Genomic DNA, 55,609 nt, shown 5'->3' on the forward strand with positions numbered 1-55,609 from the left:
TACCGATACCACCCACACCGCCAAAGCCAGCTTGCGCCTCAAGCGTAAAGCTGCCGCCTGGGATGATGAGGTCAGAATGAACATGCTCGGACTCAGACCATTATGCTAGGCGAGTGCGGAGCCCCTGATTTTGTAATGGTGTTTAGATTTGTAAACCCGGAGCAACAGAGCGTTTACAAATTTCTACACTGAAAATATTCACATGTTATAACAGCGCGGACATACAACAGGAGTGTCTGTTTGTGCGCAGTAATCCGCGCGAAAAAATCGCCCCGATCCGCTCGCCAAGGAAAACACCGGACACGAACGCCCTTGATCAATACGTGGTATAAACCTCGCCCAAAGTAATACGAGAGAGATCAGTTCCGTGCCGTTCGGCTTCTACATCATCATGGCTGCGCAATTTTTCTCTGCGCTGGCCGACAATGCGCTGCTCATTGCCGCTATCGCGGCATTGCGTGAAATGCATGCCCCGGAAGCCTACGAACCCTTACTGAAAACCAGCTTCACCCTCTCCTACGTCGTACTCGCCGCCTTTGTCGGCGCCTTTGCGGATTCGATGCCGAAAGGACGGGTGATGCTGATCAGCAACAGCATCAAGATTGTCGGTTGCGCGCTGATGTTCTTCCATGTCCATCCACTGTTCGCCTACGCCATCGTCGGCCTGGGCGCCGCCGCCTACTCGCCGGCGAAGTACGGCATCCTCACCGAATACCTGCCGCATCGCCTGCTGGTCGTCGCCAACGGCTGGATCGAAGGCCTCACCGTCGGCGCCATCATCCTTGGTGTCGTCATCGGCGGACTCCTGATCGAGCCCAAAATTGCCGCTCACCTGCTGGTGTTCGATCTGCCGTTCATCGATACCGGGCTCGACACTGCCGGCGAAGTAGCCATCACGCTCATCATCCTGCTTTATGTGATCGCCGCCCTGTTCAACCTCTACGTCCCAGATACCGGCGTCGACCACAAACCGCTGAAAAAGAACCCCTTCTATCTGCTCCACGAATTCGGCCACTGTCTGAGCCTGCTCTGGCGTGACCGCCTGGGCCAGATTTCGCTGGCGGTGACGACCTTGTTCTGGGGAGCGGGCGCGACATTGCAATTCATCGTCATCAAATGGTCGGCGGTTGCGCTCGGCCTCGACCTTTCGGCATCGTCGATGCTGCAGGGCGTGGTCGCCTTCGGGGTTGCCGGCGGGGCGATCATCGCCGCCCGCTTCATCACCTTGCGCAAGTCGCTCGGGGTCATTCCGCTCGGCATCGCCATGGGCATCGTCGTGCTGGTCATGAACTTCGTCCACCACATCTGGCTGGCCATTCCGCTATTGATCCTGATCGGCGGTCTTTCCGGTTTCTTCGTCGTGCCGATGAACGCCCTGTTGCAGCACCGCGGCCACATCCTGATGGGCGCCGGACATTCGATCGCCGTCCAGAACTTCAACGAGAACCTGTCGATCCTGATCATGACCGGTCTCTATTACGTGATGATTCGCGCCGACCTGTCGATCTACTGGATCCTCACTCTGTTCGGCCTGTCGGTCAGCGCCCTCATGTACCTGATCCGCAAGCGCCACCTGGCGAACCAGCGCGACCGCGACGACGTCATCCATCTCGACGATTCGGCGCACTGACCGACCGCCTTGGCAGGCTTGCTACATTGTCGGTCCGCAAGCCGACAACATCGCTCTTCCTCCCTGCAAACCCCTTGCCCCGCAAGCCTTTGAAAAAGGAACGTTTTTTGCTTAGCCGAACAATCGGCGACGCCGCAGCCAGATCGGCGACGGTGTCAGAGCAAAAATCCAAAATTCGGGCAGGGGACAAGACATGGCAGTTTATAAAGGCATCGAGATCGACGATGCGCTGACCGGCAGCATGCGCCACATGCAGGGCGTCGAGGATTACCGGGAAGTGCTGGGTAAATTGCAGGCTGCCTGGGACACCCTCGCCCTGCTCGGCCAGCTGACCGGCGCCGCCACCGAAATGACCGGCACCCGCGAAGCCTTCGAGCGCCTCACCGGCGATCTCCTCAACCGCCTCGGGCAGGAAACCCGGCGCAAGGCAATCGCCGAACTGCGCGCCAAGGCGCAGACCAGCATCGACATCCTGGTCCGCAACCTGTTCGAACGCACTGCCGACATCGGCTTCCTGGCCGCCGACGACGACATCCGGGAATTCCTTCAGGGCGACGGCGAAACTCGCGAAGCGCTGGAAGCACGCTTTCACGAATACGTACAAAAATATTCCGTCTATGCCGACATCGTCCTCTTCCGCGCCGACGGCCGGATCGCCGCCCGCCTGATGCCCGGTAGCTGCGAGGCCTGCGCGCACCCCTTGCTCGACGATGCCAGGTCGACGACCAGCGCTTACGTCGAATACTACGGCCCGGCCGACTTCCTCGCCCCCGGTCAGCACCTGCTCTATGCCTACCGCGTCGAGGACGCCGCCGGGGAATGCCTCGGCATCCTGGCCCTGCATTTCCGTCTGGAAGACGAGATGCGCAGCATCTTCGCCAATCTGACCGGCACCGGCGACAGTTGCCTGCTGGCCAACTTCGACAGCGGCGGCCTGGTGGTCGCGACATCTTCGCCCCTGCAGCTACCGGCCGGCACGCAACTGGATGACAGCCTGCGCCAGGCCCGTGGCGACGTCGTCCGCCTCGCCGGCCGCGAATACCTGGCGATCGCCTGCGCCGCCCACCCTTACCAGGGCTATCCCGGCCCCGGCTGGTGCGGGCTGGCGATGGTCCCGCTCGAGTTTGCCTTCGAGCGACGCGACAGCGAGCTACTCAAGCATATCGACAGCGCCATACTGCAAACCGTTGCCCACCAGCCCAAGTTGTTCAACGACGAACTGCGCTTGATCCCGCAACAGGCCGAACGCATTCAGGAAGACCTCAACCGTTCGGTGTGGAACGGATCGGTCCGCCAGGTGGATAACAACAGCGGCAACGCCGCCTTCGCCAAGACCCTGCTCTGGGAAATCTCCAGCACCGGCCGCAAGACCCAGGCAGTGTTCGAACAATCGATCGGCAACCTGCACGAAACCGTCGTCGCCGCGCTGCTCCAGAACGGCATCTCGCGCGCCGCCTTCGCCATCGACGTGATGGACCGCAATCTCTACGAACGCGCCAACGACTGCCGCTGGTGGGCGCTCAATGCAACCTTCCGGCGAGTTCTGAGCGAACCCCGCGTCAGCCCGGAAGATGCCGTTCGCTGCGGCGAAATCCTGCGCTACATCAACGGTCTGTACACGGTTTACGCCAATCTCATCCTCTACGACGCCCACGGCCAGGTCATCGCCGTTTCCGACAGCGAGCAGGCAAGCCTGTGCGGCACCCGCCTGCACGAGGAATGGGTCGGTCGCAGCCTCGCCCTCGACAACTCGCAGGGCTACGTCTGCTCGCATTTCGCGCCGACGCCGCTGTACGGCAACCGGCATACCTACATCTACGCCGCCGCCATCCGCGATCCGCAGGACAGCCGCGTGGTCGGCGGCATCGGCATCGTCTTCGACGGCCAGCCGCAGTTTGCCGCCATGCTCAACGACGCCCTGCCGCGCGATGCCGCCGGTCAGCCGATCGCCGGCACCTTTGCCCTGTTTGCCCAGCGCGATGGCAGGATCGTCGCCAGCAGCGACCCGCGTTTCGCCATCGGCAGCACCATTGCGCTCAGTGCAAGCCAGCGCCAGCTCGGACGCGGCGGACGCATGGCCGACATCATCACTCAGGATGAACACTACTTCGCGCTCGGCACCGCCGTTTCCGCGGGCTATCGGGAATACAAGACCAGTGACGGCCACAGCGACGAAATCCTCGCCCTTTCCGCCTTCCCGCTTGGCAAAGCCGGCGCCGTCAGCGATGACAAACGCAGGAACAGCGCCCCGGCGGTTGGCAACCGTGCCCGCCGCCTGGGCAACGGCGGCGACTGCATCGAGATCGCCACCTTCTTCATCGGCCGCCAATGGCTCGGCATCCCCGCAACCGACGTCATCGAAGCCATCGATGCCGACGACCTGACCCCGGTATTCGGCGGTCGCAGCGACCTCGTCGCCGGCGTCAAGATGTACCGCGGCAACCTCATCTCGGTCGTCCATCTCGCCCGCCTGCTGCAACCCGGCGCGCCGATCCCCGAGCGCGTCCGCCAGATCGTCGTCGTCCGCACCCACGGCAAGACCTGTCTGGGCCTGCTGGTGGACGAACTGGGCGAAATCCCGGAAATCTCGCGCGACGAAATCAAGGCGGTCAACCACATGGCCGCCGCCGGCGACGCCCTGACCGTCGGCATCGTCGAAGGCATGCGGCGCAGCGAAGACCGCCACGGACTGCTCTCCATTCTGGCCAGCGACCGTCTCTGCCACCGTATCGGCTGCCACTGCGAGACACCGGAAGCTCCGCGCACCATCGAACTGGCGATCGCCAGCCGGGCGGGACCGGCATGAGGCATACTCGGGCACCGATCACCACTTCCCGGGTCGCCCGATGATCCCATTGCAAGACTACGCCTCAGTCACTCCCTACATCACCAAGGATGGCTCCGAGATCCGCGAACTGATGCACCCCAAGGTTCACGGCAACCGCAGCCAGAGCCTGGCCGAAGCCACCATCCTGCCCGGTTGCAAAACCGAACTGCACCGCCACGCGCAAACCGAAGAGCTTTATCACATCACCGCCGGCCACGGCCGCATGACCCTGGACGACGAGACCTTTCCCGTCCAGCCTGGCGACACCGTCTGCATCCCACCCGGCACAGCGCACTGCATCGAGGCCGTCGGCGAGGAGACGCTGAAGCTGCTGTGCTGTTGCTCACCGGCTTACGATCATGCGGATACGGAATTGCTTCATGGCTGAAACCCCCATCACCTAAAGACAATTGCTTACTGAACAAACATCAGCCTTTCACGGCAAGTACTACGCCTGGAAGCTCACTCGAACTTGGTGAGAAATTCAACCTTCCCGCCGAAGTCGTCGACGCCCGCATCTGGAAAGACCTGCAACAACGCGGCACTTACGCCCCGTTCGACCACGACGTAATCAGTGTCCGCTCCTGCCATGTCGCCGCCCGAATGGAACAGGCCATCGGTAGCATTCCCCGGGACGTCGCCGTTATCGACGAGGCTCCAGGCCAGCAATACCCACGAGCCATTCACGAAACGTTGGTCGGTCAGCCAAGCGAACGACGTGTCGATGAACCAGGATTTCATCGACACGTTTTTTCGATATGTCGTCGCCGTCGACACGAGATCAAAACGTGTCGATGTTTTTAAAAAGTATCGACACGTTTGATTGACCTGTCGCCAGCAAGGACATATCCTCCAGACCTGTCGCCAAAAATCGATTTCGACACCATGAGCCCCGCTGACTGGCATCCGGAACAGCCCTACAACGCCCTCCCCCTCCTGCCGCCCGGTCAGGAGATCGAAACCCGAGCGGTGCTCAAACGCTGCATCACCGCGCGGGCCGCCCTCGCCGAGCTCAAGCAGGCTGCCGAGCTGATCCCCAATCAGGACATGCTCATCAACACCCTTCCCCTGCTCGAAGCCAAGGACAGTTCGGAAATCGAAAACATCGTCACCAGCACCGACAAGCTCTTTCAGTTTGCCCAAAGCGACAGCCAGGCCGACCCGGCAACCAAGGAAGCCCTGCGTTACCGCACCGCGCTCTACCGCGGCTTCCGCTCGCTCGCCGAGCGTCCGCTATGTACTGCCACGGCCATCGAGGTTTGTCGCACGACCAAGGGCGTGGCCATGGATATCCGGCGCACACCCGGTACCCGTCTGGCCAACGACCGCACAGGCGAAACCATCTACACCCCACCGGAAGGCGAAACCCGACTGCGCGACCTGCTTTCCAACTGGGAGAAATTCCTGCACTACGAGGAAGACATCGATCCCCTGGTGCGCATGGCGGTTGCCCATTACCAGTTCGAGGCCATCCACCCCTTCACCGACGGCAACGGCCGCACCGGCCGTGTCATCAACATCCTCTACCTGATCCAGCAAGACCTGCTTGGCTTGCCCATCCTCTACCTGAGCCGGCACATCATTGCCCACAAGGCGGACTACTACCGGCTTCTGCTCGACGTCACGCGTCATGGCGCCTGGGAGCCCTGGATACTCTTCATGCTGCAAGCCGTTGAAGAAACCGCTCAATGGACCACCGCCAAGATCGCCTCCATCCGCAGCCTGGCCGAGCACACCGCCAAGCACATCCGCGAAAGACAAGCCAAGATCTACAGCCGCGAACTGGTCGACGTCATCTTCGAGCAACCCTATTGCCGCATCGCTAATCTGGTAGAAAAGCAGATCGCCCAGCGCCAGGCGGCCTCAAGCTACCTCAAGGAACTGGTCGGCATTGGTGTACTGAAAGAACTGCAAGTCGGCCGGGAAAAGCTGTTCACCCATCCCAAGCTGATGCAACTCCTCACCCGCGACAGCAACCAGTTTGCGGCATACGCCTAAACCAGCACCCCCTGTTGCATCGCCAAATGGCAACTCCCTTGGCCACAGATGGCTTTTAGTTTGAGGCATACTCGAGAAACGTCATTAACCAACTTGGTCCCGAAACACATGGAATGGAGCCAAACAGAAGTTGAAGCCACGGTCGCTGACTACCTGCACATGTTGTGCCTGGAACTGTCCGGTCAAAACTACAACAAATCGGCTCATCGAAAGCAACTGCTGGGCAAACTAAACGGGCGCTCAGAAGGCGCCGTTGAGCGCAAGCACCAAAACATCAGCGCCATTCTTCTGGAAAACGGTTGGCCCTACATCAACGGCTACAAACCATTGGGCAATTACCAAAGCATGCTCAGGGAAATTGTCGAAATACGGCTGCGCAACGATCCATCACTCGACGAAGCCGCAATCCAGGCAACCATTTCCCCTGCCACGACGCCCTTGCTGCAAGACTATGCAAAAGCCATGGTCAATCCTCCAGAACAACATTGGGTGGCGAGAGAGCCAACAGCAATTTATCGCTTGCCGCAGCAACGTGACTACCTTGAGCGTGAAGCTCGCAATATCTCGCTAGGACAAGCTGGCGAAGCCTTCGTCGTCAATTTCGAACACCTGCGTTTACGTGCAAGTGGTCAAACCAAGCTAGCAGACAAAGTTGAACATATTGCCCGTAGCCAGGGCGATGGCCTCGGCTTCGACGTTCTTTCCTTCGAAACAGATGGTCGCGAGCGTTTCATCGAGGTCAAAACCACCGCCTTCGGCAAGGAAACACCGTTTTTCATCAGCCACAACGAAGTCGGCTTTGCCCGGGAAAACGCCGAGCAGTTCCACCTTTACCGAGTCTTCGATTTCCGGCGCACTCCCCGCCTGTTCGACCTGCCCGGTGCCGTCGAACAGCATTGCCGGATGAGCCCGAGCAACTACATCTGCCGTTTCGCGTAAGGTCTATCCTGCTTCAAACCCCGAAGCTGAGGGCTTAGCACCTCGCCCCTGTTAGAATTGCTCCCTTTTCGCCGCCCTGAATTCCATGAGCAAACCCGCCGACAGCCCCAAGCACACCCCGATGATGCAGCAGTACCTCGGGCTCAAGGCGCAGCATCCGAACACCCTGCTCTTCTACCGCATGGGCGACTTCTACGAGCTGTTCTACGAGGACGCCGAGAAGGCAGCGCGCTTGCTCGACATCACGCTGACCACGCGCGGGCAGTCGGCCGGGGTGCCGATCAAGATGGCGGGCGTGCCTTTCCATTCGCTGGAGCCCTACCTGGCACGGCTGGTCAAGATGGGCGAGTCGGCGGTGATCTGCGAGCAGATCGGCGATCCGGCAACTAGCAAGGGCCCGGTCGAGCGCGCCGTGTCGCGCATCGTCACGCCGGGAACGCTGACCGACGCGGCGCTGATCGACGACAAGCAGGATGTCTGGCTGCTCGCCGTCACCACCTTGCGCAACACCGCCGGCATCGCCCGGCTCAACCTGGCGAGCGGCGAATTCATCCTGATCGAGGTGGCGGCCGAGCAGATTGCCGCAACGCTGGAACGCGTCCGCCCGGCGGAAATCCTCTACCCGGAAAGCTGGACGCCGAATTTCGGCATCGACGTCGCGCGCACCCGCCAACCGGACTGGTATTTCGATTTCGACTCGGCCAAGCGCCTGCTCTGCGACCAGTTCGAGGTCGCCTCGCTCGCCGGTTTCGGCGCCGAGGGTTTGAAACCGGCGATTGCCGCAGCCGGCGCCCTGCTCCAGTACGCGCAGGCGACGCAGTCGGGGAAGTTGCCACACCTGCGCGGGCTGAGCGTCGAAATCGAGGGCGATTACCTGGGGCTCGACCTCGCCACCCGGCGCAACCTGGAACTGACCGAAACGCTGCGCGGCCAGCCCTCGCCGACGCTCTTCTCGCTGCTCGACAACTGCGTCACCAGCATGGGCTCGCGCCTCCTACGCCACACGCTGCACCATCCGCTACGCGCGCGGGCGATTCCCGCCGAACGCCATGGTGCGGTCGAGGCGTTGCTCGACGATTACGGCCGCCTGGCCGGTGCCGTCCGCAAGAGCCTGCGCGGCATCGCCGACATCGAGCGCATCGCCGGCCGCATTGCGCTGAGGAACGCCCGCCCGCGCGACCTCGCCAGCCTGCGCGAATCGCTCGCCCGCCTGCCGGAACTGCGCGCGCCGCTGGCCGAGGCCAACGCCGACCTGCTGGCACAGACCTACGACGAACTGGCCGTGCCGGCCGAAACGCTCGACCTGCTGGTGCGCGCCATCGCCGCCGAACCGGGCGCCCAGGTGCGCGACGGTGGCGTCATCGCGCCGGGTTTCGACGCCGATCTCGATGAACTGCGCTCGCTCAACGACAACTGCGGCGCCTTCCTCGTGGACATGGAAGTGCGCGAACGCGAGCGCACCGGCATCAGTAGCCTCAAGGTCGAGTACAACAAGGTGCATGGCTTCTACATCGAAGTCACGCACGCCAACGTCGACAAGATTCCCGACGACTACCGCCGCCGGCAGACGCTGAAAAACGCCGAGCGCTACATCACGCCGGAGCTGAAGGCTTTCGAGGACAAGGCGCTGTCGGCGCAGGAACGTTCGCTGGCGCGCGAGAAACTGCTCTACGAGGGCATCCTCGACGCCCTGCTGCCGGTCGTCCCGACCCTGCAGACGATTGCCCGCGCCGTCGCCCAGCTCGACCTGCTGGCCGGCTTCGCCGAGTCGGCCTTGAAACGCAACTGGTGCAAGCCGGAATTCGCCGCCGAGACCTGCCTCGCCATCGAAGGCGGCCGCCACCCGGTGGTCGAAAACGAACTGGCGCAAAGCGCCGAGACCTTCATCGCCAACGACTGCCGGCTCGCCGAAGAACGCCGGCTGCTCTTGATCACCGGCCCGAACATGGGCGGTAAATCGACCTACATGCGCCAGGTCGCGCTGATCGCCCTGCTCGCCCACATCGGCAGCTACGTGCCGGCGACGCGCTGCGTGCTCGGCCCGCTCGACCGCATCTTCACCCGCATCGGCGCCTCCGACGACCTCGCTTCCGGGCGCTCGACCTTCATGGTCGAGATGACCGAAGCCGCCGCCATCCTGCACCACGCGACCCACCAGAGCCTGGTGCTGATGGACGAGATCGGCCGTGGCACTTCCACGTTTGATGGCATGGCACTGGCTTTCGCCATCCTGCGCCACCTGATCGACAAGAACCGCAGCCTGACGCTGTTCGCCACGCACTATTTCGAACTGACCCGGCTGTCGCACGAATACAGCGAGCTGGCCAACGTGCACCTCGGTGCCGTCGAGCACGCGCACCGCATCGTCTTCATGCACGCCGTCGAGGAAGGCCCGGCCAACCAGAGCTACGGCATCCAGGTCGCGGCGCTGGCGGGAATTCCAGCCAGCGTCGTGCGCGCGGCAAAGAAGCAGTTGCGCGAGTTCGAGCAGCGGGCAACGGTCGATCCGCTGCAACCGGATCTGTTCACGCAAGCCGTGCCGGAGCCCGAAATTGCCGAACCGCACCCGGTACTCGGCCAGCTCGCCGCCATCGACCCGGACAGCCTGACCCCGCGCGAGGCACTGGATGCGCTGTACGCATTGAAGAGCCAGCTACGGTGAGTCGGCATCCGTTTATTGCCGGATTCCGGCGCGGCGCGGCACTGGGCGCGCTGCTCCTGCTCGCCGCCGGTGCCCACGCCGAACTCTGGCGTTTCGGGCTGATCGGCGACGTGCCCTATTCCGACAGAGAGCGCGCCGAGCTGCCGAAGATTCTGGAGGCGATCGCCGACACGCACGTCGATTTCATCGCCCATGTCGGCGATATCAAGCACGGCGCCGATCGCTGCGACGACGCCGTCTTCGAGGACCGCCGGCAACTATTCAACGCTAGCCGGGTGCCTTTCGTCTTCGTTCCCGGCGACAACGAATGGAGCGATTGCTGGCGCGTCAGCAACGGTCACTACCAGCCGCTGGAACGTTTGAACAAGTTGCGCAGCCTGTTCTGGCACGACGGCCTGTCGCTGGGGCGGAATAAAATGGCGCTTGAACGCCAGCCCGGCGGCTACCCGGAACACGCGCGCTGGCGCCTGGGGCCGGTACTGTTCGTCAGCTTCAACCTGCCCGCCAACAATAACTGGGGACTGACGCAGCAGCCATCGGCTGAATTCCTCGCCCGCAATCCTTACGTGCTGGCCTGGCTCAAGGAAAATTTCGCGCTGGCGCGGCACGAAAAACTGCGCGGCATCGTCCTGATGTTCCAGGCCAACCCGGGCTTCACCCACCATGCACAGGGTTTTGCACACAGCGGCTTCCGCGATTTCCTGAACACCTTGCGCGAAGAAACGCTGGATTTCCCGGGCGAAGTGGTGGTCGTTCACGGCGACACCCATTTCAGCCGTATCGACAAGCCGCTACGCGATACGCGCGGCAAGCGGATTGCCAACTTCACCCGGGTCGAGACTTTCGGCTACCCGTTCATGGGCTGGTCGCGCGGCGTCATCGATACCGATGCGCCTGCGCTGTTCCGCTTCGAAACCCATCCCTGGCCGCCACTCAGTGGCAGGTTTCCCCATCTTCGTCGGCGTCGTGCACATGGCCGTGCTCGACCTCTTCCGCACTGGCGGCGCGGATCGCCGTCACCGTGCAGGTGAACACCAGCGCACTGCCAGCGAGCGGATGGTTGCCGTCGAGCACCACCTTGTCGTCGGCGATGTCGGTGACGCGGTAGATGACGAAATCGTCATCGCCGCCGTCTTCCGGGCCGCCTTCGAACTGCATGCCGACCTGCAATTCCTTGGGAAAATCCTTGCGCGGTTCGATCTGCACCAGTTCCGGGTCGTATTCGCCAAAGGCTTCGTCCGGCTGCAACTTGACCTGGACCGATTCACCGATCGTCTTGCCCTGCAGGGCTTCCTCGATCTTCGGGAAGATGTCGTCGTAGCCGCCGTGCAGGTAGATGATGGGATCACGCCCTTCGTCGACGACTTCGCCGTCCGGATTGGTGACGTGGTAGTCGAGGGTGATGACGGTATTCTTGGCAACCTGCAGGTTCATGAATCGAGTTCCTTCACGAGGCGCAGCACTTCGAGTGCATGGCCCTTGTAATTGACGTTGTACAACGCATGGCGGATGAGACCGTTGCGATCGATGACAAAGGTGGAACGGACGATGCCGAATTTCTTCTGACCATCCACTTCCCGGGCTTGCCATACCCCGTATTGCTGACAGACGCTGCCTTCCGCATCCGACAGCAGGCGGGTACCGATGCCCTCGCGGTCGCGGAATTCCTGATGCTTCAGACAGTCGTCGCGGTTGATGCCGAACAGCACGCAGCCCAGCCGCTGGAAATCCCCCTCGTGATCGGAAAAATCGGTGACCTCGCGGGTACAGCAGGGCGTGCAATCCTTGGGATAGAAAAACAGGACGATGGTATCGCGCTTCAGGTAGCCGGCCAGATCGACAGTCTCCATGTCGGCATCCGGCAGGGAAAATGTCGGGGCGCTATCGCCATTCTTGAGCAGCATGTCGTTCTCCTTCAGCGCTCGGTGCGAGACCGCTGGAGACGATTCTAACTGAGCGATTTGCCCGTGGCTACTGGGTTTTTGGGGATTCGAGCGGAGCGGTGACAGCGGGCCGTTCGGGTATCTGGACAAAGATTTCGTCCTGCTTCACCATGCCCAGTTCGAAGCGCGCCCGCTCCTCGATCGCCTCGTAACCCTGCTTCAGGTCACGGACTTCGGCGTCGAGGCCGGCGTTGCGGATTTCCAGCTGGCGCGTCTCTTCCTTCTCGAGCTTGAGCTGGCGGTCGTACTCCCATACCTTGAGCCATCCTCCCTTGCCCAGCCACAACGGGTACTGGAGGAGGACGATCAAGGCAAGGAGGCCGACCGTCAGCCAGCGCATGAACGCTTAGCGCAGGTTGTAGAAGGTTTCGCGGCCCGGATAGGACGCGGTATCGCCGAGATCTTCCTCGATGCGCAGCAACTGGTTGTACTTGGCGATACGGTCGGAACGCGACAGCGAACCGGTCTTGATCTGACCGGCGTTGAGACCGACGGCGATGTCGGCGATGGTGCTGTCCTCGGTTTCGCCGGAACGGTGCGAGATCACGGCGGTGTAGCCGGCGCGCTTGGCCATCTCGATGGCGGCGAAGGTTTCCGACAGGGTGCCGATCTGGTTGATCTTGATCAGGATCGAGTTGCCGATGCCCTTCTGGATGCCTTCCTTGAGGATGCGGGTGTTGGTGACGAAGAGGTCGTCGCCGACGATCTGCACCTTGCTGCCCAGACGGTCGGTCAGCAGCTTCCAGCCGTCCCAGTCGCCTTCGGCCATGCCGTCCTCGATCGAGACGATCGGGAACTGGTCGGCCAGGTTGGCGAGGTAGTCGGTGAATTGCTCGGCGGTCAGTTGCAGGCCTTCGCCGGACAGATGGTAGCGGCCGTCCTTGTAGAACTCGGAGGCGGCGCAGTCGAGCGCCAGCAGCACGTCCTGGCCGGGCACGTAACCGGCGGCCTCGATCGCCTGCATGATCACTTCCAGGGCTTCGGCGTGGCTACCCAGGTTGGGGGCAAAGCCGCCTTCGTCGCCGACGGCGGTCGAATGGCCCTTCTTGTCCAGCAACTTCTTCAGTGCGTGGAAGATTTCGGCGCCGCAGCGCAGCGCTTCGCGGAAGGTGTTGGCGCCGACCGGCATCACCATGAATTCCTGGATGTCCAGGCTGTTGTTGGCGTGCGCGCCGCCGTTGATGATGTTCATCATCGGCACCGGCATCTGCATCGGCGCCATGCCGCCGAAGTAGCGGTAGAGCGGCAGGCCGGATTCTTCAGCAGCGGCCTTGGCGACCGCCATCGAGACGGCGAGGATGGCGTTGGCGCCGAGGCGCGACTTGTTGTCGGTGCCGTCGAGTTCGATCATCGTCTGGTCGACGAAGGCCTGTTCCTGGGCGTCGAGACCGATGATCGCTTCCGAGATTTCGGTGTTGATGTTCTCGACCGCCTGCATGACGCCCTTGCCGAGGTAACGGCCCTTGTCGCCGTCACGCAGTTCGATGGCTTCGCGCGAGCCGGTGGAGGCGCCGGACGGCACCGCGGCGCGGCCCATGACGCCGCTTTCCAGCAGCACATCGGCCTCGACCGTGGGGTTGCCGCGGGAATCCAGAATCTCGCGGGCGACGACATCAACGATAGAACTCATGTCTCTTCCTTATAAACAAAAGGTTACAGATACTTCTTAAACAAAAACTTTAAATCTTAAACTCTTCGAAACCGGCAGCCTTGACCGCCCGATCAAGGGCGACCAGGGTAGTCAGCAGGCTTGCCATGCGGTCGAGCGGCCAGGAATTCGGGCCGTCGGAAAAGGCCTTTTCCGGGCAGGGATGGGTTTCCATGAACAGGCCGGCGATGCCCACGGCAACCGCCGCCCGCGCCAGCACCGGAACGAACTCGCGCTGACCGCCGGAGACCGTGCCCTGCCCACCCGGCAGCTGCACCGAGTGGGTGGCGTCGAAGACGACCGGGCAGCCGGTCTCGCGCATAATTGCCAGCGAGCGCATGTCGGACACCAGGTTGTTGTAGCCGAAAGAAGCGCCGCGTTCGCAGACCATCAGGTTGTCGGCGCCGCCGTTGACCTCGCGCGCCTTGGCGACGACGTTCTTCATGTCGCCCGGCGCCAGGAACTGGCCCTTCTTGATGTTCACCGGCTTGCCGCAGGCGGCCACGGCATGGATGAAATCGGTCTGCCGGCAGAGGAAGGCCGGCGTCTGCAGGACGTCGACGACGCTCGCCACCTGGGCGACGTCGGCTTCGCTGTGCACGTCGGTCAATACCGGCACGCCGACCTGGGCACGAACGTTGTCCAGGATCTTCAAGCCGCCGTCGATGCCGGGTCCGCGCACCGAGGTGCCGGAGCTGCGGTTGGCCTTGTCGTACGATGCCTTGAAGATGTAGTTGATGCCGAGCCGGGCGCAGACTTCCTTCATGTGGCCGGCGACATCGACGCAAAGCTGTTCCGATTCGGCAGTGCAAGGACCGGCGATCAGGAAAAAAGGCTGGTCAAGACCAGCCTCGAATCCGCATAGCTTCATGCCGATTTACCCTGCTTGCTGGTCAGCGCCGCCTGCACGTAGGACGTGAACAGCGGGTGACCCTGACGCGGGTTGGAAGTGAATTCCGGGTGGAACTGGCAACCGACGAACCACGGATGGACCTCGGTCGGCAGTTCGACCATCTCGCAGAGGTCGGTGCCCGGTGCTCGGCCGGCGACGACCAGCCCCTTGGCCTCGAGTTGCGACAGCAGGGTGTTGTTCACTTCGTAGCGATGGCGGTGGCGTTCGGTGATTTCCGCCTTGCCGTAGATCTGGCGCGCCAGCGAACCTTCCTTGAGGCGGCAGACCTGGCCGCCAAGGCGCATGGTGCCGCCGAGGTCGGAATCCTCGCCGCGCTTCTCGACCTTGCCGGAAGCGTCGAGCCACTCGGTGATCAGGCCGATCACCGGGAACGGCGTGTCGGCGACGAATTCGGTCGAATGCGCGTCCTTCATGCCGGCGACGTCACGGGCGAATTCGACGACCGCCATCTGCATGCCGAGACAGATGCCGAGGTAAGGCACCTTGTTCTCGCGGGCGTAGCGGATCGCCGCGATCTTGCCTTCGGTACCGCGCCGGCCGAAACCACCCGGCACCAGGATGGCGTCCATCGTCTCGAGGACGCCGGTGCCTTCCTTCTCGATGTTCTCGGAATCGATGTACTCGATATCGACCTTGCATCGGGTATGGATGCCGGCGTGCTTGATCGCTTCGATCAGCGATTTGTAGGACTCGGTCAGATCGACGTACTTGCCGACGAAGGCGATGCGCACCGTGTTCAGCGGGTGCTCCATGGCATCGATCAGCTTTTCCCAGACCGAGAGGTCGGCGGCCTTGGCCAGGATGCCGAGCTTGTGGCAGACGATCTCGTCGAGCATCTGCTCGTGCAGCATGCCCGGAATCTTGTAGATCGAATCGGCGTCCAGGCACTCGATGACGGCTTCCGGCATGACGTTGCAGAACAGCGCGATCTTGCGGCGTTCTTCCACCGGGATCGAACGGTCGGCACGGCAGAGCAGGATGTCCGGCTGGATGCCGATCTCGCGCAACTCCTTGACCGAGTGCTGGGTCGGCTTGGTCTTCAGTTCGCCGGCGGTCGGGATGTAGGGCAAGAGCGTCAGGTGCATGTAGCAGACGTTGTTGCGGCCTTCCTCGATGCCCATCTGGCGGATCGCTTCCAGGAAGGGCAGCGACTCGATGTCGCCGACCGTGCCGCCGACCTCGACGATGGCCACGTCGGCGCCTTCGGCACCGGCCTTGACCTTGCCCTTGATCTCGTCGGTGATGTGCGGGATGACCTGCACCGTCTTGCCGAGATACTCGCCGCGCCTTTCCTTCTTCAGCACTGCGTCATAGACCTGACCGGTGGTGAAGTTGTTGCGCTTGCCCATCTTGGCGCTGGTGAAGCGCTCGTAGTGTCCGAGATCGAGGTCGGTCTCGGCGCCATCCTCGGTGACGAAGACCTCTCCGTGCTGGAAGGGGCTCATCGTGCCGGGGTCGACGTTGATGTAGGGGTCGAGCTTGAGATGGGTAACCTTGATGCCGCGGGATTCCAGAATGGCCCCCAGCGACGCGGCGGCGATGCCTTTGCCCAAGGAGGACACGACACCACCCGTAACGAAAACGTATTTGGTCATGGAAAGACAGGCTGCGGGAAAGCAGAATGATAGCTGAAAATCCCCCGGCAGCGAAAGCCGTCTGCCACCGCGAAAGCGACTCGGCTAGAATTGTCGCTTCCTGAAAAACCACCCGGAAGTCTGCTCATGTCCCAATTTTCCTTTGACGTCGCCCTCGAAGATTTCGAAGCCAAGGTCCTCCAGGCATCGCTTGAAGTACCGGTGGTCGTCGACTTCTGGGCCCCCTGGTGCGGTCCCTGCCAGACGCTGAAACCGATGCTGGAAAAGCTGGCCGAAGAATACAAGGGCCGTTTCCTGCTGGCCAAGGTCAACTCCGACGAGAACCCGGAACTGGCCGGCCACTTCGGCGTGCGCAGCATTCCGTCGATCAAGGTCGTCTACCAGGGTCAGCTGGTCGACGAATTCAACGGCGCCCTGCCCGAGGGCAAGGTCCGCGAATTCCTCGACCGCATCGCCCTACCCGGTGGCAACGAGACCGACCTGCGCGCAGAAGCCGCCGCCCTGGTCGGCGAAGGCCGACTGGAAGAAGCGCTGGCCAGACTGGTCGCCGCCAGCCAGGCCGACCCGCAGGACCAGGCGGTGCAACTCGACGCCATCGACGTCCTGCTGCAACTCGGCCGCAACGACGAAGCCGCCCAGTTGCTGGCCGGCGACTACCCGAACGAACCGGATCGCGCCACCGCCCTGCGCGCCCGCCTGGCGCTTGCCCAGGGCGCCGCCGACAGCGCACCGCTCGAAGCAAGGCTCGCCGCCAACCCGGACGATCACGCCACCCGCCTCGAACTGGCCCGCGCCTACGCTGCCCAGCACCGTTTCCGCGAAGCGCTCGAAGCGGCACTGGAGGTGGTCCGCCGCGACCGCTTCTTCGACGAGGGCGCCGGCCGCAAGACACTGCTGCAATTCTTCGAGGCGCTGTCCGGCGAACAATACGACGACCTCGTCCGCGAGTTCCGCCGCAAGCTGTCGGCGGCCCTCAACTGACCCCCCCGGGCTGCATGTCGTGCAGCCCTTCCCCTTCATCCAGCCGCCGCCAGGTCCGCCCCGGGGTGGCTCGCCGAACCGGCCGGCACAGAAAGGCTTCGGTTTTCCGTAGTTGCAGATCAGGGCTTCAGGACCAACGCCATCTGCAGCAAAGACAGCTCGCATGTCGTACCCCGATGGCCGACGGAATCCCGGACAGAGTCAGATTGAAACGCGGTGGAATATTCCCCGGATGCGACTGATCATCGAGTGATTGACGGTAGCGCGCGGCGGCTCGACGCGGTGGCGCAGTGAAAGCTGCGGACGTTGCACGATTTCCCGGTGACGATCGATGCCCGACCGAATGCTGCGGACGGTCAACGTCTTGCGCATGGGTTTGGGCAGGAAGCGGTGGATCTGCCCCTGGTTGATCAGATCGGTGAGCAGCGAGGTGTCGCTGAACGAAGTCAGGACGATGGTCACGATCTGGGCATGAAAGTGCTTCAGGGTTTTCAGGAAGGGAGTGACATCCTCACCATCGACACGGGTTTCCGAGACGATGATCGATACCTTGCCCCGTTCGAGGATCGTCATGGCCTCGGCCTGCGAAGTAGCCCAGTCGAGGTGATAGGCACCGAGGAAATTTTCGTCGAGCAGGGCACGGATGGCAACGGCAACTTCCGGCGAGTCATCGAGCAGGAGGATTTCAAGAATTTCGTCAGGGGCGGGTGGTGGCGCTTCGACAGGGGCCGGGTCCCACAGCTTGATGGCGATTTCCATCGCTTCGCCGACGGTACGGCGGAAATCTTCCGCATTCCACGGCTTGTTGATATAGCGGAATATCTCCCCCTCATTGATCGAACCGATGATCGCTTCCATGTCGGAGTAGCCGGTCAGGAGGAGGCGCATGCTGGGAGGAGAATACTCGCGCGCCTGGCGCAGCAACTCGACGCCGGTCATGATCGGCATGCGCTGGTCGCTGACCAGAACGTGCACGCGTTCCTTGCGCAGGATTTCCAGGGCTTCGTGACCGTTGGTGGTCATCAAGACCCGGTAACTGGCGGCAAACAGCATGCGCAGGGAGCGCAGGATACGCTCTTCGTCATCGACAAACAGGATGGTTGGCCGGTCCGCCGGTAGCATCCCGGCTTTGCCGAGCGGACAAGGTGGTGCGGATTTGGCGATCAAACTCGTTTTCCTTTCTCTCGACCTCAGGTGCTGCGAGGGAGACTGACGCAGAAGGCGGAGCCCAGCCCCGGCTTCGATTTCACGCGGATGAGGCCTTTATGGTCCTGAACGATCTTGAAGGCGATCGACAGTCCGAGGCCGGTCCCCTGGCCAACCGGCTTGGTGGTGAAGAACGGGTCGAAAATCTTCTTGATGACTTCTGGAGGAATTCCCTTGCCGTTATCGGTCAGCACGATATGGACGTAGCGTTCGTCTGCCTGGGTACGGATGACGATACGACCGTCGGGCCGGTCGATTGCGTGGGCGGCGTTGGTTAGCAGATTCAGTATGACCTGATTGATTTGCGACGGAGCACAGCGTACCGTCGGCAAGCTTCCATAATTGCGTTCGACCTCGGCCTTGTGTTTGATGACGTTCCTGGCGATGAGGAGCGCGCTGTCGATGCATTGATTGATATTGACGTTGTCTACGGCTGCCTGGTCCAGGCGGCTGAAATTCTTGAGGTTGACGACGATCTCGGAGATTTGCTCCAGGCCGTACAGGGTGTCCTTGAACAGGGCATCCATTTCATCTTCCGGATAGACGGCTTGAAACCCGGCGTTGCGTGCTTCGAGTTCGGATAACCGCTGGTGGACTTCTTCGTCCGAAGCCTCGCCTGTCTGCAATGCCGACAGCAGGGCGTTGTGAGCGACGCCAATGTCCCGCAGCAGTTTGAACGCCTCGCTGGCCATTTCAAGATTGTTTTTCACGTAGCCGAGCGGCGTGTTTATTTCATGGGCAACGCCCGCCACCATCTGGCCGAGCGAGGCCATCTTTTCCGACTGAATGATCTGCGATTGCGAGGCTTTCAACAGGGACAGCGCGTTTGAAAGCGAAACGTTCTGTTCCGCCATGCGTTCTTCCATCCCGCGCAGCAGGTCGATGACCGAGCCAATGCCGTGGTACTGCCCATCCTTGATGAGGATGAAATCTTCAGTGATGGGGAAGGCGATGTTGCGGGTCACGAAGTGGCTGGCCTCTTCCATGGACTGATCGACAGAAACCAGCAAGGGCGCGGGATTCATGATCGTTTCGACCGGCTTTTTCCCCTGGATTTCCCGACCATACCTCGACATGAAGATTTTCTGCATGTTGTGCCGGCTGATGACGCCGACAGGCCGCCCTTCATTCACGATGGGAAGCGACAGCAGACGTTCATGTCGCTCCTGGAGAAAGATATCGCCCAGGGTGCCGATCAGGTGATGCGGCGCAATCGGTTCAACAGGCAGGCTGAGATCGACCAGGTTTCTCATGCGGGAATTCACAAATGCGTCAGAGGCGGTGGCCGATTTTCAACCACGAAGATTGCAATCAGGTGTCCAGGAACGAGCTTGCGGGACAATCAAACCTACTCACCCCATTTTGTAAAACTGCCCCGCCAGCCCCAGGGATGGGGCCACTGAACGTCAGCCAGCGGACAGGTCCGCCTCACCCGCGCCATGTAGCGCTAAAATCCTGCCATGGATACCGCCCGCGATCTCTACCTGAGCGCCACGCTGCGCCGGATCGAAGCCCGCCACGCCAACCTGCCGCTGATGCAGCGCGCCGGGCTGGCGGCCGCCGATTTCGCCGGCGAACTGGCCGATCCGCGCAACCGCCCGGTCCTCATCCTCGCCGGCCCCGGCAACAACGGCGGCGACGCCTTCGTCGTCGGCAGCCGGCTGCGCGAGCGCTTCTTCGCCGTCCATCTCGTCTTTGCCGGCGATCCCGCCGCCCTGCCGGCCGATGCGGCGGCGGCGCGCGAGGCTTTCCTGGCCGGCGGCGGCAGCACGCTCGGTGAGATTCCCGAGATCGATCATTGGGGACTGATCGTCGATGGCATCTTCGGCATCGGTCTCAGGCGCGCACCGGAAGGCCGCTACGCCGAGTGGATCGCCACCGCCAACCGGCTGGCGCAACGCGATGCCTGCCCGCTGCTCGCCCTCGACTGCCCGTCCGGCCTCGACGCCGACAGCGGCCGGCGCCCCGGCCCGTGCATCGCGGCGACGCATACGATCAGCTTCATCGCCGCCAAGCCGGGCCTGTACACCGGCGACGGCCCCGACCATGGCGGCGAGATCCGCATCGCCTCGCTCGATCTGTCGATCGACGAAGCCGACGGCCGGCGGGTGAGCCCGGCCGATTTCGCCGAACGCCTGCAGCCGCGCCGGCGCAACACGCACAAAGGCAGTTTCGGCAGCGTCGGCATTCTCGGCGGCGGCAAGTCGATGAGCGGCGCCGCGCTGCTCGCCGGCCGCGCCGCGCTCCGTCTGGGCAGCGGCCGCGTCTATCTCGGCCTGCTCGACCCGGACGCGCCGACCGTCGATCCGGTGCAGCCGGAACTGATGATCCGCCGCGTCGACACCCTGTTCCAGGCCGACCTCCAGGCGCTGGTCTGCGGCCCCGGCCTGGGTCACACCAGCGAAGCGGTGCAGTACGTCGAACAGGCGCTGAAATGTCCGCTGCCGCTGGTCCTCGACGCCGACGCGCTGAACATCCTGGCGGTCGATGGCCGGCTGGAAGGCAATCTCTACAACCGCATCGCGCCCGCCATCCTCACCCCGCACCCGGCCGAAGCGGCGCGCCTGCTCGGCAGTTCGGTGCGCGAGGTGCAGGACGACCGGATCGGCGCCGCCCGCGAAATGGCTGCGCGCTACGCCAGCCCGGTCGCCCTCAAGGGTTGCGGCACGGTGCTCGCCGCCAGCGACGGGCGCTGGTGGATCAACACCACGGGCAACCCGGGCCTGGCCAGCGCCGGCATGGGCGACGTGCTGAGCGGCTTGATCGCCACCCTGCTGGCCCAGAACTGGTCGCCCGAACAGGCGCTGCTCGGCGCCGTCCACCTCCATGGCGCCGCCGCCGACGCGCTGGTCGCCGCCAGCCACGGCCCGGCCGGCCTGACCGCCAGCGAGGTGATCGACGCCGCGCGCCAGGTCTTCAACGGCTGGCTGGCCGGTCGCCAGCGCTGAGACGGTGCCCGCCGCGGCGGGCTTATGCAAACGGACTTTCTCCGGTAGAGTGCGCAAACCGGCCATGCCGTTTTCCGCCGCCCGCTGCCCTGGAGGTCCGACCATGCAACGCACCCTGCTCTCCCTCTTCGTTTCGGCCGCGCTGCTCGCTGCCGGCTGCACCAGCCTCGCCCCGAACCGTCCCGTCCCGCTCGCCGAAACCCTCGCCAGCCACACCAGCGGCGGCCCGCTGGCGCTCGCCGACGGCGAGGTGCTGACCGACAACGACGCCGCCTTCGCCGCCAAGCTGGAGCTGATCACCGGCGCCCGCGAAAGCCTCGATCTCGCCTACTACATCTTCGCCGACGACTACAGTTCGACGGCGCTCTCCCAGGCGCTACTCGACGCCACCCGGCGCGGCGTCCGGGTTCGCCTGCTGCTCGACTATTTCAGCGCCTACGGCGATCTCGACCGCCTGAGCTGGCTCGAACGCGAAGGTGCCGGCAAGCTCGAGGTCCGCCTCTACAACCGGCCGACCGCCGAGATCATCCGCGATGCCGCCTACCTGACCACCAGTTGCGCCGACGTCGGCGTCGCCGGCCAGCAATGCGACGACGCCAAGCAGCGCGCGATCGAGCAGCAGTTTGGCGCACTCGCCGCCGCCGGCAGCGACCCGGCGGAAACCACCGTCGCCGGCTCCGGCCTCTTCCTTTCCGGCCTCTACGGCAAGCATCCGCAACTACTGGCCTACGCCATCAGCCGCGGCCAGGGCATCGATCCGCAGGCGCTCGCCGCCAGCGCCGGCAACGCCGACCCGGCGCAGGGCGAACGCCTGAAGGAACTCGGCAAGCTCTACTTCAAGGCCCGCTACAGCGGCGGCGTCGATGGCCTGAGCGCCCGCCTGAAGCTCGCCTTCGTCCGCCTCGCCTTCGCCGAGCAGGTCAACCCGGTGTTCGCGACGGTCGGCAGCTACCTGCCGCTGGCGCGCCAGAACAACAGCAGTGCGCAGCGGGACTGGGACTACCTGAGCGAATTCCTCCACCACAAGCTGCTGCTCGCCGACCGCCGCCAGCTCGTGCTCGGCGGGCGCAATGTCGAGGATGCCTACCACCTGCACCCGGGGCCGCTCTCCGCCAAATACAACTTCATGGACACCGACGTCCGGCTGCGCCTGGCCGCCCCGGACGCGACGCTCGCCGCCAGTTTCGACAATCTCTGGCAGTTGCCGATGAACGCGACGCTGGCCCAGGTGCGCCGCCATGCGCCGAACGAGCACCTGGCCAACTTCGCGGTTTTCGACGCCGCCCAGGAAACCTGCGCCAAGGGCAGCGACGCCGCCTGCGTCGACCGTTACCTCGAGCGTCACCTGCGCCCGCTGGAACAACGCATGGAAACGATCGCCCGCCAGCACCGGGAAAACCTGCAGCGTTTCCGCAGCGAATACCGCCCGGCAATCGCCGCCGCGCCGCAAACGATCGATGCCCAGGCGGCGATCCATTACCTGCAGAACCTGCCGCTGGTGGACAGTCGGCGCAGCTACGGCGCCCCGCTGCAGGACGAAGCGGCGCACGGCAAGCAAATCCACGGCCTGTGGCGCTCGGCCTTGCAGGCCGTGTGCGACGGCGCCGGGACGACGCGCGAGGTCTACATCCACAATGCCTACTTCTTCCTGCCGGCCAACCTGCTGCGCGACATCGGCGCCGCCCTCGACGGCAGCCGCGCCTGCCCCGGCGTGACGCTGACGATGCTGACCAATTCACTGGCCACCACCGATCTCAGCGTCGTCAACCTGCTCGCCGTCTGGCAGATGAAGGCGCTCGCCGATCACCTGCGCGAAACGGCGCCGGGCAACGCTGCCGCCCGCCTGCGCTACTACGAGTACCTGCCGCAGACCGACAAGCGTCTGTCGCTGCACAGCAAGGTGATGGTCTTCGGCGACGATGTCTTCATCGGCTCGGCCAACGCCGACGTGCGCAGCCTGATGATGGACAGCAACAACGGCATCTTCATCCGCAACGCGCCCGCCTTCGCCGACGGCTACCGGCAATGGCTGCGCGATATCGTCGCCGCGCCCGGCCGCGTCGCCGAACGCACGGCGGACCTCGGCAGCGAGCGCGACGCCCTGCTCGCCGCGATGGACGCCCACCTCGACCAGTTGCTCGCCCGCTACGCCGGCGAACGCCTGAGCGCCGAACAGCAGGCCAAGCTGCGGGCCGACGTGCGCGCCACGACGCAGCGGGTCTACGACTTGTCGCGCGGCATCCTGCGCGGCGAACGCGACGCCGCCAAACAGTTCAACGCGCTGTTCAAGGCAATCTGAGGCCCTGCCCCGCCGCTCAGTGCAGGCGGGCGTTCAACTCCTCGATGGCCGCCGCCCAGTCGGCGTCCTCGATGATCTCTTCCTTGAGGAAACTGCGCTGGGCCGGCGTCCAGAACGGCGCCCGGTAAAGCGCGACGTCGCCGGCCAGCGGCCGGTGGGCGGCGATGAAAGCCTCGATGGCGGGCGGCTCGGACGGCAGGCCGAGCTGGGCGAACAACTGGGGCAGCGTGTGCATCGCATCCATGACTTGACTCCTGTGGCGGGACTGGCGGCTGTTGGATCATCCGCGCCGGGCAAGGGTTCCCGGCTTCTGGCCACCGCCGCCGGGAGTTACAATGCGCCACCCGCAACTTTCCCGCGCCCCCGCCATGTCCATCGAATTCGACTATCCGCTCGCCGCTGAAATCACCCGTAACGTTACCTCCGCCATCGCCGAGGATGTCGGCGCCGGCGACCTGACGGCGGCCCTCGTTCCCGGCGAACGCCGCGTCCGCGCCCGCGTCATCTCGCGCGAATCCGGCGTACTGTGCGGCAGCGCCTGGTTCGACGAATGCGTGCGCCGTCTCGACCCGACCGCCACGGTCACCTGGCAGGCGGCCGACGGCGAACGCATCGACGCCGACCAGCTGCTGTGCACCATCGATGGCAACGGCCGTGCCCTGCTCACCGCCGAGCGCAGCGCGCTGAACTTCCTGCAATTGCTGTCGGCGGTGGCGAGCAAGGCGCGTATCTACGCCGATGCGATCGCCGGCACCCGGGCGCAGGTGGTGGATACGCGCAAGACCCTGCCCGGCCTGCGCGTCGCCCAGAAGTATGCGGTGCGTGCCGGCGGCGGCGGCAATCACCGGCTGGCGCTGTGGGACGCCATCCTGATCAAGGAAAACCATATCCACGCCGCTGGCGGCATTGCCCAGGCGATGGCCGCCGCGCAGAAAGTCGCGGCAGCAGCGGCCGACCGCTGCAAGTTCATCCAGGTGGAAGTGGAAAACCTCGACGAACTGCGTCAGGCGCTGGACGCCGGCGCGACGATGATCCTCCTCGACAATTTTTCCTGCGCCCTGCTTCGTGAAGCGGTGGCACTCAACGCCGGCCGCGCCGTCCTCGAAGCCTCGGGCAACGTCAGCCTGGAAAGCATCCGGGAAATCGCCGAAACCGGCGTCGACCGCATCTCGGTCGGCGCGCTGACCAAGGACGTCAAGGCGCTCGACCTGTCGATGCGCTTCGTCGACTGAGCGCCGGCCTCAGGCCGGCTTGCGGGCGACCAGGTCGATCAGCGCGGCGCGCCCGGCGTGGCCGCGCCCTTCGCCGATCACCGCCTCGTGCTCGCGCAGTTCGAGCAGTTCCCAGCCGGCGAAGGCGCTGCGCAGAAGTTCGGCGGTGTACAGGTTTTCCACGGCGGACGGGCCGCCGGTCCGGTACTCAAGCTGCTTCGGCGTGTAGCCTTGCAGCAGCAACAGGCCACCGGGCTTGACCGCCGCCTGCATGCCGGCAAACAGGATTTCCCGCTCGGCCGGCCCGACGAACTGGATGAAGATGCCGACCACTGCGTCGAAGGCGGCAAGCGGCCATTCCCAGCGTAGCAAATCGGCCTCGATGAAATCGACCGCCACCTGGCGGGCGCGCGCCAGTTTGGCGGCTTTGGCCAAGGCCACCGGCGAAATTTCGGTGGCGGTGACGGCACAGCCCTGCTCGGCCAGCCACACCGAATTGCGCCCTTCGCCGTCGGCCACCGCCAGCACCGACATGCCGGCGGCAAAGCGCCCGGCCTGGGCGCTCAGGAAAGCGTTCGGCGCGGTGCCGAAGAGGTAATCCTCGCCGGCATCGCGATAGCGCGCTGACCAGAAGGCCTCGTGATCAAAGCTCATACGCGCTCGACAACGAACTGCTTGATCGCCGCGACGTCCGGGTCCATGACCACGACGTGCTGCTCGAGGTTCTCGATGCCGGCCAGTTCGGCCGGACGCACCGGCTCGGTACCCAGCGCCTCGCGGATGGTTTCCTCGAACTTCGCCGGCTGCGCGGTTTCCAGCACGATCATGGTCTGCCCCGGCTGGCGCTGTTCGAGCGCCACCTTGAGACCGTCGGCGGTGTGCGTGTCGAGCATCACGTTGTAACGCCCCTGGGCGAAGCGGATCGTGTTGATACGGTCGATGTGCGTGCTGCGCCCGGAGACGAAACCGAACTTCGGCAGGTCCTTCCAGTACACGGTCGTGCTGAGGTCGAAAGCCTGGCCCTGGTCGACGCGCGACCAGAGATCGCGAATCACCACCGGGTCGCGGCCGACCAGGTCGAAGACGAAGCGCTCGAAGTTGGAGGCCTTGGAAATGTCCATCGACGGGCTCGACGTCACGCTGGTTTCCGCCGAAGTGCGCGGACGATAGACGCCGGTCTTGAAGAACTCGTCGAGGACGTCGTTCTCGTTGGTGGCGAGCACCAGCTTGGCGATCGGCAGGCCCATCTGGCGGGCGATGTGACCGGCGCAGATGTTGCCGAAGTTGCCCGACGGCACGCAGAACGACACCGTTTCGTCGTTCGATTGGGTGGCCAGGAAATAGCCCTGGAAGTAATAGACGATCTGCGCCGCGACGCGCGCCCAGTTGATCGAATTGACGGCGCCGATCTTGTACTGCTTCTTGAACGCGGCGTCGTTGGAAACCGCCTTGACGATGTCCTGGGCGTCGTCGAACATGCCGCGCACGGCGATGTTGAAGATGTTGGCGTCGGTCAGCGAGTACATCTGGGCGCGCTGGAAGGCGCTCATCTTGCCGTCCGGCGAGAGCATGAAGACCTTGACGTTGTGCTTGCCTCGCATCGCGTATTCGGCGGCGGAGCCGGTGTCGCCGGAGGTGGCGCCGAGGATGTTGATCGATTCGCCGCGCTTGTCCAGAACATACTCGAACAGGTTGCCGAGCAACTGCATCGCCATGTCCTTGAAGGCGAGCGTCGGACCGTTCGACAGCTCCTGCGTGTACAGCCCATCTTCCAGCTTGGTCAGCGGCGTGATCTCGGCTGCGTTGCCGCCGTTGCGGGTGAAGCGGTAGACGTCGGCGGTGTAGGTCCTGGCGACGATGGCCTTGAGGTCGGCGGCCGGGATGTCGGTGATGAACTTCGAGAGGATCTCGAATGCCAGGTCGGCGTAGGACAACTGGCGCCAGGCGTCGAGTTCGGCGCGCGTCACCTGCGGATAGGTTTCGGGCAGATAAAGCCCGCCGTCCGGCGCCAGCCCGCCGAGGAGGATGTCGCAGAAAGCCTGGGGCGCGGACTGGCCGCGGGTCGAGATGTAGCGCATGGCGTCGGAACCTGGAAAGCGGAAAAAACCGGGATTTTACCGCGTCGGGCGCGCGATACGCATGGCCATGATGAGGCGCAGCACGAACCAGCCGAGCGCGCTGCCGACCAGAAGGCCGGCCGGCATGGCGGCGTCGGCGATGAAAGCGAGGCCGGCGGCGAAGAACAGCAGGCCGCGCCAGCGCCCGCCGACCGCCAGGCAGTCGCGCATCGCCTCACGCGCCGGCGTGCGCACGCCCGGGTGGCGCCAGACCGGCAGCAGTTGCGTCAGCGCCCCGCTCACCAGCGGCAGCAGGAAAGCCGCCGCCCAGGCCGCCAGCGTCGGCCGTGCGGCGATCAGGCCGGCGCCGTGCAAGGCCCCGGCGAACAGGCAGAGCAACCAACCGCACACCGCCGCCAGCAGCGCCGCGACGGCGCCGTCGCCGAGCAGGGCGGCAGCCTTGAAACGGCGCAGCCAGTGGGCAACCAGGCCGAGAGCGATAACGACGAGGATCGCCGCGCCGGCCACCGCCAGCGGCCAGTACAGGGCGCTGCCGACCGCCAGCAGGAGAACGGCGGCGACTTGCGGCCACAGCCGGCGCCGCAGCCAGCCGGCGGCCTGGGGATCGGGCTGGCCGAGCGCGGTCGGCAGCAGCAGCGGCAAGGTGCCGAAAGCCGCCAGCCCGACCAGGCCCAGGGTATTGAGGTGCAGATGCAGGCGCCGCCAGCTCAGCCAGTGTTCCGGCCAGATTCCCATCGCCAGCACGGCGAGCAGCGCGGTCATCAGCAGCAGCACGGCCGCCGCGTACCAGCGCCAGCCGGGATGCGGCGTGCCGAGCGCGGCGCGCGCCCGGCGTACGATCCAGGCGAGGAGCGCGGCGGCCAGTCCGAGATCGAGGAAAGCCGCGAGAAACACGGCCGGGTAAGGCAGGACGCCGAAAAAACCGGCCACGGCGAGCCCGCCGCTGGCCTGCGCCAGCCACGGCAGCCTCCGGACGGCGGCCGGCGCGTCACCGGTGCGCGTCAGCACCGGCACGAAATGGATCATCGCCGCGAAGATCAGCGGCACGATGCCGCCAGCGAAGGCCAGATGAGCCACCGCCGCCGGCGTGCCGACCCCGGCCGCGCCGGCCAGAGCGGCGAGCACGAGGCAGCACAGCGCGGCGACGGCGATCCGCGTCAACTGCCGAGCACCTTGAAATCGATGACGATGGCGCCCGGCTCGCGCTGAACGTAGGCAATCGCCACCTGTTCGCCGTAACGCTGCTGCATCTGGGCGAGCAGCGGCAGCGGGTCGTGGTCGTTGCAGAAACGCATCGTCTCGCCGGGCATCAGCGACTCCAGCGCACCGAAGATGGCGGCGTGGCGGAAACGCTTGGCGACGCCGCGCGCATCGAAGGGGTAGAGGGCTTCCGGCGTGGGGTGGTCGCAGGCATGCAGGGTCTGGGTCATCGTGATTCCTTGGTCAATTGGCCCTTCAGGGCGGGAATACGCAGTCTGCCGGCCACAACGCGCAATTTCCTTGATCCATATCGCCATCGCCAAAAAGACGAAGGGGGCCGCAGCCCCCTTTTGTGCTCCGCTAGCCTGCCGGCTTACTGCAGTTCTTCCAGGCGGATGCGCTTGACCTGGCCCTTGACCGCGGCCAGCGCCTCGACCTTGGCGATTGCGGCGAGCGCGGCGCTCTCGCTGCAGACGTGGGTGAGGATGATGATGTCGGTCTCGCCCTCGCCTTCTTCCGGCTCGCGCTGCAGCATGGCGTCGATCGAGATGCCCTGGTCGGCGAGGATGCGGGTGACGTCGGCGAGCACGCCGGCCTTGTCCTCGACGCGCAGGCGCAGATAGTTGCCGGTCTCGATCTCGCTCATCGGCAGGATCGGCAGGTTGGACATCGCGTTCGGCTGGAAAGCCAGGTGCGGCACGCGGTGTTCCGGGTCGGCGGTGGCCAGGCGGGTGACGTCGACCAGGTCGGCGATCACTGCCGAAGCGGTCGGCTCGGCGCCGGCGCCCTTGCCGTAGTAGAGCGTGGTGCCGACGGCGTCGCCCTTGACGACGACAGCGTTCATCGCGCCCTCGACGTTGGCGATCAGGCGCTTGGCCGGGATCAGCGTCGGATGCACGCGCAGTTCGATGCCCTGCTCGCGGCGCTTGGCGATGCCGAGCAGCTTGATGCGGTAGCCGAGCTGTTCGGCGTACTTGATGTCGGAGGCTTCGAGCTTGGTGATGCCCTCGACGTAGGCCTTGTCGAACTGCACCGGGATGCCGTAGGCGATCGAGGCGATCAGCGTCGCCTTGTGCGCGGCATCGACGCCTTCGATGTCGAAGGTCGGATCGGCCTCGGCGTAACCCAGACGCTGCGCCTCGGCAAGCACGTCGGCGAACGACAGGCCCTTGTCGCGCATTTCCGAGAGGATGAAGTTGGTGGTGCCGTTGATGATGCCGGCGGCCCATTCGATGCGGTTGGCGGTGAGGCCTTCGCGCAGCGCCTTGATGATCGGGATGCCGCCGGCGACGGCAGCTTCGAAAGCGACCATGACGCCCTTCTCCTGAGCGGCGGTGAAGATCTCGGTGCCATGCACGGCGAGCAGCGCCTTGTTGGCGGTGACGACATGCTTGCCGGCGACGATCGCCTGCATCACGACTTCCTTGGCAACACCGTAGCCGCCGATCAGTTCGACGATGATGTCGATTTCCGGATCGTTGACCAGGGCGAAGGCATCGTCGGTGACGCGGGCTTCGCCGCCGGTCACCTGACGGGCCAGTTCGACGTTCTTGTCGGCCACGGCGGTAATTCGAATCGGCCGGCCGGCGCGGCGGGTGATTTCTTCCGCGTTGCGCTTGAGAACGGTCCAGGTGCCACCGCCGACGGTGCCGATGCCGATAAGGCCAACATTGATGGGTTTCATAGGTCAGTCTTTGTTGATGAGGTGATTGGTGTTGTGACGTTTGCGATAGTTTTCGAGGAAGCGGGCAAGGCGGCCGACCGCTTCCTTGAGGTCATCCTCGTGCGGCAGGAAGACGAGGCGGAAATGGTCCGGATGCGGCCAGTTGAAGCCGGTGCCCTGGACCAGCAGCACTTTTTCTTCCTGCAGCAGTTCGGCGATGAACTGCTGGTCGTTCTTGATCGGGTAGATCTTGGGATCGAGCTTCGGGAACATGTACAGCGTCGCCTTCGGCTTGACGCAGGAAACCCCCGGAATCGCGTTGATCAGCTGGTGGGCGACGTCGCGCTGGCGGCGCATGCGCCCGCCCTCGCCGACCAGGTCGTCGATGCTCTGGTAACCGCCGAGCGCGGTCTGGATGCCGTGCTGGCCGGGCGCATTGGCGCACAGGCGCATCGAGGCCAGGATGTCGAGGCCTTCGATGTAGTCCTTGGCGTGCCGCTTGTCGCCGGAAACCACCATCCAGCCGGCGCGATAGCCGCAGGAGCGATAGTTTTTCGACAGCCCGTTGAAGGTAATGGTCAGCACGTCGTCGGAGAGCGCGGCGATCGAGGTGTGCTTGACGCCGTCGTAGAGCACCTTGTCGTAGACTTCGTCGGCGTAGATGATCAGGTGGTGCTCGCGGGCGATGGCGATGATCTCGTGCAGCAGGTCATCCGGGTACAACGCGCCGGTCGGGTTGTTCGGGTTGATGATGACGATGGCGCGGGTGTTCTTGTTGATCTTGCTGCGGATGTCGTCAAGGTCGGGCAGCCAGCCTTTTTCCTCGTCGCACAGGTAATGCACCGGCTTGCCGCCGGACAGGCTGATCGCCGCCGTCCATAGCGGATAGTCGGGCGCCGGCACCAGCACTTCGTCCCCGGCATCGAGCAGCGCGTTCATCGCCATGACAATCAGCTCGGAGACACCGTTGCCAACGTAAATATCCTCCAGCGTCACGCCCTTGATGCCCTTCTGCTGGGTGTAGTGCATGATCGCCTTGCGCGCCGCGAAAATACCCTTCGAATCCGTGTAGCCGGCCGCGTTCGGCAGGTTGCGGATGATGTCCTGCTGGATTTCCTCGGGCGAATCAAAACCGAAAGCGGCCAGGTTGCCGATGTTCAGCTTGATGATCTTGTGACCCTCTTCCTCCATCTGCTTGGCCATCTGCAGCACGGGGCCGCGGATGTCATAGCAGACATTGGCAAGTTTGGCGGATTTCTTGACGTGCTTCATGGGAGAATGTCCGGATTGGCGGCGTTTTGGCCAAAGGTATAATCCTACTATTACGTTTGCTGCACCGCAAAGTGAAACTCCATATCACCCCGAATGCCGGACTCAACCTGTTTACCGCCTATGGCGACGACTACGTTGCGGTCAACCACGAGAAACACCACACCAGCCTGATCGTGCTGCCAGAGCGCCTGCTCGCCGCGTGGACCAGCGCCAGTGTCGGCAGCCTGCAGGAAGCCGACATGCAGACCCTGCTCGGCCTGGGCGTCGAGGTCGTTCTGCTCGGTACCGGCAAGCGGCTGCGCTTTCCTGCGCCGGCCTTGATGCGTCCGTTCGCACCAGCCGGCATCGGACTCGAAGTGATGGATCTGCAGGCCGCCTGCCGGACCTACAACATCCTTGCCAGCGAAGGCCGCAAGGTGGCGGCCGCCCTGCTCTTCGACTGATCGCTCAGCCGTCGCTCCGGCCCATTGTCGCCAGCAGCATCGCCATCACCCCGGCGGCATCGCGGGCGGCTTCGAAATCAGCCGGTGGACCGAACAGGAAACCCTGCGCGGCATCACAGCCCATGTCGCGCAGCAGGGCAAGCTGCGTTGCCGTCTCGACACCTTCGGCGACCACCCGGGCACCGAGCCGGCGACCGAAGGCAACCAGCGCTGCGACCAGTTCGTGGATTGCCCGGTTGCCGACGATTTCACCGATGAAGGAACGGTCGATCTTGATCGTGTCCAGCGGCAACTGGGCCAGCAGGGCAAAAGAGCAGTAGCCGGCGCCGAAATCGTCGAGCGAGAAGCGGCAGCCGGCATCGGCCAGCCGCGAGAGGGTATCCATCGCCTGCGGATTGCCGCCCAGGGCCAGCTCGGTCGACTCGAAGGTAATGTTGTGCGGCGGCACGCCGACGTGGGTCAGAGTATCGAGCAGCCGCTCGACGGCATCCGGATCGGCCAGTTGCCGGGGGGACAGGTCGATCACCAGACCGAATTCCCCATTGCCGCCCTTCAGCGCGGCAGCGGCCTCGGCCAGGGCGCGTCGACCGAGCTCCGGCATGATGCCGATCGACTCGGCAACTTCCAGAAAGCGCCCGGCGTCGAGCAGACCGAACTCGGGATGCTGGAAGCGCAACAGGGCTTCGACATACTCCACCTGCCCCGTGGTCAGTGAAATTTCCGGCAGATAGAGCAGGCTGTAACGCCAGTTTTCCAGCCCCTCGCGTAACTCGCGCTCCATGTCGAAGCGGCTTCCCCCCGGCAGCGAGGTCGGACGGAAAAAACGGCAGTTGCCCCGGCCCTCCGCCTTGGCTTCATACAGGGCAGTATCGGCGGCGGCCAGCAGTTCGTCCGGCTGCTCGGCATCGTCGGGATAGATGGCGATACCGATGCTGGCGCCAATCTGCAGGCTGTGTCCAGCAACACCGATCGGCGACGCAAGCTCTTCCAGGAGCTTGCTGCAGACACTGCGCAAGCCATCGACACCGTCATGCTCCTCGACCAGCAGTACAAACTCGTCGCCGCCCCGGCGACTGACGGTATCGGTTTGGCGCAGACACTGCAGCATGCGGCGGGCGGTCACCTGCAAAACCTGGTCGCCGATCGCGTGCCCCCAGGTGTCGTTGACCTCCTTGAACAGGTCGAGGTCGAGGTAAAGCACCGCCAGCTTGTGCCGGTAGCGCTGGGCACGGGCGATGGCGCGCTGCAGGCGGTCCTCGAACAGGACCCGGTTTGGCAATCCGGTCAGGCTGTCGAAATGCGCCAGGCGACGAATCCGCTCTTCTTCCCGCTTGCGTTCGGTGATGTCCGAAATCAACCCGACATAGCGCCGGGTTCGCCGTCCGTCGCCATTGACGGCGACGATCGACAACCACTCCTCGTACAGGCTGCCATCGCGCCGACGGTTGGTCAGTTCGCCGGACCAGCGGCCGTGATGGAGGAGACTCTCCCACATCGCGCGAAAAAATTCGGGACCATGCCGACCGGAAGACAGGATGCGCGTCCGCCGGCCGATGATATCGCGCGGCCGGTAACCGGTAAGCACGGTAAATGCCGGATTGACGGCGAGCACCCGGGTTTCCTCGTCGGTCACCAGGATGCCTTCATTGGCTGCCTCGAAGACCATCTGTGCCAGTTTGCGTTCGATCGTCCGCTCCCGGTGACGGGCGCAACGCTGCAAGGCTTCCAGCAGTTGCGCCGGATCAGGCGGCATTGTCAGATAGGCGTCGATTCCCTCGCGGATGACACGGTCGAGCAAGGCGAGATTGGCCGCTGACGTGGTGACGATCACCGCGACATCTGCGTCGAGTTGCCGCGCTTTGTCGCACAGCGCCAAGCCGTCCCCATCCGGAAGCATCTCGGCGACGAAGATGATATCTGGCTCAACTGTCGCGCAGTCGGCGAGACTAGCGTCGATGGTGTCGGCAAGCGAGATTTCACGGACATGCGCGACAACGCAATCGCTCAGCGCCTGACGCCGGGCGGCATCGCCATCGACGATCAGGACACGCAAGGACGCGAGATCAACAGACGATTCCGGCATCACCGAAGTCAACGCGCGCCGGCAAAAGCAGCGGAGGCACCGCCGGAGAAACAAGGGAAGGAATCAGTCGCCAGACAGGACAAGGGGGCTTCCGGATCGCATAAATGAATCGCGGAATTTACCCGCTAGCGGCCAAAAAACCTATACAACCTAGGTCATACCCGCCTTCCGGCGGGGAATCCGGGTTTACATCAGGCCTTGCGGGTTGTTCGCTTGCCAGCGCCAGACATCCTCGCACATTGCCGCCAGATCGCGGGTTGCCCGCCAACCCAGCTGTGCTTCCGCATTGGCCGGATCGGCATAGCAACTGGCAATGTCACCCGGCCGACGCCCGGCGATCCGGTACGGCACCGGCCTTCCGCTCGCCTTCTCGAAGGCCCGGAGCATTTCCAGCACGCTGTACCCCCTGCCGGTCCCCAAGTTGACCGTCAACTCACCTGGCGCACGCGCCAGGGCATCAAGGGCCGCGAGATGACCGAGGGCGAGGTCGACAACGTGGATGTAATCGCGCACGCCGGTGCCGTCAGGTGTCGGATAGTCGTTGCCAAAAACTGCCAGTTCCGGACGCAGACCAACGGCGACCTGCGAAATGAAAGGCATCAGGTTGTTGGGAATGCCGTTCGGACTCTCGCCGATCAGGCCGCTGGGATGGGCGCCGACCGGGTTGAAATAGCGCAGCATGGCAACGCGCCAGGAAGGATCGGCGCATAGCATGTCGCGCAGGATCTCCTCGACCATCAGCTTGCTGCGCCCGTAAGGATTGGTCGCCTGCAGCGGAAAATCCTCGCGGATCGGCACCGTGTGCGGATCGCCATAGACAGTCGCCGACGAACTGAAGACCAGCTTGCGTACCCCGGCGTCGGCCATGGCCCGGAACAGGCAAAGGCTGCCGCTGACGTTGTTGTCGTAATAGGCGAGCGGTTTCTCCACCGATTCGCCGACCGCCTTGAAACCGGCAAAATGGACCACCGACTCGATCGGGTTTTCGGCAAACAGACGCGCCAGCAGGACCTGATCCCGGATATCGCCCTGCACGAAAGCCGGCCGTCGGCCACAGATGGTTTCGATCCGATCGAGCACCCGCAGGCTGCTGTTGCTCAGATTGTCGAGAATCAGCACCGATTCGCCGCGACTGAGCAGTTCAACGACAGTGTGCGAGCCGATGTAGCCGGCGCCTCCGGTGACCAGAATCATGGTTTTTCCCAGAACGACAAATTCATTCCGCTGCCCTGCCTTTCGCCCGCAACCACTGCAGCAAGGCGGCAAACAACTGCCCCGGCGCCACCGGCTTGCCGAGATGATCATTCATGCCGGCAGCCAGGCAGGCCTGGCGATCTTCATCGTAGGCATTGGCGGTCATGGCCAGGATCGGCGTCCGCTGGTTCAGCGATCCGGCGCGGATCGCGGCGGCGGCCTCGATGCCGTTGCGCTTCGGCATCTGCATGTCCATCAGGATCAGGTCGTAGCGATTTTCGCTGGCCATGCGTACGGCCTCATCGCCGTCAACAGCGAGGTCGATGACCAATCCGACATCCTCCAGCAGATCGCAGGCCACCTCGCGGTTGATCGGATCGTCCTCGGCCAGCAGAACACGGGTGCCAAGAAAATCGCGGCGCAAAACCAGTTCCGGCGATTCCGGTACAAGACAGGTGCTGGCTTCGCTCCCGGTGAGCAGCGGCTTGTCCAGCGTCACAATGAACCAGAAACGACTGCCCCGACCGGGTTCGCTATCGACGCCAATCTCTCCGCCCATCAACTCGATCAGGCGACGGCTGATCGCCAGCCCCAGCCCGCTCCCGCCGAAGCGACGCGTCATCGAGGAATCCGCCTGCTCGAAGGGCGTAAACAAGCGCGACAAGGCATCGGCGGCAATGCCGATACCGGTATCGCTGACCTCGCAACGCAGGCGCAGCGAGGCGCTAGTCTCGTCGAGCACCTCGAAGCGCAGGCCAACGCTACCGGCTTCGGTGAATTTGAGCGCATTGCCAAGCAGGTTGATCAGCACCTGCGACAACCGCAAGGGATCGCCCAGCAATGCCTGGCGCGCGCTTGCCGGCAAGGGATCGACGAGCAGTTGCAAGCCCTTTTCCTCAGCCCGGTGCGCCGTCACCCCCAAGGTATTGTCGAGAATCTCGACCAGGCGGAACGGCCGTTTTTCCAGCGTCATCCGCTCCGCTTCTATCTTGGAGATATCGAGAATGCCGTTGATCAGGTCGAGCAGATGCGCCGACGACTGGCGCGCCTTGGCCAGGCGTTCACGATCCCGGGGATCGCCGGTCTTGCGCCAGACGAGTTCGATCATGCCCATGATGCCGTTCATCGGTGTCCGCAATTCGTGACTCATGTTGGCGAGGAAGGCACTTTTCGCCCGGCTCGCCGACTCGGCTTCCGCCTTCGCCCGGACCAGTTCGGCGGTCCGTTCGACAACCAGCGCTTCCAGATTGTCACGATGTGCCTGCAGTTCGTCCTGGACCCGCTTCAATTCGCTGACGTCGGTGATACCGCCGAGCAGGCCGGCAATCCGCCCGTCGGCATCGGCAAAGGTGGCCTTGTGGAAGATCACCTGGCGCCGCCCTTCGGGACCCATGATGCTCCATTCGTAGCTCTGCGTTCCCGGCTCAGCAAACAGGCGGCGATCCATTTCGTCATAGCGCTCGGCTATTTCCGCTGGCGCCATGTCGAACACGCTGTGACCGACGATCTCGTCGCGGCGCTTGCCGAGCAACTGCTCGAACGCCCGGTTGCATCCGCGATAGCGGCCGCTGCTATCCTTGTAGAAGAAAGGTATCGGCAGGCATTCGATCAGCGTGTTGAGGAAAACCGCCTGATTGCCGAGTTGCCGCCAGGAGCGGCGCAACAGCCAGGCCGCGCACAAGGTGGCCAGGAAGAACCCGAGCAGCAGGACCAGGGTACGCTGCAATTCCCGCTGCCAATCAGCCAAAAAGTCCTGCGGCGCCATTGCCACCGTCAAGACGAAAGGCGTGTGCTGAATCCTGCGGAAAGCGTAAACGCGCTCGACCCCGTCCGCCCCGGCATCCGCCATAACCCCTTCCATGGCTCCGCTCTCCAGGCGCTCCGCGCCCCCCTGCTTCAAAGATGAACTAGCCACCCCGGCGGCGCCTGACGGCGGCAGCGGATGAGCGGTGAGCAAACTCATGTCGAGATAGCGGATTGCCGCTTCTCCATGCTCGCCCAACTGCAAGGGCGCCAATTGGCGGGTGAAATGATCCAAGGTGACCGCCGCCGTCACGATGCCAGCAAAGGCCCCGTCGACACGCCTCCAGGAACGGGTAAAGGCAACCACGGGGATTTTCGACACCTTGCCGATGATGGGCTCGGCAACGATCAACTGCTCACCGGGCGCCGCCCGGTGTGCAGCGAAGAACGGCCGGTCGGCCAGCGACACCGGTGCCAGGGGATCGACCCCCTTGCCCCAGCGCAGACGCCCCTCGGCGTCGCTGACGCGAAAGGCATCGATCGCGCTATGCCGGCCCAGATGAAGTTGCAGGACGTGCTCGATTCTTTCATCGGACAGATGCCCTTCGCTCCCCAGCCACTCAAGCATGTCCACGATGCCCAGCAGGCTCAAATCGATGCGCCTGACCGAATCGCCGACGCCCAGTTCGAGCAAGGCCGCCAGATTGGCGGCATTCTCCCGGACTTGAGCCTGCGCCCGTTGCCGGCTGGTCTGCAAAGTGGTCGCCGCGATGGCAATCATCAGCAGATTGAGCAACAACACCCCAAGCACCAGCAAATGATGAAAACGCTGGCCTCCGCCAGAAAGCGGCGCAGCCTGAGCATTGGTGGAAAGATTGCGGGAAAACATCAATGGAGCGACAGTGGCGGAGCGCAAATGACGAAGGAGGATTATCACATTTCCATCGGGCATTTACGTCAGCGCTCGGCAGAAAACACCGCAGCGGGTCTCGGAACGATGCCTGGCGCGCCCGGAGGGACTCGAACCCGCCAAATGCGCTGCAGGACAATGGATTTAAGTCGATTGTGACCATTTTGCGACAATCACCTTATACGCGCAACAATCATCAGCAGCCTGAACCACGACCAGCAGCAGTCCCGCCAGGCCTCGAAGCACCGTACCGCCGGCCCGTGCGTCCGGCGGTATTCAGCAAGGTCGGTAACCGTGCCCATCACTCACTCCGGCCAGGCGGCGTCGCACTGACGGGCGTCGGCAGCGTGGCCATCAGCTGCTGCTGCCACTGCGCGATATCGGCTGCTGCACTGTCCGAGTAGCTCTGCGGCGGTTGCGGCTGCAGCGCGTGCGGTTTCGGCGGTAGCTGCGGACAGGCGCTCGCGGAAATCGTCGGTTGTCCGGCGCAGGCGCTCATCAGCGCCGGCAGCGCGAGCGCGGGCAGCAGCCAGCGCCTGTTCCAGGTTCGTGCGGTCATCGATCGCTCCTTTCAGTTTTGTTGCCAGCCGGCGCTCTTCCGTGAGCGCGGCATCCTTGGCCGCGGCCAGCTTCGCGGCGTACTCGCCGGCTGCACGGTCGTAGCCGATCTGCTGTTGATGTGCGTTGTGCGTCGTCCAGGACCACCAGATGGCCGCGGCGGCGACCAGGGCGGCCAGCCACTTGAGGTTCGCGGGGATCATGCCAGCACCACCTTGGCGCGCTCCCAAGAGGCCAGCCGGTCGGCGTAGCCGTTGAACCCGCCGTTGATCTTGCGCGTGATCGCGCGGAACTGCCCGGTGTCGGCCAGCGTGTTGAGCCTACGGCTCCACCAGAACCAGGCAGCGCTGCGGCAGGCCGGCACATCCTCCTCGAGCAGCTGCGGATGCTTGATCAGCAGCATCTCGTCGCCGAACAGCGCGAGCGATGCGGCGCGGTAGTTCGCCCGGCCGGTGATCTGGATCAGGCCGCGGCCCTTGAAGCGATGGCCGTCGCCCGGCTCGGTGTTGCCGAGGTCCGCGCGGCCTTCGTAGGCGCTGCCGTCGGCGATCTCGCGCACGTAGCGCAGGCTGCCGCTCTCGTGCGCCACCTGGGCCAAAAATGCCGCCTGGCGGAGCGGCGTGTCGATGCCGAATTCGGCCATCGCGGCGGTCAGCGGCTCAAAAAAAACGCCGGCTCGCGGGCCGGCGTAGGGCATGATCTTGCGCAATTGATCAAGGGTGATCACGGCAACCTCCTTGGAGAAAATCGGCCGCGCGCCGCCGCCTCGGCGCACAGCCCGGCTTGTAGAACGGATCGGGCACGCCGGCTGCCCAGTAATGCGCCGTCACCCACTCGACGGCGCACACGGCGGTCAGCAGCAACAGCGTGAAGGCGTTGGGCACGTAATGCCACGACAGCGGCGCGACCATGCCGGCACAGGCGGCGCCGCCCAGCGCGAAGAACGCCAGGCGGACGGCGATGCGGACCTTCGCGCAGCAGGCGACGAGCTTTGAGAACACCGCCCAGAACAACGCGACGCACAGCAGTTCGTGCGCGATCAGCAGCACGTCATCCATTGCCCTGCCCTCCGCTGGCGCGGTTGGCGAGCGCGCCGAGCGCCGCAGCGATGGCCGTGAACACCGGCCGCCAGCCGTTGCCGAGCGCGCCGATCAGCAGCGCCACCGGAGCCAGCGCCTCATTGACCGGAATCTGCCACTGGCGCTCGAGGACACTGGCTGCGACACCGGTCAGCACGATCGCCGTCAGCGTGCAGCGCAGCAGCAGCCAGGCGCCCTCGGTTCGCGTCACCGTGGTCTGCGCCGACAGCGGCCACAGCGCGCCAGCCAGCGCAGCGAACGCGATCAGCGCATACGGACCGGCGAGCGGCCCGAGCAGCGCAACGAAGATGACCGTCAGGCTGATGCTGCCGGTGGTGGTTGGTTCGGCCATGTTGAGATCCAGTTGGCGCTGACCGACATCGCCATCGCGACGCGGCCGGAGTTGGTGAGGATTGCCATAGTGGCCCCTAGTGTCAGTTAGGGGGGAGTTTGGCATCACGACGGGCGGCGGTGCGGCATAGGCGGCGCGGAATAGCTCCGGGTCCGCCGCATTCCGCGCCGCCAGAGTCTTCTGGCCCCATTTTCCCGTCTGGCGTTGCGCCGACCACTACCTTGGAAAGCTTCACGGCCACGGCCGGAAGCCAGCCGGCCAGGGTTGCCACTACGCCACCGATTGAGATGGCATCGACAGCGGTTTTTGCGTGCTCAGTGAGCATGGTCAGGGATCGATGTAATACACAGATGGGCTTCCTAGATAGAAATACGTGCCCGGCGTCGTCCAAGTAACGCCTACCTGCAAAGTCCATTCTCCGTGCGCTGTATCGACGCCATCGGGGCCAATTGTTGCGATCGCTTGAGATTTGACCAACTGTGAACCGGACCCGGTGGCGCTTGCGAAGATATTTGAAAAACTGCCAGTGGTGTCATACGCCCTGTATTTAAGGTACATGTTCACTGTGTAGTTTGCGCAATCGGTCTCAACTGGAACAGAAACAAAGTTGATTCGTGATCCTAGCGGTATTTGAACCGGGAAATTCGTTGCTGATCCAGAAACGGTCACGTTGTCAGACTTGTTTTGCCCCGACCACGTAATGCCACTGCCCCCCTTTGCAAACCAGTATCCATTAAGGGTCAGATTTTTGATGTACGAAACGGTTGCGTAACCGATATTGGTGTACTTCGCAACCAGCGTGGTTATCGTGGTCGTCGAGTGAGTCCCGGAAAATAGGCGCAACACACAAGACGCTGAAAGCGCATTACCAAAATCCGCATACGTTGTGAGGTCAGTACCAACGATTGCGAACGTGTTGCTTTCGTATTGAAGTTGTCTGACCATGTTCATGGAAGAACTGTAATTGTCAACCGTAATTGGAACGTATCCAACGCCGAGAAGCCCGCTATTCGCCATGAAATAATTTCCCACGAGGCGCATCGAGTTGATGGTCCCGTAGGTGCCGACGCGCATGTGTATGTGTCCGGCGTAGTTCAGCTCAAAATAGTTGTTCTCAGCCGCCATGCAGTACGAAGAGTACAGCGTCCCTGAGGAAAGTCCGTTATCAAAACAAAGTCCGTACCCTGTGTTATTTTCGAACGTGTTATTCGAAACGGATACGCTTGCGCCCCACAACGTTGCGCCGTTTCCGCCATTTGATTGAAATTCAGAGCAATCAATTCGTACAGTTGTTGATTGGCTTTCCGGAGATATGCCTTGATGCCTGATACCGTCTCCGTTGTTGGCCTGAGAATGTAGATTTCGAATCTGGATCAGGTACGATCCAGAATAAACAGTCCCTGTATCAGTAAGGTGAATACCGTGGGAGCCGTTGCCATTAACGGTGACATTATCAATAACCAGCCAGACCGCCCCGTTACCATAAATGCCGCACAAATTTGTCTTCGTGTCATTACCGGAAATGCGGACGTTATCAATTTGGCAATGAAACGCCGCGTCAAGTACGACAACGTGATTTGCAGATCCATCGGACTTAATGACGGAGTTGTAGCCGTCGCCGGTCAGCCGGGTAAAACTGGGCATATCAACGCTTTGCACGATGTACGTCCCCTGCGGCGCATAGACCGTGCGCCGCTGTGCGCTAAACGCAGCAGAGAATGCTGCTTGAGAACTTGTTAAGCCACTTCTGTCTGCGCCGAACCAAAGGACGTTATAAGCTCCAGAAAAATCACGCTTCCACCACCGACCAAGCGCATCCTGCCGGTAGATGCCGTCCGCCGCAGACGGAGTGTCGGTGGTGCGGCGGAATACGCCAGCGCCGCCGTCGAAAATGTTCTGGACGCCGTAGACCATAACGGCAGTCGCATCGCCAGTGTAGGCGTCAAGCCCGGCGTAGTTCCCGATCTCCGGCAGCCGCTCGTTCAGCGCAGCCTCGACCGTCTGCTCACCATACCCGACCATCGATGACCCGGCCCCGGAAGCCAGGTTCTCCGTATTGATATCCGGCACACGCCAGATCGATCCATCGAACCGCTTCAGCAGGTTGTACGTCGTATTGAAATACTCGTCGCCGGCCGTGCAAGGATTCCCTAGCGGGTCGGTCGTCGGGTCTTCAGCAAGCGGACCATAGCTGGTTGCGCGCATCGTGTTCAGGTAGCCGAGCGCCTGGGTCGCTGCGGCTTCTGCATCACCGACCTTCTGATTCAGTTCGGATTCGGCGCCCTTGAACGTCGGCCGCGCCACGCCGAAACGGTCGATCCACGTCGGGTCCGTCGAGTTCATCGCCTTGTCGAGGTTCTGGGCGTTGTCGTAGAGGTCGCGGGCGTCTGTGCTGCCGATCGCGTTGCCGGTGTTGTAGGCCATGTCTCGGGCTCCAAAAATGAAAAATCCCGCTTGAAGGCGGGCTGGTGAGGATGTTCGTTGTGCCTCAGGCGGGCGGCGAGTTGTCGTCGTCGTCGTACATGCGAGAGTCGTACTTGACCGCCAACACATCGACCGTCTCGCCGGGCGGGTCAATGTCGGTGATCAGCGCCTGATAGCTCCAGGTGGTCAGCGTCCCGAAGATGACGTGTGTTGGTTCTTCCGGGCCGTCGATCACAAGGTCAAAGTCAAGGTCTTCGCCGATCACGATCTGGTACTCGTCGGCGCCCTGTGCCGCTTCAATCGGGCCGCATGTCGTGCCGTCCGGCCGGCGAAGCGCGACGACATGGTCGGCGCCATCTAACCACTGCATCGGCTCACTGACGGTCAGCACGCCGCCGACAGTGTCAGGCTCCCATCCGATGACCACGGAAGATTGGCCGTAACCCGGCACATCGTCGGACAGTGCGCAGTAGCTGAGATACCGGCTGTTGAGTGCCGCAAGCTCTGTCGAAAACCGATACTCCTGCCGGCGGTAAAGATGGCCGCGCCGGATGCGCATGCCGATCCGCCATGCTCGGGTGCGATCCGTCACGCCTTCGAGCTTGATCTTGTCGACGCGCGTGCCTAGGTCGCCGGGAAGGCGGCACTCGACGGTTTCCTGTTTCCATGTCTCGGCGCTGGTGAATTCGACGTCGACGCCGTCGTAGTCGTCAGGGTCTTGAGTCTTGAACTTGCGCACCAAAGCCGTGCCGCTCGGCATCGCCTGCGGCGTGTAGAGGTGTTCGAACTCGGTTCGTCGCTCATCGCGTACCGGCCTGATCTTGCCGTTGTCGATGGTCGCTTCCGCAAACCCTGCGCGCAGCGCCTGTGCCAGTTCGTCCTTGACCGTGGTCTGATCAACCAGCGCGTTGTTGTAGGTGTCGCCGCGCGCTTGCCAGACAGCATCGAGCGCGTCGAGCTCGGCCTCGTTGATGTCGTTGGCGCTGTAGCCGACGTCGCCGGCTACGTACCGCACCCACGATGCGATTGATCGATCGGCAACACCGTCGTGCTTCCGCGTGACCAGCATGTTGATCTTGTTCTCGGTCTGTGCCGCCAGCTTGTCCGATCCGGTGATCGTGATCGCCGCCGTGGTCACGCCGGCATAGCTGGTCGGCGATGACAGCAGCGTGCGGGCGCCGTACCACTCGACGCGGTCGGAATAGGCCGCGTCTTTCGACTCTTTTCCGACGCGCCGCATGCGCATCTGCACGCGCCGAGAACCTGCCGGGAGATCGGCGCCAAAGGTGAAGCCTAGCTGATCGTCGGTGGATTCCGTGAATACATGTAGCGCGCTGACCGATGCTCCGCCATCAATGCGGTACTCTGACTGCACGCGAGCCGTCAGCGAGCGCACCTTTCCTTCGCGGTTTCGGCGGATCAGGCCGGCCGGGAAGAAAATGTCGTACTCGACGCGCAGCGCCTCAACGTTGCCAGGGGAAACATCGAACCAGCCTGACCAGCCACCGACGATGTCGTCAGACGCTTCGATGCTGACATCCGGCGTCGTCAGCTCAGGGAAAAACCCTGACCACGACGAATCGTCGGTGCCGTCCGGCAGCAGGCGCTGAAATTCGAATCCGACCGTGCCGCTGTCGCCGTCCGGAAGCGTGCCGGATACAAGCGCCGTGATGCGGTACTCGGGGCCGGCATAGACAATCTGCGTCGTTACGAATGCCCCGGTCCCGACTTCGATCTCGACCTCACGCGGCCGGTAAATCTCGACCCCGGAATATACCCCTGGCGTCATTGACCCGGCCGGCTGCCATCCCTCAACCGGCTCATCGCCGAATGCGCCGGGCGTCGTTCCCCAGCGATCAAGCGTCATTTCGTCATAGCTTCTGCTGGCAGAACCGGACGAGAAATACGGCGTCGCACCGAGCACTGGAGCATGGTTCCCGGACAGCGTTATCTGCTGTCCGTCAAACGGAGAATCATCGGCAATGGTGATGATGCCGGCGCTCTCGGTAACGGTCACTCCGGCAACTTGCGAATCGATCGCGGCCGCTACGGCTGCGGCATCGGCATAATCGGCATCGAGAACGCACTCCTGGCCGGCAACGAAAATCGTCACAGGCGCCGCCGCGTAATCGATTTCTGCGGCTACCGACCCGGTAATCGTGCTCGCGCTGCCAGCCTCGACGACGCCAGTCGTCAGCGAGTTGATCCGGTACCGGCCGTCGACCTTGCCCGTCCCATCGATCTCGATCACGTCTGCAACAGCGAAAGAGATTCCGGTCAGATCGCAGCGGATGATGTCGCGGTTTGGCGCGCTTGTCGTTCCGCCGCCATCTACTACCTCAATCTCTCGGCTGTAAGTCATGATCGTGACCTTGGTTCCGACCTCCCAATCCTGCGGCATCGCGCCGCCCCCCGGCGGGACGATGATGCTGCTGCCGGTGATCCGGTACGTGTCGGCCTCTGCCCGCTCAGTTGCCGACGACCCTGCGGTCAGTCGGATACCGGTACCGCTGCGCGTCGTGCCGACGTTCTGGCACGGGTACCAGACGCGGCTTGCCTGGTGCGCCGAAACGTCAGCGCCTGGCCCGAAAATCGACGCGTCGATGGTGTCGCCGAAATCCTCGAACGCGGCATCACCGATGCGCATGCTGTCGATGCTGTATTCGCCGACGCCGATGCAGAGCATCAGGTCGATTGCCTGCGTTTGCTTATTGACGAAGTAGCGGCGCGGCTGGCAGAGGTAGTCCGGGAAAACGCGATACTGCCCGGCGATCTCTGGGATCACGCCGTTCAGCCGCGGCGTGTTGGCCTGCACGTCGGCGGCCTTGAGTTCCAGCGCCGTGCGCGTGCTCGACTTCGGGATGTTGGGGCGCAGCAGGAAAGCGACGGCGATTGCGCCGAGCGCCAGCGCGCCGATCACCCAGAGCGATACGCCGTCGCGCGGGATGACGACGATCTTGACCGTGACGCCAGCGAACAGCATCAACTCTGGCCATTCAGCCGGCGGAACGATGCGGCCGGCCACGCCGACCTGCAGCGGCTGCCAGTCGGCGGCCGGGTTGTAGCTCGGGCAGTTCGCAGTCAGCCAGTCGTGCAGCGACATGCCGGCGACGTCGTGCCGCTCGACCGGCTCGGCGATCAGCGCGGAACTATAAATCTCGATCATGGTATGTCACTCGCCGGTAGCGGGTTTCGAAGTCTTCAATGCGCAGCCAGCGCGGGCCGCCGTGCGGCGTTGTTTCAAGCACAACAAGGCGGCGCTCGGCTTCAAGCACGATGCCGACGTGGATACAGAAATCAGCGCGCCAGACGCAGGCGATGGCGCCTGCCTGCGGCCCGACCTGTTCGAATCCTCCGGACAGCACGTCGTGCGTCGCCGCCGTCATGGCCGGCTTGTCGTCGGGATCGACGGTCGCATGCGCAGCCAGGTCATCGCCGCGCAGCGCTTGACGCACCAGGCGCACCAGCCCCCAGCAGTCGCAGCCATTGGCATCCCGACCGTGCGGCACGTAGGGAATGCGCAGGAAGTCGCTGATCCTCACTGATCGAACCAGCGCAGGCCAGGCGCGAAGCCTGCGGTGTAGAAGCGGCGCGGCCACGCGGTGTTGATCATGTCGAAGAACGACGCCGTGACCTTGATCTGGCTGCCCTCCATCTCGCCGCCCTTGATCACGAACCTGAGCGGGTTCTCGGCCGGCTCGGTCTTGTTGCTGGCCAAGTAGTGGCGGAAAGTCAGGTGAATCATCTCGCCGGCATCGAGCGCCTGGTCGATCAACTGCTGCGCTTCGCCGGTGACGTTGTCGATCACGAAGTTCAGCTTCTGCGTTCCCGAGGTGTCGCGCTTCGGCAGCGAGACGCCGATGGCTGCGGCTTTGAACGTCAGCGTTCGCGCGTCTTCGGTGACGCAGGTATGGTCTTCGTAGCCATTCGTCAGCAGGATCGGTTCAGACCAGGCGGCACAGGTGATTTCCAGCGTCGGGATCACAACGTCGGTACCGGCCGACGCGAAGACGCGTTCCAGGATCGTCATGCTGCTGGCCACTCGCGGTTGATTGCGATGTCGATGATCGCCGCGCCGAGAATGATGTCCGGGTGCGCGGCAAGGATGGCATCGACGGTCTGGCGCTCGCGGATTTCCAGGTCTGCCGAGAATTTCCAGCGGTCAACGCCGATCAGGTCCGGGCCTTCGTACATCCCGACGAACCGGCATTCGTAATCCCGCAGGCCGAGCGGCGTGCGCAAGCGCGCGTTGAACCACTCTGCGCCATCGGACAGCGTCCAGCGGAACCATCCTTCGAAGACCTGCGCCTGAACTTGCGACAGGTTCCACGACACGGACGCGATGCTCGGCACGCTGGTATATCGGCGGCGCTGGATGGCGCGGCCGGTGGCAAGCTCGGTGCGCTGTAGCGGAGAGACGTGGTTGATGCCGTAGCCTGAGCGCAGCGGCGGCGGCAGGTCTGCCGGGTAGTCGATCGTTGCGGCCATGTCAGTATCCCTTGGCGGTCAGCCCAAATCGGCGGGCAATTGCTTTCGCGCGCGGGCCGTCGCCCATCAGGTCGGCGACGAAGATGTCGATCTCCTGCTTGCCGTTGGCGCCGGTTCGCTCCTGCGTCTGGCCGGCGCGGCGCTTGTCCTCGATGAGGTTGATCGTCGGGCCACCGGTGCCGCCCAGGGCGCTGTTCGGCAGCACCCGGCCTGCGGTGTTCGGCACGAAGAGTTCCGGGCCGCGTTCGCCGATCAGGTATGGCATGTCGGCGGATACCGGGCCACCGGTTGCGCGGGCGCCAGCTGCAGCCGCGCCAAGCGATGCGATGGTGGCAACGAACGGCGATGTCGCAGCGAGCGCAGCAGCGGCAGCAGCCGGCGCCATTGCCGGTCCGACGACAGGAATCGCCGCCGTCGATGCGAAGGCGTTGATCGCCGCCATCTGCTGCGACGCCATTGCATCGAATGTCTGCGCTGTCGCTGCGCTGGCCGCTGTGGTTTTTCCGACCATCGCCTGCACAACCTGATAGGCAAGCCACTGCGCCGCCATCTGGCCGAGCGCATTGACGACCGAGCGCGCCATGCCTTCGGCCATCGCCGATGCTGCCTCGCCAGCATCCCCGGCGTCGAAGATCATCCGCTCGAACGCATCGCCGAATCCTGACGAGAATTTTTCGACGACGCTCGCCGAAAGCTCGTCGAAGCTGGTAAGCGACTTTTCTGCTGACTCTAGCCACTTGGCCCAGTAGCCGCCTTCCTTGTCTTCCTCAAGGCCGAACGCGGCGCGGATACCTTTCTCGAACTGCTCGACGGAAATGCGGCCGTTATTGAATGCTTCGGACAGCAGGTCCATGTCAGCAATCTGCTTTTGCATCGCCGCTTCACCGATCAACTCGTTCAGCCGTTCGTGCTGCCGGTTGAGTTCTTCCGCCTGCTTCGCAGCTTCCTCGGTAGCGATGGCCGACTCGGCGGCCGACACAACCGTCTGCTTCCAGGTATCCGGCATGTTCAGGAAGACCGGATCGGAGAACAGTTCCATCAGGCGCTGCTGCGTCGCCGTGAGTTCCATCCCGCTGGTCTGCGCGGAAATCTGCGCCTTGTCGATGGCCTCCAGCGCCGATGCATACAGCTTGGCCGATTCGGCAAGCGGATCGGTATAGGTCGCAGGCTTCTTCGCGCTTGATCCGGCGCCAGCCAGAACCGGCGCCGCCGTCCTTGGCGTAGGAGAAGCAGTTGCCGTAAGCGTTGGATTGAAAACTCGCTTCTCGAAAGCGTCAAGTTCCGCCCTTGCCTTCCGCGCATCTTCCTTCATCATGTCGCCGATGTTGGAGAACGCCTTGAAGTCCAGACTTGCCAGAGCAGCCATCTGAGCCGCAATGCCGCCGATTTCCCGGCCAACGCCAGCAAATACAAACGCCACGTTTGCGCCGACAATTGCCAGTGTTTCGATGGTTGTTTTCGCAGCGCCGGCAGCAAGATCAAACAACGCAGTCTCTTTGCTCGCGCCGAGGATTTCTTTCGCTACCTCATTCAGCGCCGGAACCGTGGCCATCGCAAGTGTTGCCGCGAAGGTCTGCTGTTGAGTATTCAGACGGGTGATGTTGTCGTTCAACTCTACCGAGAACGGCGCCAGCCTCTCCATTGTCTTGCCGAGTAGTTCGGCTTCCTGCGCCATCGAACTCAGGCCGTCGCGGCCATTGTTCAGCATCGGGATCAGGCGAATCCCGGCTTCCTCCATCAGCTTGTTTGCGATCGCCGATTTCCCGGCGCCGTCTTCCATCTTCGCAAAAGCCTCTGCGACATCTAGCAAGACGGAATCTACGCTGCGCAACGTGCCGTCGCTTTTCGTAACGCTGATACCGAGCGCATCGAACACCGCTGCGGCTTCCTTGCTGCCAGACTGAGCAGCAAGCATTTTGTTCGACAATCCCTTGATGCCGTTGCCGAGTTCCTGAATCGACGCATCGTTGAGCGAGGCGGCATAATTCAGCGCCGAAAGGCTCTGTACAGTTACCCCGGTTCGCTGCGACAACTTGCTCAGCTCATCAGCGGCAGCCGATGCATTCTTAACCATGAGCGCCATCGCGCCAGCAACAACAACGCCAGCGCCAGCAGCGGCGGCAGCGGCTTTATTTACCGCTTCCTCGATGGCCTTCATGCGCTGCTTCATCAGCTTCTCGGCGCGGGCCGTGTCGGTCTCGAATGCGCCCGTACGCATCAAGAGGTCGACGACGATTGAGCCTGCTGTTGCCATGAGGTCAGTTCCTGTTGGTGATTCCGAAAGCCCGCAGCGTCGAAACGTCGGCGGCGCTCATGCCTTCCTGCCATGCCGGAGGCTGCAGCCAGTCGATCATGTCATCGATCTTTGCGCCGCCGCCGCGGCTGGCGATCAGCGCCGCCGGCCGGTGGTAGCGGTGCAGGTCGTCAAACGGATAGGCGCGGTAGTAGTTGAGCCAGTCGTTGTATTCGCGGCGTGTGAGCTTGCGCTTCAGCTCGCCGACTGTTTTCCCGAGCGCGAGAGCTAGGGTGTGCCAGAACCATTCTTCTCCGCGCTCGGCGATGCGTTTCCCGGCGTGGTCTCGCCGTTCACTTCCATGACTGCGGCGAAGATCGCGTTGAACGGCGCATTTTTCAGTTGCGCCGCACGCTCGGCGGTGATGGCCGGCGAGCCGTCGGGATTGCGCAGGGCTGCCGCGATCAGGTGCGCAGGCGACAGCACCTTCGGGCCGCCGGCATCCTGCGCGACGAAGCAGGCATGAAACTCGATGGCCGGAAGTTCGCGGAAGTGCATCGTGACATCGCGCCCGCCGATGCTGACGGTACGGGCGACGATGTCATCGCTGGCGAAAAGCGCTTCGTCGAGCATGGTTACGACTTCCAGGTGATGTCGATGGGGCCGGAACGCTGCAGGGTCAGCGTGCCGCGCACGATCTCGTTGGTCGCCAGGTCGAGATTGGCGTCGGCGACGTAGGCGACGAAGGCGATCGACGTCCGGCTGGCCGGCGCGACGAGGTTGCCGTTGCTGTCCAGCGTCGGCGCTGCGGTGCCGTCGGACAGGCAGACCATCCAGTCGATCTTGTCGCCGGATTCCTTGAGGTCGAACAGCACCTGGTGCGACGCCTCGCTCGGGTCCAGGTTGTACGGCACGGACACCTGGCCGGGCGTGCCGAGGCCGGCGACGTAGGTCTTGTCTTCGGTCGCATCGAGGCATGTATCCTCGATCTGATCCTTGGCGCCGCCCAGGCCGGACACGCCGGTCGGGCATGCGAGCTTGACGACGGCCGGCGACGAGCCGGACGCATCGACGAAGTAGATGTGGGTTCCTTGGGTCTTGATGGACGACATTTTTCAGGCTCCTGAAAATGAAAAACCCGCCATCGGGCGGGTTCGGTGGTGGATGAAGCGGCGGGCGGCGTTATCTGGAAAGCCAGTAGTCGATCTGGATGGCGAAGCGGTAGAGGCCGGTCTCCGGCTCGCGGCCATTGAGCGCGATGTTGGTCACATGCGCATGCGGCTCGATGGCGTTGCGGACGGCGCTGGCGAGTTGCACGGCGGCCGATCCGGATTCGGCCCAGATATCGATCTGCAAGGCCTGGCGGTCGATATCCGGCAGTTCGGACAGGTTGTTTTCCGGGGTATCGGCGACGAGAAACCAGGTCACGTAGGGCCGTGCGACGTCCTGCGGCGCTTCGCTGTGCGGGTAGATGCGCGTACTGACGATGTTCTTGACGGCGGTGTTCGTGCTGAGAATGGTGTAGATCGGCGGGAGCATGGTCAGCGTCCTGTGGTTTTCGCGAGCCGCTTCACAATGCGCTCGATGGACTTGTGCAGTTCGGTTTCCACGGTGTCCAGCGCCTGCTGCTTCTGCGTCTCGAATGCCGGGCGCAGCCATGGCTCGGGCGGCTGCTTGCTACTTCCGTACTCGAGCAGCGCAGCTGTCTTGCGCGTTGTCACGGCTTCGCCATTCCGGCCGGGGTATGCCTTGCGGCGAACGCGAACCAGGTAGCGCTCGCCGTTGCTTCCGATCGGCTTCTTGCCGCGCGTGATGACCAGGTTCTTTTCGAGCAGTCCGGTGTTCTGCCGCTTCTCTTCGCTCTTCGCGCTGGCTGTCGCTGCGATCAAGTTTTCTTTCGCCTGGCGATGGATGACGGCAGCCCCCTTGCGCAACGCTGCCCGTACCGGCCCGCCGCGCTTGCTGACGACCTCGGCCGGCAGCTTGTGCAGCACGTCAAGCACGCCATCGAGCCCAGCCATCTTCACGGTGACTTTCATAGCTCGGCGCTCTGATCACGCTCGCGCCCGAGGATCGCATTGCCGTCGAGGTCGAATGCCGGCTCTTCCTGCATCTCATCTTCGGCAAGCGCTTCGAGCAGTACGTCGAGCTTGGCTTCGATGCGGTTCAATTGTTCGCGCGGTTCAGTCATCACGCACTCCCATTTCGCACATCAGCGCCAGATGCCGGCGCAGGGTCGGGTCCGGCAGCACGGCCTTGATGTTGTAGATGTCGCCGCCGTGTTCGATCCGCATGGCCGGCGCCACGCCGCCGCGGTAGCGGATGGTGATCCGCGTCGTTACCCCGGCCTGCGTGGCCTGGGCGGCGACGAATTCGCGACCGGACAGCGGGACGATCTCGGCCGGCAGGTTGCTGACGACCGGCTGCCAGGATTCGACCACCCCGCCCCACTGGTCGCGCGTTGCCGTCAGGCCGGAGAGCGTGACGCGGTGACGCAGCTTCGGGCTCAGCATGTCAGGCTCCGAGGTTGGCGCGGTACGGCGCCATCAGCGTTTCGGCGCATTGCCGAAGCCGGATGATTTCGTCCGGCGTCGCGGCGTCGTACTTTGCCCGCACAAGCAGAAAAACGGCCGCATACAGGCTCGGCGCGACTTTCTCGCTGCTGCTCGAGTCGACCACCGTGGGCAGATCGTCGAGGTCGAGATACTGCACCGCTTCGTCGATGGCGGCGTCGAGCAGCACATCGAGCAGCGCGTCGTCGTCGTCGTGCGTGACGCGCAGGTCGCGCTTGATGTCATCGATCGTGATGGTCATAGCTTCGGTATCCAGTTTTCACGGGCCTCCCACGGCCGCGGCTTTCCGTGGAAGCAGACGACGCGGGCGCCGGACGGGATGCCGCGCCGGCAGTGCGCCTTGTACGAGACGACGGCGCCGGGCAGCACGTCCTGCCAGCGCTGCGCCGGCATGTATTCCTGCAGGAAGCCCTGATCTCCCCATCGCGGCCATTTGCTGCAGCGGGCCATGTGGCCGGCCGGGTCCGCGGTGAACGCATCCCAGACGGCCGATTTGTCGGCCTCGGCGATGTACATCAGGCCGGAGCCGACAAGGCCGGGATGGTAGAAATCGCGCAGCGCCGTCGTTCGGCCAACCGATTGGAGCGGCGCCAGATCGCCGAGCACCACGGTATCGAGATCGAGGTACAGCAGATCGCCGTCGATCGCGCCGCCGAACAGTTCCAGCTTGGCCCACCAGCCCGGCCAGCCGGTGCGCAGCGGCACGGTGGGCACGCCGGGCACGGCGACGTCCGACAGGCAGACAAGGCCGGGCACCTGGCGGGCCAGCCATTGCACATGCTGCGGGCCGTATTCCTTGCCGGCGCGCAGCACGCAGACTTTAGTGACCAAGGGCGGACTCCAACGTGACACGCGGCCAGAATTCGAGCGCCGTGTCGCGGGTTGCATTGACGATCTCGATTCCGGCTAGTTGTTTCGCCATCGCGGAGAACTGGCCGAACCAGTGCGGCAGCGAGACAGCATTCCCCAGCCATTTTGGGTGGTTGCCGTGCCAGTGCCGCTTGCCGTCGGCTGCATACTTGCAGTCATAGCCAAGCATGACGATGCGACGAGCGCCGAAGTGCGCGGCTAGGGCCAGCGCCCCGGCTCCGCTGTTTCCTCCATATCCGAATTGAACGCGGCGGGCGTTGTAACATCCGGAAATAGGCGCGATTTTCTCGCCTTCAAACCCGGCCTCGACTTCCTTGTGATACTTCTGCCACCAAGGCTTGTCCATCGCGTACAGCACGTCCGCCCACGGCGCAGCCTGGAATGTCGTATTGGTTACGATTACGCCGCGACTGTCTTCTTCCGTCCCCGCTTCGCGCCAGGCTTTGACTCGGGCAACATCGTCTGCGGTAAGGCTTGGCCCGCTTGCGATGCAGACGACGGTACGCCAGCGGGCTTGGTGGGGCGGCTTTCTTGCAGCAGCGAGGCATCGATCATGACCAGGCCTTTGCGGCGCATCTTTTCTGCCTCTCGGTCGCTCGCATAGAAGCGGGCGCCCTTGGATCGGCGCTGGCCGTGGTCGAAAGATTGCAGAGCAATCACATATGGCATGTTCTGTCCTCTATGCCGGCGACGCCGAAGCGCCGCCGGTTTCAGGATGATTAAGAAGCGACGATGATGTCGTCGAAGTCGCCCTTGACGAACGCGGACGGGCGATACACGGTCAGGCCGACGCGCTCTTCACAGAGGATCGTGACCATGTTTTTCACGAAGTTGTCGCGGTCTTCGTAGCTGATCGCCACGCTGACGTCTTCGCGGTCCCAGCCCTGCACCGCCTGACCGCCGCCGAAGGCGCCGACGAGGAAGTCGCCGGAATCCATGCTCTGCGTCGGGACAATGTTGCGGCCCCAGAGCGACGGCATACCGGCCATGCTCGGATTGGCGAACAGGTAGGCGTTGTCGGTGGTCTTGAGCAGTTCGATGGACGCCCAGTCAATCGGCGACAGCACGATGGCGTCGGCGTAATACTCGGACAGTTCGACTTGCAGCAGCGCCAGGCGCAGGCGGTCGATGCGGGTTTCAGCCTGCACGGACACGCCAGGGTTAAGGTAGGCGGTAGCCTGGGTGTAGATGCCGTCGATGTTTAGGCCGACGCCGGAGCCCTTGAGCAGCTGCGCCTCTTCCTTCAGCTTGAGGCCGTAACGCAGGCGGCCGTCGATGTACGACTGCAGCTGCGGCACGTCGGCCAGCACCTGGCGCGACGCCGGAATCCAGTGCGCGATGGTGGCCACCGGCGCGGTGTCGGCCTCGAAGGTGATGTTCGATTCCGGCTTGTTGCTGTTCGGGTTTTCCGACACGACGTTCGCCGAGTTGGTATAGACCAGCTCGCGGGCGAACTCGATGCTGTTGCTGGTCGTGCGGCCCCAGTTGATCAGGTCGCGGATTGTCAGGCGGCGCTGGCCCGGCGTGATGATGCCAGGCACTCGCTGCGGCACGATCAGATCGCCAGCCGATGCAGCGCCTTCAGTGATCGCGGCCTTGACGCCCATGCGGAACGAGCCACGCGGGTTGGCGGCGAACGCGGCGTACTCTTCGGACGCGGTGATCTGCTCGCCCATCGAGCGCGGCGCGTTGGAGCCGCCGCCGCCCTGTTCGAGCTTGACGACGAGTTGCTCGGCGGCTTGCAGACGGGCTTGCAGTTCGCCTTGCGTGGTCAGCAGCTTGTCGACAGATGCGCGGGTTTCTTCGGACAGCTTGGCGTTCGCCTTGATTTCCTTCTCGGCGGCTTCTGCCTGGGTCTTGATCTGGTCGCTGATCCGTGACAGTTCGGCCTTGATCTTGTCGGCGACATCGCCAGTCGTGCCGAGCAGGCCGAAGGCCAGTGCTTCTGCGCCGGGCTGCCAGATGCCAAGCGAGTAGAGAACGGACGCCATGATGGCCGCCGCAGCGATGAACAACTGGGAACGGCTGAGATTGAATTGCATTTGTGTTGCTCCTATGACATGAACGACTTGAGGACATCGAGCGCCACAACTTCGGCGGTCGAATTGGGCGTATGCCCACGGTCGGCGGAATCGCTCACGCCGTTTCCAGCCGAATCGCTCAGGCCGGACTTGAACTCGGAAATCAGTTTTTGCGCTTCGCTGCGCGGCATGCCGGATGCACGCAGCGCCGACTCGATGCGGCGCACGGCGGCGGCCTTGGCTGCAGCACCGTCATGGCCTACCTGATCGGACGGCAGCAATTCGTCGGCGAATCCGCGGTCGACCGCATCGGATCCGCCAATCCATGTTTCGGCGTCAAGCAGCTTCTGGATCGACTTCACATCGTCCCCGGTGCGGGCAGCGTAGATGTCGGCCATCGCCGCGTCGAAGGGCTCGAGGTAGTCGGCCACGTCGCGCAGATCATTGCGGTTTCCGGCGGCGACCACCCATGCGTTGTGGATCATCAGGAAGCCGGCACGGGCGACCTGTACGTTGTCGCCCGCCATGGCGATGATGGATGCGGCAGATGCCGCGACGCCGAGGACGCGCACCGTGACTTCGCCGGCGTGCTCGCGCAGCAGGTTGTAGATCGCCAGGCCTTCGAACAGATCGCCGCCGGGAGAATTGACGTTGACCGTGACCGGGCCTTTGCCGAGGGAACGCAGCGCCGAGGCGATGCGCTTGGCGGTGACGCCTTCGCCGGTCCAGTAGTCGACACCGATCACGTCATAGATGCCGATGCTGCGGTCTTCTTCGGCGGAGGCCGCCCGGATCGATGCGTCCCAGCTGGCGAGCGCACGCGGCGAGATCTGGCTGCTGACGCCCGAGCGCGGGCGGGCCTCCGGGGTGGCCGGAAGCGTCTTGATCGTCATGGGTTGGTCTCCTAGTTTTCGGCGAGCCACGCCGAGATGGCGGCGCGGGCTTGCTGGTCGGCGGTGCTGTTGCCGAGCGTGTCGAGCGGCGCCAGGGCGGTCTGGACGGTCAGCACCGAGGCGTTCCCGCCCATCGGCTCGCGGTCCTCGAGCTCGCGCACTTCATCGCGGGTCAGGATGCCGTTATTGACCATCGCGCTGTAGAAGGCGGCGCGGCCGGCTGAGTCGGCGCGCAGCAGGCCCTCGATAGCAAACTTCGGGTAGTAGCGCTGGCGATCAACCGGCGACAGCAAATCCTTGCTGATCGACTGCTCGATGCGGCGCAGCCACGGCCCGAGGGTGAAGGCCAAGAAGCCGATCATCTGCTGCTCGATGCCGGTTCCCCAACTCGTGCTTTTCTCAGAGTGACCGACCATGAACGGCGGGACGCGGAACCAGCGGCAGATTTCCTCGACAGAGAAGGCGCGAGACTCAAGCAACTGCGCATCAGCGGGATCAATGCCGATGGTGCCGACTTCCATCTCGGCTTCGAGGATGGCCGGCTTGCCTGCATTGATCGCACCGCTCAAGCGCGTCTCGATGAACTCCCGCGCCTCAGTGCGCTGGTTGTCCTTCAGCGTCTTCGGGTACTTGAACCAAGTCGTCGGCATCAAGCCACGGGCGAAAGTCCCGGATGCGGCCTGCTCTGCCGACAGCGCAGCGCCGAATACGTTGGCACCGTAGGCGATCACT

56 protein-coding genes (1 of these 56 cut by a window edge) are annotated in these 55,609 nt (G+C 63.6%); 13 read left to right on the top strand and 43 right to left on the bottom strand.

From position 1 onward, the window contains the following. The first annotated feature begins 367 nt into the window (after positions 1–367). The 3 genes from lplT (at position 368) to ACLIIZ_RS02855 (ending at position 4,845) form a co-directional block, all read left to right on the top strand. Positions 368–1,630 carry a lysophospholipid transporter LplT gene (gene lplT, locus ACLIIZ_RS02845; protein ID WP_416690694.1) on the top strand — a complete coding sequence of 421 codons (1,263 nt, stop codon included), beginning with the start codon at positions 368–370 and terminating at the stop codon, positions 1,628–1,630. 193 nt (positions 1,631–1,823) lie between these two features. Next, on the top strand, positions 1,824–4,436 hold the full coding sequence (locus ACLIIZ_RS02850; RefSeq protein WP_416690695.1) for a chemotaxis protein CheW: 2,613 nt from the start codon (positions 1,824–1,826) through the stop codon (positions 4,434–4,436). 40 nt (positions 4,437–4,476) lie between these two features. Continuing rightward, complete coding sequence (locus tag ACLIIZ_RS02855; protein ID WP_416690696.1) at positions 4,477–4,845, top strand: cupin domain-containing protein; 369 nt, start codon at positions 4,477–4,479, stop codon at positions 4,843–4,845. A gap of 74 nt (positions 4,846–4,919) precedes the next feature. On the opposite strand, the gene ACLIIZ_RS02860 is transcribed toward ACLIIZ_RS02855, so the two are convergent. Then, on the bottom strand, positions 4,920–5,198 hold the full coding sequence (locus tag ACLIIZ_RS02860) for a hypothetical protein (protein WP_416690697.1): 279 nt from the start codon (positions 5,196–5,198) through the stop codon (positions 4,920–4,922). 144 nt (positions 5,199–5,342) lie between these two features. On the opposite strand from ACLIIZ_RS02860, the gene fic reads away from it, so the two are divergent. The 4 genes from fic (at position 5,343) to ACLIIZ_RS02880 (ending at position 11,087) form a co-directional block, all read left to right on the top strand. Next, the gene (gene fic, locus ACLIIZ_RS02865; RefSeq protein WP_416690698.1) at positions 5,343–6,455 is read left to right on the top strand and encodes a protein adenylyltransferase Fic; all 1,113 of its coding nucleotides are present in this window, start codon (positions 5,343–5,345) and stop codon (positions 6,453–6,455) included. Positions 6,456–6,563: 108 nt separating this feature from the next. Further along, on the top strand, positions 6,564–7,394 hold the full coding sequence (locus ACLIIZ_RS02870) for a protein NO VEIN domain-containing protein (protein ID WP_416690699.1): 831 nt from the start codon (positions 6,564–6,566) through the stop codon (positions 7,392–7,394). 85 nt (positions 7,395–7,479) lie between these two features. Then, a complete protein-coding gene (gene mutS / locus ACLIIZ_RS02875) occupies positions 7,480–10,056 on the top strand; it encodes a DNA mismatch repair protein MutS (protein ID WP_416690700.1) in 2,577 nt (858 codons plus the stop codon). Then, a complete protein-coding gene (locus ACLIIZ_RS02880) occupies positions 10,053–11,087 on the top strand; it encodes a metallophosphoesterase (RefSeq protein WP_416690701.1) in 1,035 nt (344 codons plus the stop codon). Before mutS ends, ACLIIZ_RS02880 begins: the two co-directional genes overlap by 4 nt. On the opposite strand, the gene ACLIIZ_RS02885 is transcribed toward ACLIIZ_RS02880, so the two are convergent. From ACLIIZ_RS02885 to ACLIIZ_RS02910, 6 genes are all read right to left on the bottom strand, one after another. Next, positions 10,990–11,490 (bottom strand): FKBP-type peptidyl-prolyl cis-trans isomerase, encoded by a 501-nt coding sequence (locus tag ACLIIZ_RS02885; protein ID WP_416690702.1) that lies wholly within the window; start codon positions 11,488–11,490, stop codon positions 10,990–10,992. The two genes, ACLIIZ_RS02880 and ACLIIZ_RS02885, sit on opposite strands and share 98 nt — an antisense overlap. Then, entirely contained in the window at positions 11,487–11,957 is a 471-nt protein-coding gene (locus tag ACLIIZ_RS02890) for a peroxiredoxin (RefSeq protein ID WP_416691088.1), read from the bottom strand. Before ACLIIZ_RS02890 ends, ACLIIZ_RS02885 begins: the two co-directional genes overlap by 4 nt. A gap of 70 nt (positions 11,958–12,027) precedes the next feature. Further along, complete coding sequence (gene ftsB, locus ACLIIZ_RS02895) at positions 12,028–12,339, bottom strand: cell division protein FtsB (protein ID WP_416690703.1); 312 nt, start codon at positions 12,337–12,339, stop codon at positions 12,028–12,030. A gap of 6 nt (positions 12,340–12,345) precedes the next feature. Next, on the bottom strand, positions 12,346–13,629 hold the full coding sequence (eno, locus tag ACLIIZ_RS02900) for a phosphopyruvate hydratase (RefSeq protein WP_416690704.1): 1,284 nt from the start codon (positions 13,627–13,629) through the stop codon (positions 12,346–12,348). Between the two features lie 49 nt (positions 13,630–13,678). Next, positions 13,679–14,518: a 3-deoxy-8-phosphooctulonate synthase gene (gene kdsA / locus ACLIIZ_RS02905; protein WP_416690705.1), complete on the bottom strand. Its 840-nt coding sequence runs from the start codon at positions 14,516–14,518 to the stop codon at positions 13,679–13,681. Continuing rightward, positions 14,515–16,155 (bottom strand): CTP synthase, encoded by a 1,641-nt coding sequence (locus tag ACLIIZ_RS02910; protein ID WP_416690706.1) that lies wholly within the window; start codon positions 16,153–16,155, stop codon positions 14,515–14,517. Before ACLIIZ_RS02910 ends, kdsA begins: the two co-directional genes overlap by 4 nt. Positions 16,156–16,281: 126 nt before the next feature. On the opposite strand from ACLIIZ_RS02910, the gene ACLIIZ_RS02915 reads away from it, so the two are divergent. Beyond that, positions 16,282–17,136, top strand: coding sequence for a tetratricopeptide repeat protein (locus ACLIIZ_RS02915; RefSeq protein WP_416690707.1), 855 nt, complete (start codon positions 16,282–16,284; stop codon positions 17,134–17,136). A 201-nt stretch (positions 17,137–17,337) separates the two neighbouring features. Here ACLIIZ_RS02915 and ACLIIZ_RS02920 read toward each other — a convergent pair whose 3' ends face one another. Both ACLIIZ_RS02920 and ACLIIZ_RS02925 read right to left on the bottom strand, forming a co-directional pair. Beyond that, positions 17,338–18,303 (bottom strand): response regulator, encoded by a 966-nt coding sequence (locus ACLIIZ_RS02920; RefSeq protein WP_416690708.1) that lies wholly within the window; start codon positions 18,301–18,303, stop codon positions 17,338–17,340. A 23-nt stretch (positions 18,304–18,326) separates the two neighbouring features. Then, positions 18,327–19,595: an ATP-binding protein gene (locus tag ACLIIZ_RS02925; protein WP_416690709.1), complete on the bottom strand. Its 1,269-nt coding sequence runs from the start codon at positions 19,593–19,595 to the stop codon at positions 18,327–18,329. Positions 19,596–19,802: 207 nt separating this feature from the next. Here ACLIIZ_RS02925 and ACLIIZ_RS02930 point away from each other — a divergent pair, with 207 nt between their 5' ends. Both ACLIIZ_RS02930 and ACLIIZ_RS02935 read left to right on the top strand, forming a co-directional pair. Then, a complete protein-coding gene (locus ACLIIZ_RS02930; protein WP_416690710.1) occupies positions 19,803–21,290 on the top strand; it encodes an NAD(P)H-hydrate dehydratase in 1,488 nt (495 codons plus the stop codon). A 103-nt stretch (positions 21,291–21,393) separates the two neighbouring features. After that, entirely contained in the window at positions 21,394–23,589 is a 2,196-nt protein-coding gene (locus ACLIIZ_RS02935; RefSeq protein ID WP_416690711.1) for a phospholipase D-like domain-containing protein, read from the top strand. Positions 23,590–23,605: 16 nt separating this feature from the next. On the opposite strand, the gene ACLIIZ_RS02940 is transcribed toward ACLIIZ_RS02935, so the two are convergent. Beyond that, positions 23,606–23,833, bottom strand: coding sequence for a DUF2789 domain-containing protein (locus tag ACLIIZ_RS02940; RefSeq protein WP_416690712.1), 228 nt, complete (start codon positions 23,831–23,833; stop codon positions 23,606–23,608). Positions 23,834–23,924: 91 nt separating this feature from the next. Here ACLIIZ_RS02940 and nadC point away from each other — a divergent pair, with 91 nt between their 5' ends. Beyond that, complete coding sequence (gene nadC, locus ACLIIZ_RS02945) at positions 23,925–24,821, top strand: carboxylating nicotinate-nucleotide diphosphorylase (RefSeq protein WP_416690713.1); 897 nt, start codon at positions 23,925–23,927, stop codon at positions 24,819–24,821. 9 nt (positions 24,822–24,830) lie between these two features. Here nadC and ACLIIZ_RS02950 read toward each other — a convergent pair whose 3' ends face one another. From ACLIIZ_RS02950 to ACLIIZ_RS02975, 6 genes are all read right to left on the bottom strand, one after another. Next, positions 24,831–25,454 (bottom strand): SAM-dependent methyltransferase, encoded by a 624-nt coding sequence (locus ACLIIZ_RS02950; protein WP_416690714.1) that lies wholly within the window; start codon positions 25,452–25,454, stop codon positions 24,831–24,833. Then, positions 25,451–26,878 carry a threonine synthase gene (gene thrC, locus ACLIIZ_RS02955; RefSeq protein WP_416690715.1) on the bottom strand — a complete coding sequence of 476 codons (1,428 nt, stop codon included), beginning with the start codon at positions 26,876–26,878 and terminating at the stop codon, positions 25,451–25,453. The genes ACLIIZ_RS02950 and thrC overlap by 4 nt, the downstream gene beginning before the upstream one ends. Before the next feature lie 36 nt (positions 26,879–26,914). Next, positions 26,915–28,039, bottom strand: coding sequence for a hypothetical protein (locus ACLIIZ_RS02960; RefSeq protein WP_416690716.1), 1,125 nt, complete (start codon positions 28,037–28,039; stop codon positions 26,915–26,917). Continuing rightward, entirely contained in the window at positions 28,036–28,308 is a 273-nt protein-coding gene (locus ACLIIZ_RS02965) for a DUF2249 domain-containing protein (protein WP_416690717.1), read from the bottom strand. The genes ACLIIZ_RS02960 and ACLIIZ_RS02965 overlap by 4 nt, the downstream gene beginning before the upstream one ends. Positions 28,309–28,451: 143 nt before the next feature. Beyond that, complete coding sequence (locus ACLIIZ_RS02970; protein ID WP_416690718.1) at positions 28,452–29,762, bottom strand: homoserine dehydrogenase; 1,311 nt, start codon at positions 29,760–29,762, stop codon at positions 28,452–28,454. Positions 29,763–29,765: 3 nt separating this feature from the next. Beyond that, positions 29,766–31,013 carry a pyridoxal phosphate-dependent aminotransferase gene (locus ACLIIZ_RS02975; protein ID WP_416690719.1) on the bottom strand — a complete coding sequence of 416 codons (1,248 nt, stop codon included), beginning with the start codon at positions 31,011–31,013 and terminating at the stop codon, positions 29,766–29,768. Positions 31,014–31,084: 71 nt separating this feature from the next. Here ACLIIZ_RS02975 and ACLIIZ_RS02980 point away from each other — a divergent pair, with 71 nt between their 5' ends. Continuing rightward, on the top strand, positions 31,085–31,456 hold the full coding sequence (locus tag ACLIIZ_RS02980) for an Mth938-like domain-containing protein (protein WP_416690720.1): 372 nt from the start codon (positions 31,085–31,087) through the stop codon (positions 31,454–31,456). A 4-nt stretch (positions 31,457–31,460) separates the two neighbouring features. Here ACLIIZ_RS02980 and ACLIIZ_RS02985 read toward each other — a convergent pair whose 3' ends face one another. The 3 genes from ACLIIZ_RS02985 to ACLIIZ_RS02995 form a co-directional block, all read right to left on the bottom strand. Further along, positions 31,461–33,539, bottom strand: coding sequence for a putative bifunctional diguanylate cyclase/phosphodiesterase (locus tag ACLIIZ_RS02985; RefSeq protein ID WP_416690721.1), 2,079 nt, complete (start codon positions 33,537–33,539; stop codon positions 31,461–31,463). A 186-nt stretch (positions 33,540–33,725) separates the two neighbouring features. Further along, positions 33,726–34,733 carry a UDP-glucose 4-epimerase GalE gene (galE, locus tag ACLIIZ_RS02990; protein WP_416690722.1) on the bottom strand — a complete coding sequence of 336 codons (1,008 nt, stop codon included), beginning with the start codon at positions 34,731–34,733 and terminating at the stop codon, positions 33,726–33,728. A 22-nt stretch (positions 34,734–34,755) separates the two neighbouring features. Further along, complete coding sequence (locus ACLIIZ_RS02995) at positions 34,756–37,278, bottom strand: ATP-binding protein (protein WP_416690723.1); 2,523 nt, start codon at positions 37,276–37,278, stop codon at positions 34,756–34,758. A 15-nt stretch (positions 37,279–37,293) separates the two neighbouring features. On the opposite strand from ACLIIZ_RS02995, the gene ACLIIZ_RS03000 reads away from it, so the two are divergent. Next, positions 37,294–37,545, top strand: a complete 252-nt coding sequence (locus ACLIIZ_RS03000; protein ID WP_416690724.1) for a hypothetical protein — start codon at positions 37,294–37,296, stop codon at positions 37,543–37,545. A gap of 146 nt (positions 37,546–37,691) precedes the next feature. Here the strand turns inward: ACLIIZ_RS03000 and ACLIIZ_RS03005 are convergent, their stop codons facing one another. From ACLIIZ_RS03005 to ACLIIZ_RS03115, 24 genes are all read right to left on the bottom strand, one after another. After that, the gene (locus ACLIIZ_RS03005; RefSeq protein WP_416690725.1) at positions 37,692–38,147 is read right to left on the bottom strand and encodes a hypothetical protein; all 456 of its coding nucleotides are present in this window, start codon (positions 38,145–38,147) and stop codon (positions 37,692–37,694) included. After that, positions 38,144–38,671, bottom strand: a complete 528-nt coding sequence (locus tag ACLIIZ_RS03010; RefSeq protein WP_416690726.1) for a glycoside hydrolase family 19 protein — start codon at positions 38,669–38,671, stop codon at positions 38,144–38,146. Before ACLIIZ_RS03010 ends, ACLIIZ_RS03005 begins: the two co-directional genes overlap by 4 nt. Then, positions 38,658–39,002, bottom strand: coding sequence for a hypothetical protein (locus ACLIIZ_RS03015; protein ID WP_416690727.1), 345 nt, complete (start codon positions 39,000–39,002; stop codon positions 38,658–38,660). The genes ACLIIZ_RS03010 and ACLIIZ_RS03015 overlap by 14 nt, the downstream gene beginning before the upstream one ends. Continuing rightward, positions 38,995–39,375 carry a hypothetical protein gene (locus ACLIIZ_RS03020; protein ID WP_416690728.1) on the bottom strand — a complete coding sequence of 127 codons (381 nt, stop codon included), beginning with the start codon at positions 39,373–39,375 and terminating at the stop codon, positions 38,995–38,997. The genes ACLIIZ_RS03015 and ACLIIZ_RS03020 overlap by 8 nt, the downstream gene beginning before the upstream one ends. Before the next feature lie 327 nt (positions 39,376–39,702). After that, the gene (locus ACLIIZ_RS03025; protein WP_416690729.1) at positions 39,703–41,799 is read right to left on the bottom strand and encodes a right-handed parallel beta-helix repeat-containing protein; all 2,097 of its coding nucleotides are present in this window, start codon (positions 41,797–41,799) and stop codon (positions 39,703–39,705) included. Positions 41,800–41,863: 64 nt separating this feature from the next. Then, positions 41,864–44,965, bottom strand: coding sequence for a host specificity factor TipJ family phage tail protein (locus tag ACLIIZ_RS03030; RefSeq protein WP_416690730.1), 3,102 nt, complete (start codon positions 44,963–44,965; stop codon positions 41,864–41,866). Further along, the gene (locus ACLIIZ_RS03035; RefSeq protein ID WP_416690731.1) at positions 44,949–45,341 is read right to left on the bottom strand and encodes a hypothetical protein; all 393 of its coding nucleotides are present in this window, start codon (positions 45,339–45,341) and stop codon (positions 44,949–44,951) included. Before ACLIIZ_RS03035 ends, ACLIIZ_RS03030 begins: the two co-directional genes overlap by 17 nt. Next, positions 45,338–45,829: a DUF1833 family protein gene (locus ACLIIZ_RS03040; RefSeq protein WP_416690732.1), complete on the bottom strand. Its 492-nt coding sequence runs from the start codon at positions 45,827–45,829 to the stop codon at positions 45,338–45,340. The genes ACLIIZ_RS03035 and ACLIIZ_RS03040 overlap by 4 nt, the downstream gene beginning before the upstream one ends. Next, positions 45,826–46,287, bottom strand: coding sequence for a hypothetical protein (locus tag ACLIIZ_RS03045; RefSeq protein WP_416690733.1), 462 nt, complete (start codon positions 46,285–46,287; stop codon positions 45,826–45,828). The genes ACLIIZ_RS03040 and ACLIIZ_RS03045 overlap by 4 nt, the downstream gene beginning before the upstream one ends. 1 nt (position 46,288) lies before the next feature. Beyond that, complete coding sequence (locus ACLIIZ_RS03050) at positions 46,289–48,541, bottom strand: phage tail tape measure protein (protein ID WP_416690734.1); 2,253 nt, start codon at positions 48,539–48,541, stop codon at positions 46,289–46,291. 4 nt (positions 48,542–48,545) lie between these two features. Beyond that, positions 48,546–48,848, bottom strand: a complete 303-nt coding sequence (locus tag ACLIIZ_RS21225) for a phage tail assembly protein T (RefSeq protein WP_465221434.1) — start codon at positions 48,846–48,848, stop codon at positions 48,546–48,548. After that, complete coding sequence (locus tag ACLIIZ_RS03055) at positions 48,809–49,153, bottom strand: hypothetical protein (protein ID WP_416690735.1); 345 nt, start codon at positions 49,151–49,153, stop codon at positions 48,809–48,811. Before ACLIIZ_RS03055 ends, ACLIIZ_RS21225 begins: the two co-directional genes overlap by 40 nt. A gap of 2 nt (positions 49,154–49,155) precedes the next feature. After that, positions 49,156–49,632, bottom strand: a complete 477-nt coding sequence (locus ACLIIZ_RS03060) for a phage tail tube protein (RefSeq protein WP_416690736.1) — start codon at positions 49,630–49,632, stop codon at positions 49,156–49,158. A gap of 70 nt (positions 49,633–49,702) precedes the next feature. Then, entirely contained in the window at positions 49,703–50,059 is a 357-nt protein-coding gene (locus tag ACLIIZ_RS03065; protein ID WP_416690737.1) for a DUF3168 domain-containing protein, read from the bottom strand. A gap of 2 nt (positions 50,060–50,061) precedes the next feature. Continuing rightward, positions 50,062–50,559 carry an HK97-gp10 family putative phage morphogenesis protein gene (locus ACLIIZ_RS03070; RefSeq protein ID WP_416690738.1) on the bottom strand — a complete coding sequence of 166 codons (498 nt, stop codon included), beginning with the start codon at positions 50,557–50,559 and terminating at the stop codon, positions 50,062–50,064. After that, positions 50,556–50,711: a hypothetical protein gene (locus ACLIIZ_RS03075; RefSeq protein ID WP_416690739.1), complete on the bottom strand. Its 156-nt coding sequence runs from the start codon at positions 50,709–50,711 to the stop codon at positions 50,556–50,558. Before ACLIIZ_RS03075 ends, ACLIIZ_RS03070 begins: the two co-directional genes overlap by 4 nt. After that, positions 50,704–51,033, bottom strand: coding sequence for a phage head closure protein (locus ACLIIZ_RS03080; RefSeq protein ID WP_416690740.1), 330 nt, complete (start codon positions 51,031–51,033; stop codon positions 50,704–50,706). Before ACLIIZ_RS03080 ends, ACLIIZ_RS03075 begins: the two co-directional genes overlap by 8 nt. Before the next feature lies 1 nt (position 51,034). Beyond that, positions 51,035–51,334, bottom strand: a complete 300-nt coding sequence (locus ACLIIZ_RS03085) for a head-tail connector protein (protein ID WP_416690741.1) — start codon at positions 51,332–51,334, stop codon at positions 51,035–51,037. Then, positions 51,331–51,924, bottom strand: coding sequence for a hypothetical protein (locus ACLIIZ_RS03090; RefSeq protein ID WP_416690742.1), 594 nt, complete (start codon positions 51,922–51,924; stop codon positions 51,331–51,333). The genes ACLIIZ_RS03085 and ACLIIZ_RS03090 overlap by 4 nt, the downstream gene beginning before the upstream one ends. Beyond that, entirely contained in the window at positions 51,914–52,309 is a 396-nt protein-coding gene (locus tag ACLIIZ_RS03095) for a hypothetical protein (RefSeq protein WP_416690743.1), read from the bottom strand. Before ACLIIZ_RS03095 ends, ACLIIZ_RS03090 begins: the two co-directional genes overlap by 11 nt. Before the next feature lie 53 nt (positions 52,310–52,362). Continuing rightward, positions 52,363–52,632: a hypothetical protein gene (locus ACLIIZ_RS03100; RefSeq protein WP_416690744.1), complete on the bottom strand. Its 270-nt coding sequence runs from the start codon at positions 52,630–52,632 to the stop codon at positions 52,363–52,365. Between the two features lie 50 nt (positions 52,633–52,682). Further along, a complete protein-coding gene (locus ACLIIZ_RS03105; RefSeq protein ID WP_416690745.1) occupies positions 52,683–54,005 on the bottom strand; it encodes a phage major capsid protein in 1,323 nt (440 codons plus the stop codon). 11 nt (positions 54,006–54,016) lie between these two features. After that, entirely contained in the window at positions 54,017–54,877 is an 861-nt protein-coding gene (locus ACLIIZ_RS03110; RefSeq protein ID WP_416690746.1) for a head maturation protease, ClpP-related, read from the bottom strand. An 11-nt stretch (positions 54,878–54,888) separates the two neighbouring features. Further along, a protein-coding gene (locus ACLIIZ_RS03115) for a phage portal protein (protein ID WP_416690747.1) crosses the window boundary here: on the bottom strand, positions 54,889–55,609 show its 3' portion. It continues 560 nt past the right edge of the window; 721 of the gene's 1,281 nt are visible here — the last part of the coding sequence; its start codon lies beyond the right edge, outside the window; its stop codon occupies positions 54,889–54,891.

The sequence above is a fragment of the Azonexus caeni genome (assembly GCF_048146105.1).
GTDB lineage: Bacteria > Pseudomonadota > Gammaproteobacteria > Burkholderiales > Rhodocyclaceae > Azonexus > Azonexus aromaticus_B.

What these genes read in the sequence shown, in the direction of transcription:
- ACLIIZ_RS03095 (WP_416690743.1), bottom strand. Translation starts at nt 52,309, where the DNA reads ATGGACAAGCCTTGGTGGCAGAAGTATCACAAGGAAGTCGAGGCCGGG.
- ACLIIZ_RS03015 (WP_416690727.1), bottom strand. Translation starts at nt 39,002, where the DNA reads ATGGATGACGTGCTGCTGATCGCGCACGAACTGCTGTGCGTCGCGTTG.
- ACLIIZ_RS03110 (WP_416690746.1), bottom strand. Translation starts at nt 54,877, where the DNA reads ATGACGATCAAGACGCTTCCGGCCACCCCGGAGGCCCGCCCGCGCTCG.
- ACLIIZ_RS02925 (WP_416690709.1), bottom strand. Translation starts at nt 19,595, where the DNA reads ATGAGAAACCTGGTCGATCTCAGCCTGCCTGTTGAACCGATTGCGCCG.
- ACLIIZ_RS02885 (WP_416690702.1), bottom strand. Translation starts at nt 11,490, where the DNA reads ATGAACCTGCAGGTTGCCAAGAATACCGTCATCACCCTCGACTACCAC.
- nadC (WP_416690713.1), top strand. Translation starts at nt 23,925, where the DNA reads ATGCGCCACCCGCAACTTTCCCGCGCCCCCGCCATGTCCATCGAATTC.
- ACLIIZ_RS03055 (WP_416690735.1), bottom strand. Translation starts at nt 49,153, where the DNA reads ATGCTCGACGAAGCGCTTTTCGCCAGCGATGACATCGTCGCCCGTACC.
- galE (WP_416690722.1), bottom strand. Translation starts at nt 34,733, where the DNA reads ATGATTCTGGTCACCGGAGGCGCCGGCTACATCGGCTCGCACACTGTC.
- ACLIIZ_RS03075 (WP_416690739.1), bottom strand. Translation starts at nt 50,711, where the DNA reads ATGACTGAACCGCGCGAACAATTGAACCGCATCGAAGCCAAGCTCGAC.
- ACLIIZ_RS03060 (WP_416690736.1), bottom strand. Translation starts at nt 49,632, where the DNA reads ATGTCGTCCATCAAGACCCAAGGAACCCACATCTACTTCGTCGATGCG.
- ACLIIZ_RS02910 (WP_416690706.1), bottom strand. Translation starts at nt 16,155, where the DNA reads ATGACCAAATACGTTTTCGTTACGGGTGGTGTCGTGTCCTCCTTGGGC.
- ACLIIZ_RS02855 (WP_416690696.1), top strand. Translation starts at nt 4,477, where the DNA reads ATGATCCCATTGCAAGACTACGCCTCAGTCACTCCCTACATCACCAAG.
- ACLIIZ_RS03020 (WP_416690728.1), bottom strand. Translation starts at nt 39,375, where the DNA reads ATGGCCGAACCAACCACCACCGGCAGCATCAGCCTGACGGTCATCTTC.
- ACLIIZ_RS03040 (WP_416690732.1), bottom strand. Translation starts at nt 45,829, where the DNA reads ATGACGATCCTGGAACGCGTCTTCGCGTCGGCCGGTACCGACGTTGTG.
- ACLIIZ_RS02950 (WP_416690714.1), bottom strand. Translation starts at nt 25,454, where the DNA reads ATGAGCTTTGATCACGAGGCCTTCTGGTCAGCGCGCTATCGCGATGCC.
- ACLIIZ_RS03080 (WP_416690740.1), bottom strand. Translation starts at nt 51,033, where the DNA reads ATGCTGAGCCCGAAGCTGCGTCACCGCGTCACGCTCTCCGGCCTGACG.
- ACLIIZ_RS02970 (WP_416690718.1), bottom strand. Translation starts at nt 29,762, where the DNA reads ATGAAACCCATCAATGTTGGCCTTATCGGCATCGGCACCGTCGGCGGT.
- fic (WP_416690698.1), top strand. Translation starts at nt 5,343, where the DNA reads ATGAGCCCCGCTGACTGGCATCCGGAACAGCCCTACAACGCCCTCCCC.
- ACLIIZ_RS02940 (WP_416690712.1), bottom strand. Translation starts at nt 23,833, where the DNA reads ATGGATGCGATGCACACGCTGCCCCAGTTGTTCGCCCAGCTCGGCCTG.
- ACLIIZ_RS03100 (WP_416690744.1), bottom strand. Translation starts at nt 52,632, where the DNA reads ATGCCATATGTGATTGCTCTGCAATCTTTCGACCACGGCCAGCGCCGA.
- ACLIIZ_RS02915 (WP_416690707.1), top strand. Translation starts at nt 16,282, where the DNA reads ATGTCCCAATTTTCCTTTGACGTCGCCCTCGAAGATTTCGAAGCCAAG.
- ACLIIZ_RS02860 (WP_416690697.1), bottom strand. Translation starts at nt 5,198, where the DNA reads ATGAAATCCTGGTTCATCGACACGTCGTTCGCTTGGCTGACCGACCAA.
- ACLIIZ_RS02930 (WP_416690710.1), top strand. Translation starts at nt 19,803, where the DNA reads ATGGATACCGCCCGCGATCTCTACCTGAGCGCCACGCTGCGCCGGATC.
- thrC (WP_416690715.1), bottom strand. Translation starts at nt 26,878, where the DNA reads ATGCGCTACATCTCGACCCGCGGCCAGTCCGCGCCCCAGGCTTTCTGC.
- ACLIIZ_RS02870 (WP_416690699.1), top strand. Translation starts at nt 6,564, where the DNA reads ATGGAATGGAGCCAAACAGAAGTTGAAGCCACGGTCGCTGACTACCTG.
- kdsA (WP_416690705.1), bottom strand. Translation starts at nt 14,518, where the DNA reads ATGAAGCTATGCGGATTCGAGGCTGGTCTTGACCAGCCTTTTTTCCTG.
- ACLIIZ_RS03105 (WP_416690745.1), bottom strand. Translation starts at nt 54,005, where the DNA reads ATGCAATTCAATCTCAGCCGTTCCCAGTTGTTCATCGCTGCGGCGGCC.
- ftsB (WP_416690703.1), bottom strand. Translation starts at nt 12,339, where the DNA reads ATGCGCTGGCTGACGGTCGGCCTCCTTGCCTTGATCGTCCTCCTCCAG.
- ACLIIZ_RS02935 (WP_416690711.1), top strand. Translation starts at nt 21,394, where the DNA reads ATGCAACGCACCCTGCTCTCCCTCTTCGTTTCGGCCGCGCTGCTCGCT.
- ACLIIZ_RS03030 (WP_416690730.1), bottom strand. Translation starts at nt 44,965, where the DNA reads ATGATCGAGATTTATAGTTCCGCGCTGATCGCCGAGCCGGTCGAGCGG.
- ACLIIZ_RS03050 (WP_416690734.1), bottom strand. Translation starts at nt 48,541, where the DNA reads ATGGCAACAGCAGGCTCAATCGTCGTCGACCTCTTGATGCGTACGGGC.
- ACLIIZ_RS03045 (WP_416690733.1), bottom strand. Translation starts at nt 46,287, where the DNA reads ATGGCCGCAACGATCGACTACCCGGCAGACCTGCCGCCGCCGCTGCGC.
- ACLIIZ_RS02850 (WP_416690695.1), top strand. Translation starts at nt 1,824, where the DNA reads ATGGCAGTTTATAAAGGCATCGAGATCGACGATGCGCTGACCGGCAGC.
- mutS (WP_416690700.1), top strand. Translation starts at nt 7,480, where the DNA reads ATGAGCAAACCCGCCGACAGCCCCAAGCACACCCCGATGATGCAGCAG.
- ACLIIZ_RS02965 (WP_416690717.1), bottom strand. Translation starts at nt 28,308, where the DNA reads ATGACCCAGACCCTGCATGCCTGCGACCACCCCACGCCGGAAGCCCTC.
- ACLIIZ_RS03085 (WP_416690741.1), bottom strand. Translation starts at nt 51,334, where the DNA reads ATGACCATCACGATCGATGACATCAAGCGCGACCTGCGCGTCACGCAC.
- ACLIIZ_RS02975 (WP_416690719.1), bottom strand. Translation starts at nt 31,013, where the DNA reads ATGAAGCACGTCAAGAAATCCGCCAAACTTGCCAATGTCTGCTATGAC.
- ACLIIZ_RS02985 (WP_416690721.1), bottom strand. Translation starts at nt 33,539, where the DNA reads ATGCCGGAATCGTCTGTTGATCTCGCGTCCTTGCGTGTCCTGATCGTC.
- ACLIIZ_RS03005 (WP_416690725.1), bottom strand. Translation starts at nt 38,147, where the DNA reads ATGATCCCCGCGAACCTCAAGTGGCTGGCCGCCCTGGTCGCCGCCGCG.
- ACLIIZ_RS03000 (WP_416690724.1), top strand. Translation starts at nt 37,294, where the DNA reads ATGATGAAAACGCTGGCCTCCGCCAGAAAGCGGCGCAGCCTGAGCATT.
- eno (WP_416690704.1), bottom strand. Translation starts at nt 13,629, where the DNA reads ATGAGTTCTATCGTTGATGTCGTCGCCCGCGAGATTCTGGATTCCCGC.
- ACLIIZ_RS03025 (WP_416690729.1), bottom strand. Translation starts at nt 41,799, where the DNA reads ATGGCCTACAACACCGGCAACGCGATCGGCAGCACAGACGCCCGCGAC.
- ACLIIZ_RS03070 (WP_416690738.1), bottom strand. Translation starts at nt 50,559, where the DNA reads ATGAAAGTCACCGTGAAGATGGCTGGGCTCGATGGCGTGCTTGACGTG.
- ACLIIZ_RS03065 (WP_416690737.1), bottom strand. Translation starts at nt 50,059, where the DNA reads ATGCTCCCGCCGATCTACACCATTCTCAGCACGAACACCGCCGTCAAG.